Raw genomic sequence first — 57,671 nt, 5'->3', positions numbered from 1 at the left:
CTTCGGTCGCGGGGAGCTGCTCGACCCGGTCGAGCGCGCGTGCGAAACCCATGGCGAAGGCCGCGGTGGCCCAGGCGTCCGTGCGGGCCAGCCACCGGCCGACCAGGGTGACGGAGAGCATGCCGCCGGCCGGGCGATCGGTGTGCGGGTCCCAGATGTGGGCTCCGCGTTCTGCGACACCCGAGGTGGCGACCGCGAGGTCATGACCGCTGACGACGGCGGCGAGGCCGCCCGGGCGCACCGGGTCGGCGATACCGATCCGCCACGGGCCGCCGCAGGTCTGGACGTCACCGCCGCCACCCACACTGTGCCGGGTGGACCCGGCCGCGCGCAGGTACCGGGATGCCTCCTCCACGGCCCAGCCCTTCACCCAGCCGCTCGGGTCGAGCCGGCCTCCGGGGTGGTCGGTGAACCAGCCGTCGGTTTCGATGGCAACCTCACGGCAGCGTTCCAGCACCTCGGCGACGTCCGGATCACACCGGGCGAGCGTCAGTTCGCCGCGTCCGAGCCTGCTGATGTCGGACGTGGGCCGGTAGGTGGAGAACACCTCGTCGATCCGGTGCAGCCGCTCGACGATGCGGCGCAGTGCGCGGTCCGTCGCGGCGGTGGGATCGCGGACGGTGAAGGAGAACACCGTGCCCATGACATGTTCGGCGTGCCGCAGGGCGGCCCGCCGGGCCGGAGGGCCGGCGGCCACCACTACAACCCCGCCTGGTCGAGGGCGCTCTGCAGCGAGCGGGTGTAGCCGTCGCTGGTGTACGTCGCGCCGGACACGGCATCGATGTGCGCACTCTGGGCGGCGATCGCCTCCTGGTTGAGCTGTGGCAGGGCGAAGCTGTTGATCTCCTGGTCACGGCGGTCGTGACTGGGGTAACGGATCACGTCGATCTTCGCGATCCTCCTGCCGTCCAGGGTGATTTTGACCTGGACGGCCCCGTAGCGGGTGTTGGCCGCGTCGCCGGTCACCGAGCGCGAGGCCCGGTCGGTGGCCGGGGCGGAGGTCGCCGACGGGGCCGCGGCGGCGCCTGCGGGCGCGGACGCGGCCGTCGGGGGCAGTGGCTCGGAGCCGCCGGAACTGATGACGCCGCCGCCCGTGGCCACGTCGTGCGGTTTGAGCGAGAGCAGCAGGATCACCCCTGCCACGGTGGCGGTACTGGTGATGATGGCTCTGCGCAAGGGAGTTCTCCTCAGCGGTCGGGGCCGGGACGATCGGCGGGTCAGAGTTCGAAGGATTCGAGGTGGATCCGCGAGCGCCGTACCCCGGCGGCCCGCAGAACTCGTACGGCCTCGTCGCCGAAGGCCGGCGGTCCGCAGAGGTAGACCTCGTGCGCCGCGAGGTCCGGGAGAAGCCGGCGGAGCGCGGCACCGAGATCGCCGATCTGGGCGCGGGTGCCGAGCAGCTCGTGCACCCGGGCGCCGCGGGCGGTCGCGACGGCGGCCAGTTCATCCCGGAAGAGCACGTCCTGCGGCCGACGGGCGCGCTGGACGAGGGTCACCCGACCGGGCAGGGTCTCGAACAGGGCGCGAAGCGGGGTGATCCCGACCCCGACGCCGAGCAGCAGCACCTTGTGCTGCCTGCACTGCCCGGCGGTGAACGCCCCGTACGGCCCCTCGGCCCGCACGCGCGTACCGGGCTCGAGCCGGGCGACGGCGGCACTGTGGCCGCCGAGGTCCTTGACGGTGAAGCGGAGGTACCGCGGGTGGGGCGGGGCGGAGAGTGAGTACGGGTTGGCGGCCCAGCGCAGCCCGGGTGCCTGGAATTGGAGCCGGAAGAACTGGCCCGCCTCGGCGCCGAGTTGGTCCAGGCGCTCGCCGGTGACGAACAGCGAGACCACACCCGGGCCCTCCTGCCGGACTTCGGCCACCCGCATCCGGTGGCGGCGGTCGCGCCAGGAGGGCACGGCGAAGCGGTACCAGCCGAGCAGGGCGGCGGTGCCGAGGTACAGCGTGTACCAGACGGCACGCTCGGGACCGCCGCCGAGGTCGGTACCGTCGGCAAGTTGGTGGCCGAAGCCGAGTGCGACCGCCAGGTACGTCGCCAGGTGCAGGTAGTACCAGAGCTCGTAGCTCATCCGGCGGCGTGCCACGCGGGCGCTCACCGCACCGGTCCCGAACATGATCAGAGTTGCCAGCGCCGCCTTGATCATTTCGGGGTAGTGGAACACCAACCGCACCCCTTCGCCGACCAGGCCGCGCCCGTCTGTCAGCGCGTAGCCCCAGGTGACGGTCAGGACGTGCGCGGCGACCAGGCCGACCAGCCAGCGACCGCCGCCCGCGTGCCAGCGCGCCAGGCGGTCCGCGCCGACCTCGCGCTCCAGCAGCGGTATCCGGGCCATCAGGAGCAGCAGCACCGGCGCGGTGTACCCGGCCAGCAGGCCGGTGATCCGCCCCGCACCGGTGAGCCAGTCCGCGGCGCTGCTCACTTCGGCCGTGCCCTGCCACCAGACGGCCAGAACTCCGGCGGCTCCCACCGCGATCAGTGCCTGCGCGAGCCGCACCACCGTTCCGGGTGGAAGGGCTCGCCCGACCCGGCGGTGGCCGGCCGTCCCCGCCGGTCGGACACCGCGCGTTCGTGTCGGTGCATCCATCCCGGCCTCCTCTCCACTCGCACTCGCCGTCGCTGCTCGGCAACCCTGGCACCGCAAGCTCTCAGTTCCCTCTGAACGCGATGCCTCCGATGCCCATCGGTCGGCGCGTTCTCGCAGGTCAGTGACGTTCGGCCGGGGTGAACGGCAGAAGTGGATCTCATAGCCTTCTCATCGGGGGAGCGACAATGGATCCAGCCACCGCCCCAGAGCCCTTTGGACCCGCATGGACACCCCCTCCCCTGCCCAGCCGCCACCCTGGCGGATCCTGGTCGTGGACGACGAACCCGACCTGGTCGAGGTGGTCTGCGGCGCGCTCAGGTACGAGGGCTGGCAGGCGCGCGGTGCGCAGGACGGCCCGAGCGCCGTGGCGATCGCCGCCGATTGGCACCCGCATGCCGTGGTGCTGGACATGATGCTTCCCAGCCTCGACGGCATGCAGGTGCTGGAGCGGATCCATGCCACCGGTCCGGAGGTACGCGTGCTGTTCCTGACCGCCAGGGATGCCGTGGAGGACCGGATCGCCGCGCTGGCGGCCGGCGGGGACGACTACGTGACCAAGCCCTTCAGTCTCGCCGAGGTGGTGGTCCGCCTTCGCGGCCTGCTGCGCCGGGCCGCGCCGGCACGGCCGGAGCGTGTCGAACCCCCGGCGCACGCCTTGGTCCTGGGGGACCTGGTGCTGGACGATCAGGCCCGCGAGGTCACCCGCGCCGGTGACACCGTCGACCTGAGCCCCACCGAGTTCGCACTGCTGCGGCTTCTGATGGGCCACCCGCGCCAGGTCCTGAGCAAGGCGCAGATCCTGGATGCGGTCTGGTCCTACGACTTCGGCGGCCAGGCCCACGTGGTCGAGCTCTACATCAGCTATCTCCGCAAGAAGATCGACGCCGGCCGGCCACCGATGATTCACACCGTTCGCGGGGCCGGCTACCTGATCAAGGCGCCGCAGTGATCGCCCCGGCGGCCCGCCGCGCCACCGCGCGTCTGCCCGTGCCGCGCACCCTGCGGGCCCGTCTGGTCACCGGCCTGCTCGCCCTGCTCCTGCTGACCTGCGGCGGGGTCGCCCTCGCCACCACCGAGGCGCTCCGCCACTTCCTGGTCGACCGCCTCGATCAGCAGCTCTCCGACACCTCCGGCCGCTACGCCGCCAGTCTGGAACACCGGGACACCCGAGGCCCGGGAACCGCGGGGAGTCGAAGCGACACCCGCGCCCAGGCACCCGGTACCTTCGGCGCCCGGCTGCTCGACGGCAGGGTGACCAACGCCGGCGTGGTCGACGGCGACGCCGACGATGCCGGGGTCGCCGCCGGAAACACCCCGGCCGACACCGACGACCAGGTACAGCTGGCCACCACCGACCAACGGGCACTGGCCGCGCTGCCGGTCGGCGGCGCGGCACGAAGCGTCCGCCTGTCCGGGCTCGGAGGCTACCGGGTGCGCGCCTTCGCCGGCCAGGACGGCGATGTCCTGGTCACCGGGCTGCCGCTGCGCCCGCTGGAGGCGACGACCCATCAACTCGTCAGTGTGGAAGTGGTGGTGTTCGCCATCGCGCTGGCAGCCGCCACGGCGGCCGGCGCGTTCTGGATCCGTCTCTCCCTGCGCCCGCTCGACCGCGTCGTGGCAGCGGCCGAACGCGTCGGGAGCCTGCCGCTGGCCAGCGGGGAGGTCGAACTCACCGTCCGGGTGCGGGAGGACGACATCCGGACCGAGGTCGGCAGGGTCGGTGCGGCGCTCAATCGGATGCTCGGGCACGTCGAGGACGCCCTCGCCCAGCGCCAGGCCGTCGAGGAGCGGTTGCGGGCGTTCGCCGCGGACGCCAGCCACGAACTGCGCACCCCGGTGGCCACCGTCCGGGGCCACGCCGAACTGGCCCTGCGGCACCCCGGCCCGACGGCCGAGCCGGTACGCCACTCGCTCACCCGCATCGACGCCGAGTCCCGGCGGATGGGGGCCATCGTCGAGGACCTGCTCCTGCTGGCCCGGCTCGACGCGGGGCGGCCACTCGCCCTCGGCAGCGTCGACCTGACCCGATTGGCTCTGGACGGCACCGACGACGCCCGCGCCGCCGGACCGCGCCACCGCTGGCGGCTCGACCTGTCCGAGGAACCGGTGGTGGTCCCGGGGGACGGTGACCGGCTCCGCCAGGTGGTGGCCAACTTGCTCGCCAACGCCGGCGCCCATACCCCCGACGGCACCGAGGTGACGCTGGCGCTCGAACGCGGTGGCGGCCGGGCGCTGCTCACCGTCACCGACACCGGCCCCGGGATCGACCCCGAGATCGCGCCCCGGATCTTCGAACGCTTCGTACGCGGCGACCGGGCCCGATCCAGGACGCACGGGAGCACCGGGCTGGGACTGGCGATCGTGCAGGCCGTCGTGGCCGCCCACAGCGGCACCGTGACCCTCTCCAGCCGCCCCGGTCATACCGTTTTCACCGTGGCCCTCCCCCTGGAGGCGCCAGCCGGCACGGCGTGAAGCGGCCCCGCCCGAGCACCGCGGCACGCCTGTCGGCCCTCTCCGATCGCCCTGTCGAGGCCCGGACCAGGCTGGGGACCGCAGCGCGATGCGCCGGGCACGGGACGGCGTTGCCGATTGCTCCGGGCGACGGATCGTGCGGCGCGGGCGATCACTGGTCGCCGGCCTCCGGGTGGTGCCGCGGACGGCCGGACCACCGGGGCTCCACGCCCTCCCACTCCTTCTCCCAGGCCGCCGACACCGTCCGGCCGATCACCCGGCACCCGAGCAGGTAGCCCGTGAGCGCCGCGCCGGACAGCGCGGCCAGGGCTCCGGCCCCGGCCAGGACGGCCCTCGTGACGACCTCCGTTCCGGGCAGCGGCGCTGGTACCGCCCGGCCATGGTCGTCGACCCAGACGGCGACCTCGGTCCCCGCGCCGGCGGCCGGAGCGACCTCGACCGGCCCACTGCCGCGCGTGGCCGGCGGGAGCCGCCACACCGCCTGCGCGTGGAAGCCCCCCGTCCCGGTGCGCGCACCGGGCTCGTCCGGCGCCGCCGCTGCGACGGTGGTCGCGATGGTCCGGTGCCGGTGCTGCCCCTCGTACCGTGCCTGTCGCTGGTCGATTCGTAGCACGGAGAGGGACACCAGCATCGCGAGGGCGAAGGAGATGGCCAGGGCGAGCGTCAGGGCGATGGCGATACGGCTGCGTTGGACATCACTGTGGCGGCTCAGGGGATTGGTCTCCCGGCCTGCCGCTCGCCGGATGTGCCGTCGGAGGGTGCTCCTGGCGGCGTCGCCCGTGGTCCTGGACGCTCCGGGTGCCATGGTGCTCTCCTCTCCGAGGAGTTCCGGGGACGACTGGCTTTCGCTTCTCGGCGGCCGGGGCGGGCGTGCGCCCGAGGTGTGCAGGTCGGATCATGACCCGAACCGTCGGCCGATGACGAGCTCCGGGTGGACGGTCAGGGGGCGTCGCCGTATGAGTTCATGCACATGACGCCGATCTCCTTCGGGTGGGTCCGACGGCCGAAGCTCGCCGCCTACCGGCCGGCGTGCCGCGTCCCTGTCGCCCGGCGCGGGGGTCGGTCGGGCTGCGAGGTGCGCCGACCGGCCCTGCTCACGGCCCCCGGCGGGCCGTCCACCGCCGGTCAGGTCCTGAACAGGGCGACCTTGAGGGCGCCGTTGTCGCCCGCGTCGGCGAACACGTCGTAGGCGTCCTGCATCTCGTCCAGGCCGAACCTGTGGGTGACCAGGGCCGAGACGTCCAGCTGCCCGGCGGCCACCATGCGCAGGAGCAGCGGGGTGCTGCTGGTGTCGACCAGGCCGGTGGTGATGGTGATGTTCTTGATCCACAGGGTTTCGAGGTGGAGTGCGGCAGGTCTGCCGTGGACGCCGACGTTGGCGACCCGCCCGCCGGGGCGGACGACTCGGGTACAGAGCTCGAAGGATTCGGGGACGCCGACGGCCTCGACGGCCACGTCGACGCCGAGGCCGTCGAGGCTCAGAGCGCGGATCGCCTCGTCGGTGTCGTCGTCGACTCCGAGTGTGTCGTCCGCGCCGGCTCGTCGAGCGGCTTCGAGCCGGCCGCTGGCGACGTCGACGGCGATGATCCGGGCGGGGCTGTGGAGCTTGGCGGTGGTGATCGCGGCCAGCCCGACCGGCCCGGCACCGACGATCACGACGGTGTCGCCGGGGCTGACGTGACCGTTGCGGACGCCGACCTCGTAGGAGGTGGGCAGGATGTCGGCCAGCAACAGCGCGGTCTCGTCGGTGACCCCGGCGGGCAGCTTGTGCAGGGAGTTGTCGGCGAAGGGGGTCCGGACGTACTCGGCCTGGGTGCCGTCGACGAGGTGACCGAGGATCCAGCCACCGCCGCCGGTGCACTGGCCGTACGTGCCGGTCCGGCAGTACGCGCAGCGCCCGCAGGCGGAGATGCAGGAGACCAGGACGCGATCGCCCGGAGCGAACGTCCTGACGCCCGGTCCGGTCCCGGTGACGGTGCCGACAGCCTCGTGGCCGAGGATGCGCCCCTCGGCCACCTCGGGGACGTCACCCCTGAGGATGTGCAGATCGGTGCCGCAGATGGTCACCGCGTCCACTCGTACCACGGCGTCCGCCGGATCGAGGACGACCGGATCGGGTACCTCGCCCCAGGTGCGGCGACCGGGGCCGTGGTAGGTCAGCGCCTTCATGCCCGATCACTCTCCGCGTTGTCGAAGGTGGCTCTCACCTTCGATGATGCGCGGCTTTGGGCACCACGCCGTAGGGCCGGTCGGTCCCGGGCGTCAGGGCCACCCGGGCCGGGCCCGCCCCGGGTGGCCGCTCACGCGCCGTCCGCAGGTCCGAAGCGCACGTTCTGCGGCCGGGGACCGGGCGGGGGTACGACGGCGACCGGACAGTGGGCGTGGTGGACGACGGCCTGGCTGACCGAACCGAGGCGGCCGAACGGACCCTCCGGCGTACCGTGGCGGCCCACGACGACCAGTTGGTGCGTCCTCGACAGGGCCACCAGGTGTCTGGCGGGCCCGGCCCGTACGGCGTCCTCCTCGACCGGTACATCGGGATACCTCTCCTGCCAACCGGCCATGACCTCGGCGAGAAGCCGCTGCTCCTCGGCCACCACGTGGCCGGACTCGTACACGGGCGGGAGCGTGTGGCCCGGGCCGAGGATCAGCGGGTAGCTCCAGGCGTGGATCGCGCGAAGCGGCAGGCCGTGCCTGCGGGCGCTGTCGAATGCGAACTCGAGGAGGTCATCGGACGGCTCGCGCCCCTCCACCCCGACCGCGATGCCGTCCGTCGCGTCGGTAGCGGGTGTCCGGACGACGACGACGGGGCAGGCGGCGTGCGCGGCGACGTGCAGGCTGGTGGACCCGACGAGCAGCCCCTGGAACCCGCCGGACCCCCGTGAGCCCAGCACGAGCAGCCCGGCCTCGGCGCTGAGGGCGACCAGCGCCTCGCGCGGGCTGGTGTCCACGACCCCGCTGCTGACCTCGATGTCCGGGTGCCGGGCCGCGGCACGCTCGGCGACCACCCGCAGTGCGTCCTCGCCCGCGCGCCTGGCCGCCCGGGCGTCCAGCGACTCCGGTGCCTGATCAGGCTCCCACAGCCACGCGTGGACGAGGTGCAGGCGCATCCCCCGGGACCGGGCTTCGTCCGCGGCCCAGTCGACGGCCGCGCCCGCGCTCTCGGGATCGTCGACCCCGACGATCACTGGACGTGCCATGACATGCTCCTTCGCTCCGTGCAGGCAAGGCGCCAGGGCAAGCCGGAACGCTCCTCGGGACCAGCAGCGCTGCCCTACTGTCGATCCTCGGACGGCGATCCCGCACCGGCAACCGGCACTGTCAGCTGTCGGCCGGACCGGAGGCGGTGGTCGGCCCCCGTGCCGCGCGGCGCCGGGCCGGGCCCTGGGTCCTTCAGGCCCGCTCGGGGGCCGTCCGGCCCTGCTGGAGGGGGCTCCGGGCCCATGCACGAGCCCGGGGAAGGAGCCGGCGATGTCCTCGTCCGATGACGGGCCTGCCCGCACGATGACCATTCGGACAACACCTCGCCCGGGGCCGTGCTCCCCGCACGGTCCGACAGATCCACCGCGCAGTTCTTCCTCCCTGCTCGGCCCGATGCTCGCCGCCTTCGTGGTGACCGCGTACCGGGACGGCCACCCGGGGGCGGGCGCCGGTTGCGGCGGCGCAGCTCGGCAGTCCGATGGCACTCGCGGCCTTTCAGATCCACCCGGACGCGTTCGCCGCCCGCTCCCCCGAACTGCGTCCCGACCTGCTGGACGACGGCGCCGCAGCGCGTGCTCGTCCGCCGAGCCACCGAGCCACCGAGCCACCGAGCCGCCGAACCGGTGCCGTCCGGGCACATGGGGCGGTGCTCAGGCAGTGCCGGCCGGGACGTCGTCGATGTCCCATCGGAGGTGGTCGGTGAGCCCGACGAGGCCGTCGACGGCCGCGACCCGGAGGCACAGGGCGGCCGCGTCGGCACGCAACCGGGTCCGTCCGGCCAGGACGACACGACCGCGTTCGCAGCGCACCCGCAGCGAGCTCGGTGCCACGCCGGAGCCGGGTGTGAGAGCCAGGGCCAGTACCTCGGTGCGAATCGCCTCGTCGTCCGTCCGCAGCGAGTCCAGCAGGTCGTGCGGAGAGAGGATCCCGGCCAGCCGGCCGTCGCTGTCCACGACCGGGAGGTGGTGCACGGACGCACGACGGGCGATGCGGACAGCCTCGCCGACCGTCCGGTCCTGCGCCACGGTGACGGCGGGGGTGGTCATCAGGTCGCCTGCGGTGACCTCGGCCGGGCCGCCGCGGGCGCTCTCCTCGCCGGTGTAGGCCGCGAGCAGGTCCGAGGCCGCGACCACGCCGATCGGGGCGCCGTCCGGTGAGACCACCGGCAGCACGCCGCGCCGGGAGGCGGTGATCACGGTGACCATGGTGGCGAAATCGGAGGTCGGGACGACGGCGATGGCGGGCCGGGTCATCCAGTCGCGGACCGGGGCCCCGCCGACGGCCCGCGCGGTGCCGGGGTCGGCGAAGGACCCGCTCGGCATGCCGTCGAGCATGCTGTGGTTCATCGTTCCTCCGGGGCGCCGATGCTCGGCGGCCGGCGCAGCCGGCGCAGGTACGGGTCGTAGTCGGGCAGGGGTTCCAGGCGGATCCGGGCGTCGACGCAGACGAGTCCGTCGGGCCGGGCGATCAGGGGGTTGAGGTCGGCCTCGGCGACGTGCGGGAGGTCGGTGGCCAGCCGGGACAGTGCGGCGAGCACCCGCTGCACGGCCGCCAGGTCGACCGGTGGCAGGCCCGGACGGCCCAGGAGCAGCGGGGCGCCGCGCAGTTCGGTGACCATCGTGGTGAGGTCGCGTTCGGTGAGCGGGGCGAGCCGGGTGGAGCGGTCGTCGAGGAGGTCGGTGGCGGTGCCGCCGAGGCCGAGGACGACCAACGGGCCGAAGACGTGGTCCTTCACGATGCCGGCGAGCAGTTCGAGGCCGGGCTCGGCCATCGGCTGGACGACGGCGCCGGCCATCCGGTCGCCGAAGCGCCGGGTGAACTCGCGGTAGACCGTGCGGACTTCGCTGTCCAGGTCGAGGCCGGTACGGACTGCTCCGGCCGCGCTCTTGTGGACCTGATCCGGCCAGTAGGCCTTCAGCGCGACCTTCCCGTCGTAGCCGACCGGGCGCAGGGACTGCGCGGCGATGACGGCGGCGTGTTCGTCCCGGGCCCAGCGGGACATGGTGAGCGGGAGCCCGTAGCGCTCCAGGAGTTGGGCGGTTGCCGCGGGGTCGAGCCAGCCGCCGATCGGGTGCGCTGCGAGGAATTCGTCGGCGAGCCGCCGGGCCGCCTCGGGGTCGGTACCGGTGGCCTGGGCGTCGGGGCCGGTCGGTTCGGCCAGCCATCGCGCCCGGTCCCGCGCGTGGGCGAAGGCCCGGGCGGCGGCGGCCGAGTCGGCGTAGACGGGGAGCCGGCCGCCGTCCGCGCACGTGAGACACCGGACCGGTACCTCCTGGCTGATCATGACGGCGGCCATGGGGATGTTCCGTCGGGCCGGTGCGTCCAGCAGCGCGCGGACCGGGTCCTGCTGGCCGTTCACGGACAGGGCGGTCGGCACCAGGCAGACCAGCAGGGCGTCCACGGCTCCGCTGCGTACCACTGCGTCGATGCACCGGCGCAGTTCTGCGGGCTCGGCACCTGCGCTGGTGTCCACGGGGTTGGTGACGCTCGCGCCGGCGGGTAGCAGGGCGAGCAGCTCGGCCGCCAGGTCGGCGGGCAGCGTCGGCAGGTTCAGCCCTGCCTCGCTGCAGGCGTCGGCGGCCAGGATGCCGATGCCGCCGGCGTTGGAGACCACGGCGACGGTGCCGCGGGTGCCGGGCAGTGGCTGACTGTGCAGGAGGGCCGCGGTCTCGACCAGTTCGGCGATGCTGCGGGCAGCGGTGATGCCGGCCTGGCGGAACAGTGCCTCCCGGGTGACGGTCGGGGTCGCGGCGGCGGCCGTGTGCGAGGCGGCGCCGCGGCGCCCGGCCGCGGAGCGCCCGGCGTCCACGGTGAGCACGGGGAGTTTCCGGGTGACCCGGCGGGCGGTGCGGGCGAAGGCGCGGGGGCTGCCGAAGGATTCGAGGTGGAGCAGGGCCAGGTCGGTCGAACCGTCGCTCTCCCACCACTGGAGCAGGTCGTTGCCGCTGACGTCGTACTTGTCCCCGAGCGAGACGAAGCTGGAGACGCCGATGCCGAGCCAGGCGAGCCGCTCCATCAGGGCGATGCCGACCCCTCCTGACTGCGCGGCCACCCCTGCGGTTCCGGGCAGCGGGAAGGCACCGCCGAACTCGGCGTCCAGGCGGACCTGCGGGTCGGTCTGCGCGACGCCGAGGCTGTTCGGGCCGACCAGGCGCATGCTGTGGCGCCGGCAGGCGTGGATGAGCTGCCGGGCGGTGGCGGCGTCCAGGCCGGAGGTGAGGACCACCAGGGCCCGGACCCCGGCCAGGCCGCACTCCTGCGCCACGCCGGCCACCGCGGGGGGCGGAACGGCCAGCACCGCGAGGTCGGGCACCTCAGGGAGGGCAGCGACCGACGGATGGGCCGGCTGGCCCGCGACCGTCTCGGCCTGTGGGTTGACCGCCCACACCGGACCGGTGAACCCACCCCCGCGGATCTTGAGCAGGACCGCCTGCCCGACCGACCCAGGTCGTCTGGAGGCACCGACCACCGCGACCGAGCGAGGCCTCAGCAAAGCAGCGAGACTGGCCACACCGGCGGCGCGGCCGCGCTGGTCGACCGCCTCGCGGTAGTGCTCGTCGGTCTCGTCGAGCGGCACCCGGACCCGGATCTCGCCCTGCTCGAGGTGGCGGTGGACGGGTAGCCCGAGGTCGGAGAAGAGCTTGTGGACGGCCCTGTTACCGGCGAGGGTGTCGGCCTCGATCGCATGAATGCCGCGCTCGCGGGCCGCGTGGACCAGGTGCTCGATCAGCAGGGTCCCCACGCCGCGGTGCTGCCAGGCGTCCGCCACGGACAGGGCCAGTTCCGCGGTGTCCGGGTGACCCGCCTCGGCCTCGTAGTCGGCCTCTCCGACCAGCTCGTCACCGGCCCAGGCGCCCAACGCGAGGAACCCGGGCCGCGGCGGCCCGCACAGCCGGTCGGCAGCGAGCCGCGGTGCCAGGCGGCTGACGCCGAAGAAGCGCATCCGGCGGCTCGCCTCGGACATCCGCACGGCATGCAGGTCGAGCGCGGCGGCCCGGTCCTCAGGTCCGAGCGGCCGGATGATCGCGGTGGTCCCGTCGGCCAGCAGGGCCTCTGCGGTGGGCGGCAGGTGCTGGGCGGTGGACATCGGCGACTCCCTCGGTCCGGCCCGACCACGGCGGAGCACGCTGTGGCGGGTCTGACTCCAGCGTCTGCCCGCATCGCCGTGGCACGCCAGGGCCGGTCGGCCCGCAAGAGCGGCCGGGAAGGCGCGGGCCCGCACGGTTGGGGCCCGTTGCCTGGTCTTCGGGCCCGAACGGCCCTGGTGCCGGGACCCTGGCCCGGCGAACGATGAGACTGAGCAAGCCACGGCCGACGGCTGCCGGCCGGGTGACGGTGCCCGTGACAGGAGAGGGACGATGTTCATGAGTGCAACGGCTCGCGGTCGCACCGCGGACCCCGGCGATGTCGGCCGCCGTGTCGCACACCGCCGTGAGCAGCTGGGCCTCACCCGTGAGCACGTGGCAGCCAGGTCCGGCATGGCCGTCAACTACCTCGAGTACCTGGAGTCGCGGCCGGCCGCCGTCGATCTGGAGACGATCACCGAGCTCGCGGGCGCGCTCGACACCTCGGTCTGGTACCTGCTCGGCGGCAGCCTCGACCTGCCGCCCGGCCAGGCGGGACCGCCGCTGCGCCCGGTGGTGGAGGAGCTGCAGCCCTGGGAGTGCTGGGCGAAGATGGCACCGGGCGGTGTCGGCCGGGTCGCCGTATCGACAGCCGAAGGTCCACAGGTCGTACCGGTCAACTACCGCGTTCTGGACGGTACCGTGCTCTATCGCACCACCGAGCGGAGCACCGCCGCCACCGCGGTGGGCGCGCGCGTCGCCTTCGAGGTCGACCAGCTCGACGAGGCTCTCAGCACCGGTTGGAGCGTCCTCGTCACCGGCCCGGCGCATCAGGTCACCGAGGCGGATGCCATGGAGTGGTTCGGGAGACACGCCGACCCCCGGCCCTGGGCAGGCGGTCGGCGCGACACCTGGGTGCGGATCCGCCCGGGCAAGATCACCGGACGCATCATCCGCACCTCCGAGGCGACGCCCTCCGACGACGCACCGTGAGGCACGGACGCACACGCCCCCAGGGCTCCATTCCTTCCGACCCCTGGCATCTGGGCTACGAGGGCTTCGACCCGGCGGCGGAGGGCATCCGGGAGGTGCTCTGCGCGGTCGGCAACGGCTACCTGGTCAGCCGGGCGGCCGCCCCCGAGTCCCGTGCGGACGGCGTCCACTACCCCGGCACCTACCTGGCAGGCTGCTACGACCGTGCGATCTCCGTCGTCGCCGGCCGCACCGTCGACAACGAAGACCTGATCAACTGCCCGAACTGGCTCCCCCTCACCTTCCGCCCGCTGGACGGCACCTGGTTCACCGGTCCCGCCGCGACCGAGCAGCTGGAACTGGACCTGCGCCGCGGCGTACTGACCCGGCGCGCCCTGGTCGTGGACGAGCAGGGCCGCCGGACCCGGCTGACCCAGCGCCGGATCGCCAGCCAGGCCCAGCCGCACCTGCTCGCGCTGGAGACCGAACTGGTCCCCGAGAACTGGTCCGGCCGGCTGGAGGTCCGCTCGGCGCTCGACGGGGACGTGTCCAACACGGGCGTCGCACGCTACCGCGGCCTGACCAGCCGTCACCTCGTGCCCGACGGACAGGGCGCGGACCCCGACGGCACCCTGTGGCTCCAGGTGGCCGCCACCGGGTCGCCGCTGCGCATCGCACTCGCCGCCCGCACCCGCGCGCACCAGGCCGGAACCCCCCTTCCGGCGGCCCGTACCGACGAGGTCAGGGAGGGTCTGGCCGCCCAGGTCCTGGTCCTGGAGGCGCAGCAGGGATCACCCGTCACCGTCGAGAAGACGGTGGCGGTTCACACCTCCCGCGACCCGGCCATCGGCGCGCCCCTTCGCGCCGCCCGCACGCTGGTGACGCAGGCCCCGGACTTCGACCGTCTCGTCCGTGACCATGCCCTGCGGTGGACGGAGCTGTGGCGCCGGTGCCGGATCGACGCGGACTTCGACGGTATCGGCGCCGTGCGACTGCACCTGTTCCACCTGCTGCAGACCTACTCCGAGCACTCGGTCGACCTCGACGTCGGCATCCCGGCGCGGGGCCTGCACGGCGAGGCCTACCGCGGTCACGTCTTCTGGGACGAGCTGTTCGTCCTCCAGCTGCTCAACGTGCGCTTTCCCGAGCTGGCCCGGGCCGTGCTGCGCTACCGCCACCGCCGGCTCGACACCGCCCGGCAGGCCGCCCGGGCAGCCGGCCTGCGCGGCGCGATGTACCCCTGGCAGAGCGCCTCGGACGGCCGTGAGGAGTCCCAGCAGCTGCACCTGAACCCGCTGTCCGGGCGCTGGCTGCCCGACCGGACCCACCTCCAGCATCACGTCGGCTCCGCCGTCGCGTACAACGTCTGGCAGCACTACCAGGCCACCGGTGACACGGACTTCCTCGCCACGACCGGCGCCGAGATGCTCCTGGAGATCGCCCGCTTCTGGTCCTCGGCCGCGACCTGGGACCCCGCGCGTGAACGGTATTCGATCCGGGGCGTCCTCGGGCCTGACGAGTACCACGACGCCTACCCCTGGTCGGACCGGCCCGGGCTGGACGACAACACCTACACCAACGTGCTGGCCTCCTGGGTGATCGCCCGCGCCCTCGACACGGTCGACGTCCTGCCGGGCTACCGGCGCGACGAGCTGCTGGAGCGGCTCGGGCTCGACCAGGGTGAGCTCGACCGCTGGCAGGAGTTGAGCCGCCGCCTGCATGTGCCGTTCCACGACGGCGTGCTCAGTCAGTTCGACGGGTACGAACGTCTGGCCGAACTCGACTGGGCGGCCTACCGTCGGCGCTACCCCGACCTGCGCCGGCTCGACCGGATCCTGGAGGCCGAGGGCGACACGGTCAACCGCTACAAGGCGTCCAAGCAGGCGGACGTGCTCATGCTGTTCTACCTGTTCTCCGCCCGCGAGGTCCGCGACCTCCTGCGCCGGCTCGGCTGTCCGGCCGGCCACGAGCTGCTGCGCCGCACGACCGACCACTACCTGCGGCGCACCGTCCACGGCTCGACACTCAGCGCCGTGGTGCACGCCTGGGTCCTGACCCGCACCGACCGCCGCGCCTCCTGGCGCTACTTCCGCGACGCCCTCGACGGCGACCTGCGCGACGTCCAGGGCGGCACCACTGCGGAGGGCATCCACCTCGGCGCCATGGCCGGCACCGTCGATCTCCTCCAACGCTGCTACACCGGCCTGGAGATCCGCGAGGACACCCTGTGGCTCGACCCCCGCCTGCCGTCGGCGATCGGCCGGATGGAACTCGATCTCCGGTACCGCGGCCACTGGGGCATCGCCCTCTCCGTCGACCGCAGCACCGTCACGGTCAGCCTCCGCGAGAGCCGGCAGGACCCCATCCGGGTCGGCTTCCGCGGCTCGGCCACGACCATCCGGCCGGGCGAGGCCCACCGCTTCACGGTCTGAGTCCGGGCCGTCCCCGGCCCGTGGTGGTCGAGGCAGGTGACGCATCAGGGGGCCCGACGGGCCGGGAGCCCGAAGGACGCCGCGACACCGGCCGGGCCGACTGCGGCGACACGCCGTTGACCAGCACAGCCCGCCGCGCCCAGCAGGGCCTGGCGAGGCCGAGCCACGGGTGGGCCCCCGGGGGTTGCCCGGCCGTTGCGTTGGGGCCACTCGGCCCTGCCATCAGATGCTGACCGTGCCTACGGTACGAACAGGGCCCAGGATTCGGGCCGCCCACGATCACCGGTGGAGGAGCCATGGCATCCGCCAGCAGACGCCGTCCGATCGTCTTCGGTGTCGATGCCCGAGGCCCGAGCCTGCTCGCGACGTCCTGGGCTGCCGACGAGGCGGATCGCCGGAGACTGCCGTTGCTGCTGGTCCATGCCGTCCCACAGCCGACCACGGATCTGCGGGGCTTCGAACAGCGGTACCGCGAGGAGCTGCATCACAACGGCAGGCAGATGCTCGACAAGGCCGCGGCATTCGCAGGCGAGCGGCGGCCCGGCCTGGAGATGACCAGTTCCCTGGTGGACGGCAATCCGGGCCAGGTGCTGTGCCGGGAATCGCGGCAGGGCGAACTCGTGGTGCTCGGCTCGCGACGGCTCTCCCGTGCCGCGGAGTTTCTCAGTGCCTACTCGGTGACCGTCCCGGTCAGTGCCCAGGCCTCCTGCCCGGTGGTGGTCGTGCGTGAACCCGAGCACATCACCCAGGCCCCGCCCTACCTCGTGGTCGGAGTGGACGGCAGCCCGTCGTCGGCCGCCGCCACCGACACCGCTTTCGACCTTGCGGCCCGACGGGGAGCCGCCCTGCGAGCCATCTGGGTCTGGCAGTCGCAACTGATCGCCCGCGTCGACGAGCAGACGGCCGTCCAGACGCTGCGGCGGCTGCTGACCGAGACCACCGCCGGGCACGCCGCCAGGTACCCCGACGTGGAGGTGACGCACGAGGTGATCCGCGGCCACCCCGTGGAGGAACTGACCAATGCCTCGAGACACGCCCTCGCCGTCGTGGTGGGGCGTCGCGGACACGGCGGTTTCACCGGTATGCGGCTCGGCTCCGTGCCGCACGGCCTCCTGCACCACGCGCACTGCCCGGTCGTCACCGTGCCCTGGCCGGCCGACCACCCGAGCGCATGAGGCCCGACGGTCCAGGCACCCTGCGCCAGGACGCGAACCCACGGCTCGACGAACGGGATGCCCCCGACCCGCGCGAGCCGGTCGCTCTGCTCTTCCGGGACCTGCGCACCTCCGAGCGGGGCCTGCCGGAACGCGAGGCGGCCCGCCGCCAGGCCGTGTACGGTCCCAACACGCTGGCCCGGCGTGGCGGGCGGCGCTGGCCCCGTGAGCTCGCGCAGCAGTTCAGCCATCCGCTGGCCCTGCTCCTCGCGCTCGCGGCGGTGCTCGCAGCCGTCAGCGGGGCTCCGGCGCTGGCGGTGGCGATCGTGGCCGTGATCCTGCTGAACGCCGCGCTCGCCTTCGCCCAGGAGCAGCAGGCCGAGAAGGCCGTGGAGGCGTTGGCCGCCTTCCTTCCCGAGCAGGCGACCGTGGTCCGCGACGCAGTGCGGCGGGAGGTGGCGGCCGTGTCGCTGGTCCCCGGGGACGTGTTGGTGGTCGAGGAGGGCGAACGCATCTCCGCCGACGCCCGGTTGCTGTCCGGCGGGGTGGAGGTGGATCTCTCGGCGTTGACAGGTGAGTCGGTGCCGGTGTTTCGCTCGGCGGAGCTGGTGGACGTCGAGGGATCACTGCTCGACGCCCGCGACCTGCTGTTCTCCGGGACGGCCTGCACCGGCGGACAGGCACAGGCCGTGGTCACCGCCACCGGGATGCACACCGAGCTGGGGAGGATCGCGGCGCTGAGCCAGCGCACCCGGCGCGAGGAGAGTCCGCTGGAGCTCCAGGTCAAGCGGGCCGCCAGGCTGATCGCGCTGGTGGCGATCGGGGTGGGGCTGGCCTTCCTTCCGATCGGCCTGGCCGCCGGGCTGTCGCTCGCGGCCGCGGTGAGCTTCGCGATCGGTCTGCTGGTCGCCAATGTGCCCGAGGGTCTGCTCCCGACGATCACGCTGTCGCTGGCCTCCGGGGTACGCGACCTGGCCAGGCGCGGGGCGGTGGTCAAGCGCCTCTCCGCCGTCGAAACGCTCGGTTCGACCACGGTCGTCTGCACCGACAAGACCGGCACACTGACCGAGAACCGGATGCTGGCCATCGCCGTCTGGACGCCGAGCGGCGAGACCGCCGTCGACGGTCCGTCGGATCCGGCGCCGGAGGTCCGGCAGCTCGCCGCGACGGCGGCAGCCTGCACCACGGCCCACCCCGACGCAGGCCACGGCGACCCCACCGAGGTGGCCCTGCTCGATCTGGCCGGCCGGCTCGGTGTGGCGTGCGTGCCCGAGCAGCGCGATCTCGACCGGCGGGCGCTGTTCCGTTTCGATCCCCGCATCAAGCTGATGACGACTGCGGACGCCGAGGACGGCACGGTCGTCCTGCACACCAAGGGCGCACCCGAGGAAGTCCTCACCCGGGCCGACCGGATCCTCGAGCACGGTGTGCAGCGGCTGGTCACCCCGGCCGACCGGACCGCGGTGGTGCACGCCGTCGGCACCCTGGCCGCCCGGGGACTACGGGTGCTCGCCGTGGCCCGGCGGCCCCTTCCGCCCGGCCAGGCTCCGCCCGAGCGGCGTGAGGAGGCCGAGCAGAACCTGTGCCTGGTCGGCCTGGTCGCGATGGCCGACCCGGCCCGGCCCGAGGTGGCCGGCGCGATCACCCTCGCGCACCGCGCCGGGATCACCGTCCACGTGGTCACCGGCGACAACGGCCTGACCGCCGCCGCCGTCGCCGGCCAGGTCGGTATCGGCCATCGCGGCTCCCGGATCGTGACAGGCACCGAACTGGCGGCCATGGCCGACCGGGAGCTGGACACGCTGCTCGCGCGAGGCGAGGAGGTGATCTTCGCCCGCACCTCCCCCGAGGCCAAGCTCCGGATCGCGGACGCCCTGCGCACCGAGGGCCACACCGTCGCGATGACCGGGGACGGGGTGAACGACGCGCCCGCGCTCCGCCGGGCCGACATCGGCGTCGCCATGGGCCGCTCCGGCACCGACGTCGCCCGCGAGTCCGCCACGATGGTGCTGACCGACGACAACTTCGCCACGATCATCGCGGCCGTCGAGGCCGGCCGGCGGACGTACGACAACATCCGCAAGTTCATCGTCTACATCTTCGCCCACGCCGTCCCCGAGGTCGTCCCCTTCCTGGTCTTCGCCCTCGCGGGCGGCGCCATCCCGCTCCCGCTCACGGTGATGCAGATCCTGGCCGTCGACCTCGGCACCGACACCCTCCCCGCGCTCGCGCTCGGCCGCGAACGCGCCGAACCCGGGCTGATGGACCGCCCGCCCCGCCCGCGCGGCGAGAAGGTGATCCAACCCGCGATGCTGGCCCGGGCCTGGGGCTTCCTCGGTCTGATCTCCGCATGTCTCGTGATGGGCGGCTTCCTGCTCACCCTGACCCTGGGCGGCTGGCACCCCGGTGACCCGACCGGCCCCGGCTCCGCCCTGCACCTGACGTACCAGCAGGCCACCACGGTGACCTGGCTCGGCATCGTCACCTGCCAGATCGGCACCGCCTTCGCCGCCCGCACCGAACGCGCCTCGCTGCGCTCCATCGGCGTCCTCAGCAACCGCCAGTTGCTCATCGGCATCGGGTTCTCGCTCACCTTCGCCGCCGCGATCGTCTACCTCCCGCCGCTGCACCATGTGTTCGGCACCGCCGCGCTCGGTCCCGGCCAACTGGCGATCGTGGCACCGTTCCCCTTCGTCGTCTGGGGCGCGGACGAACTGCGCAGAGCCCTGGTACGGCGCCGCACGCCCGCGCCCGTGACGCCTGCACGTCTCGCCCCCGAGCCGCCGCGGCCCCCTGCCGCGGCCTTGGGGCATCACCCGGTCGCCGTCCTGCTCGCCCGCCACGGCTGGAGCGCCCACCGCCTCACGCACGCCCTCGGCGTCAGCGAACAGAGCGCTGCGGAGACCGTCGCCCACGCCCGTCGGGTCGCCGCCGAGCACGGCCGTCAACCGCCGTGAGCGGCGAGGTCCGAAGGCAGCGTGGGGTCAGGCGCCGCTTCCGGTCCGGTCGACGGTCAGGTCGAGGAAGTGCGTGGAGCAGGAGATGCACGGGTCGTGGTTGCGGATGGCCCGTTCGCACACCGCGGTCAGCTCGGCGTCGGTGGGCTCCCCCGCCCGCAGGTGTTCCTGCACGGTGCGGCGGAGGTCCTCCTCGATCGCGTCCTGGTTCTGCGCGGTCGGCGGGACCAGTACCGCCTCGGTGACGGTCCCTTGCGCGTCCAGGGTGTAGCGGTGGTACAGCAGGCCGCGGGGTGCCTCGGTCGCTCCGTGGCCGGTGCCGGCGCTCGGCGGGACCTCGACGTACGGGCGCGGCGGGGGTTCGTAGGCCTCGATGAGGCGCAGGGCCTCGTCGACGGCGTGGAGCACCTCGACCGCCCGCACGATGATGCTGCGGTAGGGGTTGCGGCAGACGTCGCCCTTCCGGGGGTCGCCGAGTCCGGCGTCCCGGGCGGCCTGGGCGGCGACCGGCGAGAGCAGGCGTCCGCTGATGGCGTACCGGGCGAGCGGCCCGGTCAGGTGGCGGCGGCCGTCCAGCCGGGCGTGCAGGGCGGTGGAGTGCGGGACCTGGCTCTCCGTGACGTGGTCGCCGAATTCCCGGACGCCGAAGGTGCGGGTGGGCAGCGCTCGCCGGGTCGTGGCGGGCAGTGCGGCGGTGTGCGGTGCGGCCATGACGGTCGGGGTGCCCGATTCGATGGCGTAGGTGTCGGGTTCGGACAGGGCGAGCAGGTCGTGGTCGCACCCGGCGTCGGGGAAGTCGAATCCGGCCACCCAGCGCACGGTCAGCGCGGCGTCCTCGCGCGCCCGGCGCAACTGCTCGGCCAGTGGTCGCAGTTCGGATCGGCTGGGGACTCGATGGAAGCCGCCCAGGCGGACGTTGACCGGGTGGATCGCGCGGCCGCCGAGCAGTTCGATGATCGCGTTGCCGGCCTGTTTGAGCCGCAGCCCGCGTTCGACGTCCGCGCGCCTGGATCGGGCCAGTTCTACGACGTTGTCGCAGCCGTGGAAGTCGGGTGCGTGCAGCAGATGGACGTGCAGGGTGTGGCTCTCGATCCACTCTCCGCAGTAGATCAGCCGCCGCAGCGCGGCCAGTTGCCCGTCCACCACGGCGCCGCAGGCGTCCTCGATCGCCCGGCAGGCGCTGAGCTGGTAGGCGACCGGGCAGATCCCGCAGATCCGGGAGGTGATGTCGGGCGGTTCGGTGTACGAGCGTCCGCGCAGGAACGCCTCGAAGAAGCGCGGGGGTTCGTAGACGGCCAGTCGCGCCTCGGCGACCTCGTCGCCCTGGACCCGCAGATACAGGGAGCCCTCGCCCTCGACGCGCGACAGCGATCCGACGTGCAGGACCCTGGAGCCGCGATGGGTCACCGTTCCTCCTCCGTCCGTGCGGCCGCGTCGAACGCGGGGGCCGCGGTGTTGAAGGTGCGCAGCACCCGCACCACGTCGAGGGTGTCCATGCCGTCGCGGCGCAGCAGTGGGACGAAGGAGGGGAGGTTGGCGGAGTTGCTCGGCCCGAAGCAGCCGTAGCAACCGCGCCCGTACGTGGGGCAGATGGCGCCGCAGCCGGCGTGGGTGACCGGGCCGAGACAGGGGGTGCCGTGGGCGACCGTGACGCAGACCGTGCCGCGCTGCTTGCACTCGAAGCAGACGCTGTGCGCGGGGATGTCCGGGCGGCGTCCGGCCAGGTGGGCGGTGATGACCTCCAGGAGCTGGCGGCGGTCGATGGGACAACCGCGCAGTTCGAAGTCGACGGGCACATGGGCGCTGATCGGGGTGGAGGTGGCGAGCGTGGCGATGTAGTCGGGGCGGGCGTAGACGGCGGCCTGGAACTCGGCGACGTCGGCGTAGTTGCGCAGCGCCTGGACGCCGCCGGCGGTGGCGCAGGCGCCGATGGTGACCAGGCGCGCGGAGACGGCGCGGATGTGGTGGATCCGTTCGACGTCCTGCGGGGTGGTCACCGAGCCCTCGACCAGCGACAGGTCGTACGGGCCGGGGGCGCTCGCACTGGAGGCCTCCAGGAAGTGGGCGATCTCCACCTGGTCGGCGAGGCCGAGGAGTTCGTCCTCGCAGTCGAGCAGGGTGAGCTGGCAGCCGTCGCAGGAGGCGAACTTCCAGACCGCGAGCTTCGGACGCCTGCGGGGGGCGGCGGTCATGTCACAACTCCCTGACCAGGAGGAGGGGTCGGGCGGCCGTCCAGGTCACCACGGGGCCGTCGCGGCACAGCAGGAGCGGGCCGAGCTGGCAGTGCCCGCAGTGGCCGGTGGCGCAGTGCATGGTCCGTTCCAACGAGACCGCGATCCGGTCGGGGTCGGTGCCCCGGTGCACGAGTTCCGCGGCGGTGGCGCGGATCATCGGCTCCGGGCCGCAGACGAAGGCCGCCGCCGTCCGCGGATCGAGGTCGGCACGGTCGAGCAGGGTCGTGACGACACCGACCTCGCCGTCCCACCGGTCGTCGGGGCGGTCGACGGTGACCAGCAGCCGCGCCGAGGGGCCCCATGCGCGGGTCTCCGGGACGTAGAGCAGGTCCCGCGGCGTGCGGGCGCCGATCAGGACGTTCAGCCGCCCGTACTCCCGCGGCGCGGCGAGGGCGGCACGTACGAGCGGGCGCAGCGGTGCCAGGCCGATGCCGCCGGCGACGACCAGCAGGTCCCGCCCGGCCGCTGAGGGCAGCTCCCATCCCGTGCCGAACGGGCCGCGCACCCCGACCGTCGCGCCGGCCTCCAGCCCGTGCAGGGCGGCGGAGACCGCTCCGACCGCCCGGACGGTGTGGGTCAGCCGCTCCCCGTCGATCCCGCTGACCGACAGCGGGATGTCGCCGACACCGAACGCGTACACCATCGCGAACTGCCCGGGTGCGAAGGGTGGCAGCGCCGCTCGGACGGGTTCCAGCACGAGCGTGGCGGTGTCCGGCGCCTCGGGCGTACGTGCGACCAACCGGTAGGGGACCGGAGGTGCGGCCGCGGGCGCCGTCATCCCACTGCTCCGCCGGTCTCGGTGCCGGGTGGCCCGTAGAGGTCCAGCAGGCGGGCGCGGGTCGCTCCCAGTCTGCGCGCGATCACCGCCGCGACCCCGTGGGTGATCGCCAGACCGAACGCCGGGTCCCGCGCACACCCGGCGCGGACCCGCCCGGCATCGAACTCGGCGGCCAGCAGGGTGCCGCGGGCCCGGGCGCCCAGGTGCCAGCGGTAGGGCTCGAACAGCCAGGACCAGCCGAGCAGGTCTCCTTCCCCGAGGGTCTCCACGACCGCCGCCCGTCGGCCCGGGATGTGGACGTCCAGTGCGGCTCCCCCGGAGCGGATGATCCAGAACCGGTCGGCCACGCCGCCCTCCTCGAAGATCCGGGTACCTGCGGGGATCGACACGTCACGGGCGAACGCGGCCAGCCGGTCCCGGTGGCCGGGCGGCAGAGTGCCGAGGAAGCCCCGCTGCACCGGGGTCACGGCGGGCCCGCTCCCCCGGCCGAACGGGCCGCACGCTCCCGGTCGAGCGCGTGGGCCTCCTCGGTGATGTCGATGCCGACCGGGCACCACACGATGCAGCGACCGCAGCCCACGCACCCCGAACTGCCGAACTGGTCGAACCAGGTGCCGAGCTTGTGGGTGGCCCACTGCCGGTAGCGGCTGCGCGGCGACTCCCGGACCGGTCCGGTCGGCAGGTGGGAGAAGTCGAGGTCGAAGCAGGACTCCCAGTGCCGCCAGCGCTCGGCGTGGTCGCCGGTCAGATCCGTCACGTCCTCGGTGCTGGTGCAGAAGCAGGTCGGGCAGACCATGGTGCAGTTGCCGCAGGTCAGGCAGCGGGCGGCGACGTCGTCCCAGCGTTCGGCGGTGAGGGTCTCGCGCATCAGCGTCCGCAGGTCCACCGGCGGCATGCTGCGGCCCATCCTGTCCGCGGCTTCGGCCACGCGGTCGTGAGCTGCGGCGTGGGTGGCGCCGTCGGCCGGGCGGTGCGGGAGCTCGGCCAGGACCGCCTCGCCCTCCTCGCTCCCGGCCCGCACAAGGAACCTGTGACCGTCGCCGTCGAGCACCTCGGTCAGGGCCAGGTCGTAGCCGGGCCCCACGGCCGGCCCGGTGCCCATCGACACGCAGAAGCAGGTGGCGCCCGGTTCGGTGCACTCCACCGCCACGAGGAAGGCCCGCTCACGGCGCCCCCGGTAGGCCGGGTCGGCATGGCTGCCGCCGGTCAGCACCCGGTCCTGGATCGCGATGGCCCGCAGGTCACAGGGGCGCACCCCGAGGAACGCGTACGACGGGGGCACGGAGGCGTCCGCGGTCACCACCAGGCCGCCGTCGGCCGTGCGCTCGGCGCTCCACTCCCGCACCCGTGGCGGATGCAGGAAGGTCTTCCAGGACTGCGGCCCCGCACTGTGCGCGAACGCGGCACCGTCCTCGCGCGCCCGCAGCCGGTAGACGCCGGCCTCCAACTCGACCCCCCAGCCGTACGGCAGGTCCGCTCCGCTGGAGAGCTCGGCCAGCACGATCGCCCCGTCACGGACGGTCGGGCCGATGACCGTGCGGCCACGGCCTGCGAGGACCGCGATCAGCGCGCTCAGGCCGCCCTTGTCGATCACCGCCGCGCTGTTGCCGTCCGTCACCGCTGCACCTCCCCGGACCGATGCCGTCTTGCTGCCAAGTATGTGGAGCGACTCGCCTCCGGCGCGGGAAGACGATGCCGGCGTGGTCCAGGTGGCTCTGTCCCCACCTCATACGGGCTCCTACGGCGTCCGGGAGCTTGGCGGACCTCACCCGCGGGAAGGGCAGGCTGGGTGAACACGACTGCGCGGGTCACCGTGATCGGTGTCGGCAACGACTACCGGCGGGACGACGGCGTCGGCTGGGCCGTCGTCGGCCGGCTCGCGGAACGCGTCGGGATGCATCCGTTGCCGGGTGGGGCCGTCCTCGTGAGGTGCGACGGCGACCCCGCCCGGCTGATCTCCCACTGGGACGGCGCGGACCTCGCCGTCGTCGTGGACGCGGCGCACGCGCACCCCGGGCAGCCCGGCCGGGTGCACCGCTTGGAGCTGGACGGCGGGCGGCTCGCGCGGGCCGACAGCGCGACGAGCTCCCACGGGCTCGGCCTCGGCGATGCCGTGGAACTCGCCCGTGTGCTGAACCGCCTGCCACGGACGCTGATCGTGTACGCCGTGGAAGGAGCGGACCACTCCCCCGGTACAGGTCTGTCGGCACCGGTCCAGGCCGCCATGGAGAGCCTCACCGAACAGATCGTGGACCGGATCACGCAGCACCACGGCGTCGACGGCCGCTGGGACGACCCGTGAGCCGGCGGCCGTTCGAGCCCCGCCCCGAACGGCCCTGCCGGAGGCGCCGACCTAGGTGGACGGTGTGGACAGAGGCCCGCGAGGGAGGAGTCAGGACCGTGCGGCACCGCACTGTCGGCAACGTGATGACGCACGGGGTCGTCGCCGTACGGCCCGGCACTCCTTCAAGGAGATCAACCGCGAAGAAGGGTGGGCGCCGACTCGCCGACCGACCTGCGGTGTGGTGGTTTGTGCATGACTGTTGTTCCCGGCATCGGCATCCTTGCCGTCCCTGCCTTCCGGCGGAGGAGTCCCCGAACGGAGAGAGCGGTGATGCAGTCCGAAGACCCGAGGAACTGCGGTCGATCGCCCATCCGACAGCGGACCGGGGCGGGTCCTGCGAGCCGGTCGGGACACGGACCGCCTGCTCCTCACCATCCGGCGTCGGCAGCGAAGACGCATCGTCACCGATGACCACACGACCCGAACCCGGCGGACACGACGCCAGCCCCGTGTCCGACCGGGCGCGCGTCCGCTCGAGTGAGGACCGACGCCGTGCAAGTGGAGGCCGATGGGCGGGACGTCACCCGCACTGCGCCGTCGTGGCGGTACGGGTCGGTCGCACCCGCAGAGGCGCCTGCCTGCGGCGCGTCCGGCGCCGATACGAGGTGAGGCGATGACGGTCTCGGATCTGGCGATCATCGCCGGGCTGGTCTTCGTGTGGGGGATCCTGTCGGCGCGGCTGGAGCGTTTCGACGTGACCGGGCCCATCGTGTTCACCGGCGCCGGTGTCTTGCTGACCCACGGCCCGCTGGCCCCGCTGGGGATCACTCCCGGCCCGGAGGTGGTGAAGGTCCTGGCCGAGGTAACGCTGGCGCTGGTGCTGTTCTCCGACGCGTCCCGGGTCGGGCTGCGTCAGCTGCGGCCGGATCTGGGGCTGTGTCTGCGGCTGCTGCTGGTCGGACTGCCACTGTCCATCGGGCTCGGGACACTGGCCGCCTTCGTCCTGCCCGGGGTGGACAGCGTCTGGCTCGCCCTGCTCGTCGGCGCGGCGCTGGCACCCACGGATGCGGCGCTGGGTGCGGCCGTGATGGTAGACCGGTCGGTTCCGGCCAGGACAAGGCGGCTGATCAACGTTGAGAGCGGACTCAACGACGGGATCGCGACCCCGGTCGTGCTGGTCGCCATCGCGGGGGCGTCCACCGCCGAGCACGTCGGCGACACCGGGCCCGGGAAGGCTGTGACCGAACTGGCGCTGGGCGTGCTGATCGGGGTCGTGGTCGGCGGTGGCGGCGGACGGCTGGTCAAAGTGGGACGCGGTCGCGGGTGGGTGGCCGACGGCTTCGCCGGCGCCGCGGTCCTGGGTCTGGCACTGTGCTGCTACGCCGCGGCGGTGGCGCTGGACGGCAACGGGTTCGTCGCGGCGTTCACCGGCGGCCTGGCCTTCACCGCCGCCGGTGGCCCTGCGGCCACCCTCGTCCCCTTCGTCGAGGAGACCGGCGCCCTGCTCTCGCTGCTGGTCTGGCTGGTCTTCGGGGTGGTCGCGGTGGTCCCGGCGCTGGAGGCCCTGACCTGGCAGACGGTGCTGTACGCGGTACTCAGCCTGACGGTGATCCGGATGCTGCCGGTGGCACTCGCTCTGGCCGGAGCGGGACTCGGCCGACCCGCCGCACTGTTCGTCGGCTGGTTCGGACCACGCGGCCTGGCATCCGTCGTCTTCGGGCTCCTCGCACTGGAGGACCTCGACGGGCCTGCGGCGCGGCCGGCGGTCACCGTGATCGCGTTCACGGTGCTGCTCAGCGTCCTGGCCCACGGGCTCACCGCACACCCGCTCGCCAAACGCTACGGCCCCCGTCTCACCGCCTCGCACGGAGCGGCTGGCACCCCCACCACCACGGCCGAAATCCCCGAACGACGCCTCATCCGCCGCACCCCGCGGCACGGTCGGCTCAGGGAGTGAAAGCCACAAGCAGCGTCGGCATCAGGGCGCGGGGCGCCCGATCGCGTTTCCCGTGCGCGCGCAGCACCATGGAGGGAACAACCGTGTCAGGAGGTCGAGATGGCCGGCGAACTGCTCCGGAGGCGTGCGCAGTGGCCTCCGATCCCGGACCTGATCGAGGCCTTCAGGATCGCGCCTGCCGTGTCACCGCGATGAGCGGCACCGAAGTGTCCGGTCCGCTTGCGGCGGGAAGCGGTGGGAAGGCTCCACTGTCGGAGACCACGTCCGCGATCCTCACGCTGACGGTGAACCCCACCGTCGACATCTGCTGTGAGGTCGACCGCTTGACCGACGTCGGCAAGACCCGTGCCCGGATCAGGTTCGTGGCTGCCGGCGGCGGAGGAATCAACGTCGCCCGGGGCGTATCGCGCCTCGGAGGCCGGGCGACCGCCGTCCACACGGCCGGCCGCGAGGTCGGCCGGCGCCTGAACCGGCTACTGGACGAGGAGGGGGTCGACCACCTCGCCCTCGGGATCGCGGGTGAGACGCGCGAAGCATTCGTGCTGTTCGAAACCGAGTCACGCCGCAGCTATCACATCGTGCCGCCAGGCCCGCGGCTGGAGGAGGACGAGGGAAGGCGCCTCCTGGACGTGCTGGACCGGGCAGCCGGCAGTCACCAGTACGTCGTGGCCAGCGGCAGTCTGCCCAGCGGCCTGCCCGATGCCTTCTATGCGGCTGTCGCCCGCCGGGTCGAGGAGGCCGGGGCCCGGCTGGTGCTGGACACCTCGGGACGGGCCCTGCGCGAGTCGCTGCACGAGGGCGTCTTTCTGCGGAGGTGCAACAATCACGAGGCCTCCGGCCTCGTCGGCCGGGCCGTCCGGAGCTTCGACGACGCCCGCGCCGTCAACGAGTACCTGCTCGCCGCAGGAGCGACCGAGATCGCCATTACCACCCTCGGCGAACTGGGCGCACTCTGTTCGACCAGCCAAGGCCACAACGAGTTGCGAGCCCCGCCGTTGCCCGGGGAGCCGCTCAGCGACGCCGGGGCCGGAGACGCCATGGTGGCCGCACTCACCTTTCGGCTGGCCGCGGGCGCCGATCCGGTGGAGGCCTGTGCCCTCGGGGTGGCCGTGGCTGCCGCGTCGGTGCTCAGTCCCGACACCGGACCGTTCGATCGAGAGGTGGCCGAATCCCTCCTCCCCGCGGTTGGGATAAAGCGGTTGGGATAAAACGGCAAGCCAGCTCATGACCGAGCTGTCCTCCCGGCCGTCCGTGCCCGGGCGCGTCGTTCGCTCGCCGGGCCATGCCGATCCAACGTCAGCGTCGACGTCTCCGCCGTCGCCTACTTCCGCGTCGTGGACGCCATCAAGTCGGTCATCGCCATCGAGAACGTGAACTCCGCGATCAACCAGATCGCTCAGACGACCCTGCGCAAGGTCGTCGGCCGGCACACCCTGGACGAGACCCTTTCCGAGACCGACCGCATCAACCTGGACATCCGCCAGGTCCTGGACGTCACCACGACCGAACGGGGCGTGGACGTCACCCTCGTCGAACTCAAGGACATCCAACTGCCCGACACGATGATGGCCCACCCGCTCGCCCTCCAGCCGCGCAACCTGCAGAGCCTCGTCGAGATCGCCGTCGACAAGAACAGCACCGTCGTCTTCCCCGCACCCCTGATGAGCACCATCGGCGAACTCGGCTCCTTCCTCTCCCGCGAGGCAGCCGCCGCCGCTCCCGCACCGCAGCCGCCCCTGGACACCCCGCTCCCGGCGAAGCCCGTTCACCTGCCTGCGCCCAACCCCGTTCACGTACCGCCACCCAACGGGGCAACCGGGACCCCGTAGACGTCGCCGTCCCTTTCCGTCCGGGGGGCACGCGGCGTTCGCCGGCGACGGATGGAGCGCATCGCACGGAAGGCCGACGGCCGGGCCGGTGTGTGCCCGAGTGGTGCCGGTGGGGTCATGATCCGAACCGTCGGCCGGTGACGAGTTCAGGGTGGATGCTCAGGTAGCCCCTGGTCGGTCGGTGCCCCCACCGGCGGGGGCCCCGGTGGCGCAGGTCAGCGACCGCGACGGGGTCGGTCACCAGGTGGGACCGGCCGACGATGAGCACGGTCCACCCTAGAAGCGTGTGCTCGTCGAAACGGTCCGCCTGGAACCCGACCACTTCCCCGTCCATCACGTCGACGCGCCAGCCTGCAGGCAAGGGGATGACCACCTCGCCGAGGCCGTCCAGGGTGAAACAGGACGGAGTTACGGCGGGCATCGCGTCATCGGTGTGGATGAGCCGCCCGATCTCCGTCCGCCGGAGCAGGTCCAGGCTCTGTTCCCGTGTGCACTCCTCGGCTCCGTGGCCGTCCGCCGATCGCCTGTTCGGGACATCGCGACTCGGGTCAGAGCGAACCATCGGGTCCACCTCCAAGTGCTGCGGCGGCAGGTTCACGGGCTGCGCGTGCAACCGATCCTGTCGGGTCCGACCGCAGGTCGCCGAGGGAATTCCTGCACATGACAGCGGGCACCTCCGGTGAGTCCATGGGCGGAAAAACCCCGCCCACTGGCCAGCGTGCGCGTCTCCGTCGCCTCGAACGGGGGGCTGCTCGGGCCGCAAGGGGCGCCGAACGGCCCTAATCCCCTGCCGCCTGCCCCTGGGCCCGGGGACGGACGCCTGCCAGTGCGGCCTTCGGGTTCTCCAGCGCCGAGTCGAGCAGGCCATCACGGCGACGGCACGACGCGCCGGCCGGTGCGGTGAGTTGCGTCCTGACGCCCGGTCCGGTCCCGGTCCCGGTGGCGGCGCCGACGGCCTCGTGGCCGAGGATGCGCCTCCTCGGCGACCATCACACATGGGCCGAGCACACGGAGCCTCCCGCTCAGGCACGGAGTGCACCTGCCGCGGTGACGTGGGATCAGGCGGAGGGCTCCGGCCGGCCGGGCTCGGCTGTCGCCTGCCCTGCCATCGCTCGTCGGACGGCGGTCCCGCACCGTCAATCGGCGCCACCTTCACGGGACGCGCCAGCCGCGGCCGGCCCCGTCCGCAGGTGATGAGCGCGCTCGAAGTGGTGGACATGGGCGTCGGGCCCCGGGAACACCAGGGTCACCCGGCCGGTGTCCGACCAGCGGACGTCGTAGGGCGGGGTGCCGTCCTCGTGGTGCAGGGCGACGACCTCACCGTCACGGCGTGGCGCGCCCGTGCTCGGGCCTTCGATGATCAGCTGGTCCCCTACTGCCGCCTTCATCCCGGCCTCCTTCCTGTCGGTGCGTCCGGTGGCGCCCACCCTGCGTGCGGCCTCGCTGGTGACGGGTCCAGCCGGGTCCGGCACGGTGTCCGAGGAGCCGCAGTCGCCAGAGCTGCCGGACATCCGGATGCTTCCACTCTCCCTCTCACCGCCATCCGGGGCACTGGGGCTGTCAGGCCGGTCAGGGGGCGTTCGGCCCTGATCTGCCGGGCGGAGGGGACCGCGGGTTGCGTGGTGCTCGACGCCGCCGGCCCTACCGCTGTGCGGATCAGCTCGATGGCGCCCGGCTTTCCGGCGGGGGAAGCGGTACCCGCCACACCAATCGGGTCCCGCCGTCGGGTCCTGCACCGGCCCGGAAGCTCCCGCCGAGGCGCTGCGCCCGCTCCGCGAGGTTGGCGAGCCCGCTTCGGGGACCGTCCGGCGGGAGGCCGACCCCGTCGTCGGTGACCGTCAAACCCAGCTCGCCGTCCGCGCTCAGGTCCACCTCGACCCGGTGGGCGCGCGCGTGGCGGACGGCGTTCGACAGGGCCTCTTCCAGAACGGCGACCAGCTCATCGGCCACCGGCGGGGGCACCCGAAGGTCCAGCAGACCGTCCATCCTCAGCCCGGGGGAGAAGCCGAGGCCGGCGGCGGCCCGGTCGACCGCGGCGACCACCCTGCCGCGCAGCCCGCGGGCAGCGGGCCCCTGCTCCCTCGCCCGCAGTCCGAAGATGCTGGAGCGGATCGTCCGCACCGTTTCGTCGAGGTCGTCGACGGCCCGCAGCACCCGCTCCGACGCCTCGGGGTGCTCGATGAAGCGGATCGCGCCCTGCAGGGTCATCCCCGTGGCGAACAGCCTCTGGATCGCCAGATCGTGCAGGTCCCGGGCGATCCGGTCGCGCTCTTCCAGCAGCGCGACCTGTTCGGAGTCCCTGCGGCGCTCGGCCAGCTCCATCGCCACGGCGGCCTGCCCCGCGAAACCCGCCAGGGGGGTGGACTCCTCCGGCTCGAAAGCGGGTCTGCCCGTTGCCCGGACCAGCATCAGCACACCGCGGACTCCTCCTGCCGCCGTGCCGATGGGTACGGCCACCGCCGGGCCGAGCCCGGCCCATCGCGGTGGCCCGGCCGTGATCCTCGGGTCCCTTCGTACATCGGGGGTGGTGACCAGCCCGCCGGTCTCGACGGCGGTGCCCACGAAGGACCCCTTCCTCGGCAGGACGAGCCCCCGGTGCACGTCGGCGTCCAGTCCGACGGCGACCCGCACTTCGAGGTTGCGGTCGTCGGGAAGGGGCAGCGCCACGACGGTCAGGTCCGCGCCGGCGATGTCGGCTGCCCGTGCGATCAGCAGGTCGAGCACCTCCTGCTGCGAGCCGCCCGCCAGCAGGCTGTTGGTGACCTCCGCGTTCGCCGCCAGCCAGCGCTCGCGCAGCCTCGCCCGGGCGTACAGCTGGGCGTTGTCGATCGCCACGCCGGCCGCCACCGCCAGGGTCGCGAGGACGGATTCGTCCTCGGCGTCGAACTGCGCGCCGCCGCGCTTCTCGGTCAGGTAGAGGTTGCCGTAGACCATGTCGCGGACCCGGATCGGCACCCCCAGGAAGGTGTGCATCGGCGGATGGTGCTCCGGCACGCCGTACGAGGTCGGATGTCCGGAGATCTCTGCCAGCCGGAGCGGCTCGGGATGGCGGATCAGCTCGCCCAGGAGGCCGTGCCCGCGCGGGAGCGGGCCGATGCGCTCGATCTGCTCCCGGTCGATGCCGACGGGGATGAACTGCGACAGCCGCTGGTCCTCACCGATGACGCCCAGCGCCCCGTACTGCGCGTCCACGAGAGTGACTGCGGCCTCCACGATGTGCTGGAGCACCTGGCCGAGGTCGAGGCCGCGGCCGACGACGAGGACCGCCTCCAGGAGACTGTGGATCCGGTTCCTGGTGTCGTACGCGGTGTCAGGACGCGACTTCGAGGCGCTCAGGCACTCGTCGAGTCTCGACTGCGCGGAGCCGGTGGGGCCCGGTTCCGAGGGTGAGCCCACCGCATCGCTCCGTTCGCAGGTGTCACGGCTTGCGCTGCCCCCTGGTCCCAGACTAGAGCGGGCGCCCCGGGCTGTCCCTCCGGTCCGAGGCCCCTGGCTGGCGCCTCCCGGGGCATGCCGAACGACGTGGAGCGACTCAGCCGGCGGCTCGTCCTGCGCGGCGGCCCGATCGCGTGCTCAGGCGGGTGAACAGTCGGTCGCGCAGCCCGAGCACCACGCCGAGCTGTGCCGCCAGCAGTGCGACGAACAGGACGCTCTGCCACGGGCGCCCCGTCTCGTGGGCCCAGATGCCGGCCGCGAGGCTCGCCGCGGTGACCACCGCCCCGAGCATCAGGACGTGCTGCCAGAGTCCGGCGCCGAGCACGTGTTCGTGCGGCGGACGCGGGGGTCTGCTCATGGTGTGCGGGGACACCGGCTCGGCACCCGTCGCGACGCCGGTGAGGCCGTGGGTGAGCAGGTTGATCCACAGGATCTGGCCGGCGCGCAGCGGCAGGGCGAGGCCGACGGCGGGGCCGAGGAGCATGACGAGGGTCTCGGCGGCGCCTCCGGCGAGTCCGTAGACCAGGAAGCGGCGGATGTTGTCGTAGACCCGGCGGCCCTCCTCGACGGCTGCGACGACGCTGGTCAGCTCGTCGTCGGCGAGGACGAGGTCGGCGGCCTGTCTGGCCACCTCCGTCCCGCGCCGCCCCATGGCGACGCCGATGTCGGCCTGTCGCAGGGCGGGGCCGGTGACCACGTCGGCGCGTGGGGCGTCGGCGTCGAGCAGGCCGGCCCGGACGGCGAGCGCGTGGGCGGTGGCGGGGTGGTAACCGGTGATCAGGACAGTGGTGATCCCGGCCCTGTGGCAGGCCGCCAGGGTGGCGGGAACGGCACGTCGCGGCGGGTCGCTGATCGCGGTCAGGCCCAGCAATCTCAGCCCGGTCTCGGCGTCCTCGACCTGTGTCGGCGGCTCGGGACGGTGGGCGGTGGCGACGGCGAGGACACGGTAGCCGTCCGCGGCGAGGCGGCCGGCCTCCCGGCGGGCGCGTTCGAGCAGGTGCGGTGGTTCGTCGAGCAGGGCGGTGTCGAGGACCGTCTCGGGGGCGCCCTTCAGGCAGACCTGGACCTCGCCCGACGGCTCACGGTGCAGGGTGGTCATGCGCTTGCGGATGCTGTCGAAGGGGGCTTCGCCGCACCGCGGCCGCTCCCTCAGGAGCTGGTCGTGGTCGCAGCCGCCCTTCACGGCGGCGGCCAGCAGCGCCGCCTCGGTCGGATCGCCGAGCGCGGTCCACCGGCCGTCCCGGTCCCGGGCGCCCTGCCCTGGGGGCCGCAGCACGGCGTCGTTGCACAGCGCCGCCACGGCCAGCAGGTCCTGGACGGGGCGCAGGTCGGCCGGCTCGGCCGGGTGGCCACCGACCAGGATCTCGCCGAGCGGCTCGTAGCCGCCGCCGGTGAGCGTGGCCGTCCCGTGGGGCGTCCACACCTGTTCGACCACCATGCGCCCTTCGGTGAGGGTGCCGGTCTTGTCGGTGGCGAGCACGGTCACCGAACCGAGGGTCTCCACGGCGGGCAGTCTGCGGACGACGGCGTTGCGGGCGGCCATGCGTCGCGCGCCGAGAGCGAGTGCCAGGGTGACGACGGCGGGGAGCGACTCGGGGACGGCCGCCACCGCGAGGCTGATGGCCGTCACCCCCATGACGGCGGGCGGCTGGCCGCGGGCCAGGCCGAGGGCGAAGACCACGACGCACAGGCAGACGGCCACCAGCGCCAGGACTTTGCCGAGGTCGGCCAGGCGCCGCTGCAGCGGGGTGGGCTCGGCTCTCGGCTGGAGGAGGGCCGCGATGCGGCCGAGGGCACTGTTCGCTCCGGTGGCCGTGACGGTGCCGACCGCCCGGCCGCGCACGACGACCGTGCCCGCCTGGACGCGCCGGGCGTCCGATCGCGCGCCGTGGACGTCCTTGTCCACCGGTACGGATTCGCCGGTCAGCATCGACTCGTCGACAAGCAGGGCGGATGCCTGCTCCAGCACCGCGTCCGCCGGGACGATGTCGCCCTCGCCGAGCAGCACCACATCGCCCGGCACGACGACGGCCGAGGGCACCGCGCGTTCCGTTCCGGTCCGCAGGACCCGAGCGGTGGGGGCGGTCATGGCGGACAGAGCGGCGACCGCGTTCTCGGCGCGGATCTCCTGGATCACCCCGACCGTGGTGTTGACCACGATCACCAGCGTGATGACGACGGCGTCCGGATGGTCCCCGATCGCCAGGGTGAGCGCGACGGCTGCCAGCAGGACCATGATCAGCGGGTCGCGCAGCTGGACGGCGACTCTCGACCACAGCGGCACGCCGGGCGCGGACCGGATCCGGTTGGGCCCGTGCCGCGCCAGCCGCCGGGCGGCCTCGATGTCGTCCAGACCCCGGGGCCGCAGATCGGACGGCGGCGTGGTGCCGGGCGCAGACGCGGTCACCTCGGCCTCCGGTCCCAGCCGGTACGGTGACCGACCGTCACCGCGGTCCTGCCGCATCAGGGAGGCTGCCGGGTTCGGATCCGCCCTGGTCCAGGCGGAACGGCGGGTAGTCGTCGGTCATCAGTGCGGCGTAGGCAGCGACCCTCAGCACCCAGCGGTCGAGGCCCACGACCAAATCGAAGATCCCGAGCGGGTAGCGTCCGGTCACGGCCAGGGCGACGCCGGCGAACAGCACCAGCAGACCCACAAGCCCGCCGCCGGCCCAGCCCTCCCGGCCTCCCCCCACGAAGATCGCCACGAGGGCGTACTGCGGGATTGCCAGCAGCCACCACTTGACCAGCACCAGGCCTCGGGACAGTTGCTCGGGGTAGGCGATGTCCAGGTGCGCGGGGTAGTCGGGTTCCTCGGCGAGGGTGAACGGGGGGTACCTGTCGGTGCCCAGCGCTCCGTAGGCGTAGTAGGACACCCGCCAGGACCAGCGCAGTACACCGAGATTGAAGTCGAAGATCGGGCGCGGGTAGCGGCCGGTGAAGAGGATCGCGAAGAAGGCAACCACACTGAGGAGGAACAACGCGATCCACAGGAAGAACAGGACGATCCAGTGCGGGATCGCCAGGACCCACTTCACCAGCCACAACCAACGTGACAGTGGCAGGTCGAGCCGCGCGTCGACGCGCACCGGCTGCCCGGTCACCGGGAAGGCCATGCGGATCATCTCCTTCGGATGCCGCCGGAATCATGGCTGTCACGGCGGTCATGCGTCTCCCAGCGCCCTTGGGCGGCCCAGGGCCGACGGACCCGCTCATGGCCGGCCGAGGCCGCGGTCCTCGGGGTCCAGGACGTCGGAAGCGGCAAGGCGGGGGGTCGGGGCGCCTTCCGGCCCGTAGCCGAGGCGGATCAGCACCTGCACGTAGCCCGGGCCGCTCTGCGGGTCGCGGGCGACCCGGCGCAGCTCCGGCCACTCCATGGCCTGGTGCAGCAGTGACGCCCGGACCTGGTGCAGGGTCGCGACCAGCAGGACGTGCTCCAGCGCGATGCCGGCGCGGAGCCAGTCCGCCGGCGCGTCGCCCCGGGTGGCGAGGACTGCGATGCACGGCTCCGCCTCGAACGGAGCCGGCGGCAGCGGCTCGGCGGGGTGGATGGCGGAGAAGTCCCGCATCGGCATCCGGCCCGCGCTGTCCTGCGGACCGAGCGCGCCGCGGGGAATCCCGTACGCGGGAGCGTCGGGCCCCTGGATCCAGCTACGGCTCTCCGCACCGCGGTCGGGGTCCGTGGTGTTGCGGCGTTCGGCCTCCGCGGTCAGCCGCAGCAGCCGGCTTCGCTCCTCACCTGCCGGGAAGCGCAGCAGTGCTTCCTCCGCCAGCGCGGTCTCGGCCAGCTGGTCGAGTACCGCGGCGGGGATCGGCGGTCCGGTGAACGGGGTCCGGACGGTGTGCCGTCGCCAGATCGCACCGTACAGCTCGGTGGTACTGGCAAGCTGGGCACGGGAGACCTCGTCCAGTTCGATCGCGGCCAGCAGGTCGGGTTCGGCGGAGTCGGGCAGCAACCGGACCAGCGGCGCCCAGCCCATTCGGCGGGCGGCGACGCGGAGGTTGAGGATCGCGGCTCCCACGGAGATGTGCATCGCACGCCGGTCCGGGTCGGTGACCGGCAGCGAGCGTTCCCGGAGCGCGCGTACCTGGAGGGTCGAGGTGTCCGGGTCCAGCCGGAAGTGCCAGGGCTGGGTGTTGTGGATGGACGGCGCGGCGACGGCGGCGGAGATCAGTTGCTCCGCCGCGGCGGCATCGAGGGCCAAGGTGTCCATGGCGTTCTCCCTGGTTCGGCGGGTTCAGCCGGATACCGGCCCGGCGGAGCCGGATCTCAGGATGTCCAGGCGGTGGCGGTACTCGTCGGCGTCGATCTCGCCCCGGGCGAAGCGTTCGGCGAGCAGTCGTTCCGCGGACGGCGGCGGGGCCGCCGGGGGGCCGGGCGAGCCCTGCCGGGGCAGGTGGCCGAGGTGACGGGTCAGGGCGAGTGCGATGACGACCAGCAGTCCCAGGAGCAGCAGGATGGCGATGGTCATGAGGCCGAAGCCCCAGCCACCCATGTCATGGCCGTTCCAGTACCTCATCGCGTGCTCCCGGTCGTGCGGGCGAGGCTGTTGCCTCCCTCCCCACGGTGCGCCCGTCGCGGGGAGCCCGGCTTGGGCCGACCGGCTCTAACTGCCGGGCCGGTCGGGCTCAGTGCGGCCGGGCCGGGTGCTGCTCGGTGTCGGCGTGCGCGGCGATCACGGCTGCCTGGAGCCGTCGTTCGACACCGAGTTTGGCGAGCAGCCGCGACACGTGGTTCTTCACGGTCTTCTCGGCGAGGTAGAGCTCCCGGCCGATCTCCCGGTTGGTCTTCCCCTCCCCCACCAGCACCAGGATCTCCCGCTCGCGCGGGGTCAGCCGGGACAGGGCAGACTCGGAGTCGGACTCGTCGTGGTGGCGAAGGCTCTCCATCAGCTTGCGGGTGGTGGCCGGGTCCAGCATCGACTGCCCCGATGCCACCGTGCGCACCGCGGCGACCAGGTCGGCGCCCTTGACCTGCTTCAGGACGTATCCGGCCGCGCCCGCCATGATCGCGTCCAGCAGTGCCTCGTCGTCGTCGAACGAGGTCAGCATCAGGCACACCAGCCCGGGCATCCGGTCGCGCAGCTCGCGGCAGACGGTCACCCCGTTGCCGTCCGGCAGCCGTACGTCCAGCACGGCGACCTGGGGCCGTAGGGCGGGCACCCGGGCCAGCGCCTGTGCGCAGGTACCGGCCTCACCGACGACCTCGATGTCGGGTTCGGCCTCCAGCAGGTCCCGCACCCCGCGCCGCACCACCTCGTGGTCGTCCAGCAGGAACACCCGCAGGGGCTGCCCGGAGCGGGGGGCTTCGGTCTCGTCCATCGATCGTCTCCTGAGCCGGACGGCGGACACCTGCCTCGATTGTCCCTGCGGCCCGGCCCTGCCGCACAGGACATCAGGGGCGTACGCACCAGGGTGACCGCCGACGTGGCCCGATGGGCCCTGGCCGACCGGTGCGCGTACGGCGCACCGTGGAGGGGACGACCCGGGAGGTGCGACGGATGACCACGAGCCGACGGTCCGGGTGGCGGCGGCTGAGCGCCGAGGGCGTGGGAACGTTCTTCCTGGTCCTGGTCGCCGCCGGCGCGGGCGTGGTCGACAGCGTCACCGGCGGTCAGGTGGGCCGGCCGGCCGCCGTGGTCGCCCCGGGACTGATGGTGCTGGCGCTGATCTACACCCTGGGCGAGACGTCCGGCGCCCATCTCAATCCCGCGGTGACCATGGCGTTCGCCGTGCGCGGGCACTTCCCGTGGCGGCGCGTCCCGGCGTACGTCGCCGCGCAGCTGACGGGGGCGATAGCGGCGGCCGGCGTGCTGCGCGCGCTGTTCGGGACGGCCGGGCAGGTCGGAGCCAGCCGGCCCGGGGCAGGTATCGGCGTCGGTGCGGTGTTCGCGCTGGAGGTCCTGCTGAGCCTCGGACTGATGACGGTCATCCTCGGCACGTCCTCCGGGGCCCGGAACATCGGCCACAACGCGGCGATCGCCATCGGCGGCTACATCGCCCTGGCCGGACTGTGGGCGGGCCCCGTCAGCGGGGCGTCCATGAACCCGGCCAGGAGCCTGGCACCCGTCCTGCTCGGCGGACACGGCGGCCCCTTGTGGATCTACCTGCTCGGGCCGCTCGTCGGCGCGGCCCTCGCGGTGCCGCTGGCCTGGGTCCTGCGCGGCCGTCCCAGCACCGAGGCCACCCGCGCGGCTCAGGGCACCGACGACATGGAGCCGCGCAACAGGCACACCTCCGATCCCGACGACTGGTCGAGTTGAGTGCCGGCCGACGGGGCTGCGGCGCCGGCGGTGGTCCATCGCACGGACCGCCTCGGGGATCGTCCGGCCGACGGCCGGCACCGGGCCGCGCGGTCCAGCAACCCTGGCCGAAGCGGCCCAGGACACCTGGGTCGCCCAGATTCCGTCGGGAGGTCGCGATGACGGCCGACGGCGGCACCCCTCGCCCCGAGCCCCGCCCCGGGTTGCTCTCCTTCCTCGGCGGGGTCGGCACCGTGGAAGTCACCGGGAGCACCGTGCTGCGGCTGCACCATGCCGTGGGCGGGCGGCGGGCGCGAACGCGTTCCGTCCCCCTCGGCGCTACGCCGGCTGCTGGGAGCGCAGCTCGTTCCCGATCTCGTGGGCCCAGCTCCGGATCTGCTCCGGGTTCCGGAAGTCGCCACCCTTGCCGTGCTTGACCAGGGTCCGGGCGATCCAGCCGGAGGTCTCGGAGGTCAGACTGCCGCCGAAGGTGACGTGCCCGCGGGCGTGCAGGCCCTCCATGGCCTCGGCCGCGCCGGGCACCGGCGCGATCTCGTGCTGCTCGGCGGAGCTGTCCACCGGGCCGCTGCTGAACAGCCAGACCGGACGGTGGGCCAGCGCCTCGGCGTTGCGGTCGGCGCAGCTCAGGGCAGAGCGCTGCCAGTGGCCGGCGTAGAGCGCACTGCCGAGGATGACGGCGTCGAACTGCGTCACGTCCTGGACGTCCGCGGCGGGGACGACATCGGTGTCGAACCCGTCCTCCGCCAGGGCACGACCGATCTCCTCGGCGATGCCGACGGTGGCGCCGTGCTTGCTGCCGTAGGCCACGAGGATCTTCTGCCGCTTCATGGGATTCCTCCGGTGGGTCGGCGGTGGTGGCTCCTGTTGCGTCGGTCCGGCCGACAGCTCCAGCGTGGCCCGAACGCCGTACCCGGGCCAGGGCCGCTCGCCCTCCTTCCCGGGCCGGTCGGCCCTGCCGCCACCCGTCGGCGGGACGCCGCGCGGGGGGTGCGAGGTGGCGAGCCTGATCCGGGATGCGGCTCATGCGGGTGTTCGTCGGATGTGCGAGTGCGCACGGATCCATCCGCGGGGACGGCGGAGCGCGTCGTGGCGGGCCGAGGCGGCGTCGCGGTCAGCTGGGCGGGCGGACGATCACCACGGGGCAGGAGGCGTGCATCGCACACCGCGTGCTCACCGAGCCGAGCAGGGCGCGGGCGAAGGTCCCGTGGCCGCGGCTGCCGACGACCAGCAGTTCGGCACCGGTGGCGGCGTCCAGCAGGACGTCCGTCGGGTTGCCCTGTACCAGGCGTTCGCGCACCTCGACCGGCCGATCGTCGCCGAGCACCTCGTGGATCTCCTGGTCGAATCGCCGCCGTGCCGTCTCCGCCTCCAGCGTGGGGTCGACCACGGTGGGGCCGGCGAAGAGCGGGATACCCTCCCACGCGCCCACCACGTCCACGGTCGCGCCCATCAGGGCTGCCTGCCGGACCGCCCAGCGCAGCGCGGCCTGTGACGAGGGCGAGCCGTCGATGCCCACCACGACACGGGCGGTCGAATCGGTCCCGGCCATGCGTAACCACCTCACTTCGTTTCGGTCACCTCCCACGCTGCACTTCCCCCGCCCGGTCCGCCAGCGAAGTTCCGCCGAGCCCGCCGGGGCGGGGATCACCGGACCGGGGCACTCCCGGCCATCACCTTGGGGCCGCTCGGCCCTGCCGCCCCCGCGCCGTACGCGCCTACGGTACGAACAGGGCCCGGCATCGAGTGGGCCGCCCACGATCACCGGTGGAGGAGCCATGGCATCGGCCAGCAGACACGGGACGGAGGTCGACGGCCGGGCGGCGGTCCGGAGCGCCGACCGAAGGGATGGACCCGGCGATGGCCGACGCCGCCGCAATCGACCCCGACTCGCACACATGACACCGTGTCGGCCGTCCACTCGTGGGCGGGGACAACCGGATTAGGGAGCTGTCCGCCATGTCCGAGCAAGCACTGACCCTGGAGCAGCTGCGGTTCCTGGCCGCCGCGGCGAGCGCGGCGCCCTCGCTGCACAACAGCCAGCCGTGGCGCTTCGCCCCGATGCCCGACTCCCCCGGCATTCGGGTCTACAGCGACCCGGAGCGCGCCGTACCGCTCACCGACCCGGACGGCCGGGCGCTGCACATCTCGGTGGGCGCCGCCCTGTTCAACCTGCGGGTCGCCGGACTCCGACTCGGCCGGGACCCGGAGGTGCGGCTGCTGCCCGATCCGGCCGAGCCGAGGCTGGCGGCCACGGTCCGCCTCGTCGGCCCGGCTCCCGCGGCACCTCCGTACGGACGGGACCTCTTCGAGGCCATCCGGCAGCGCCACTCCAGCCGCCAGCCCTTCGCCAACCGCGACGTGCCCGAGGCTGTCCTCGGCGAGCTGACGACGGCGGCCCTCGGCGAAGGCGCGGTGCTCTCCGCCCTGGAGGAGGACGCGGTGCGCCGGGTGCTCGCCCTGACCGCTGACGCCGAACGCCGCACCGGCGCCGACCTGGCGCGAATGGCCGAGACCCGGAGCTGGCTGCGCCTGGACGAGTCGGCCGAGGACGGGATCCCGGCCGCCGCCCTCGGTCCCCAGGACCATGACGCCCGTGTGCCCGTGCGCGACTTCACCCGCCGGACGCCGGCCACCACGCCGTCCCAGCGCTTCGAGGCGCTGCCCCAGCTGGCCACGCTCACCACCCACGGCGACCGGCCGGCGGACTGGCTCCGCGCCGGCCAGGCCCTCCAGCGGGTCTGGTTGCTGGCGACGGCCGACGGCCTGCGCGTCTCCGTCCTGCACCAAGCCGTCGAGTGGCCCGACACCCGCTGGGGCCTGCGCGACCCGGACGACGGCATCGGTCACGTCCAGCTCGTCCTGCGCCTCGGCTACGGCCCTCCCGGACCCACCACCCCGCGCCGGCCGGTCGACGAGATCCTCGACCTGAGCGGCTACCGGCAGCCCGCTGTGCGCGGAGAGTCCTCGTGCTGACGTACTCCACCGGCGAGGATTTCCTCCGCGACGACCGGACGATCCGGCGGGACACCGCCGAGGAGGTCCCCCGACGGAGGGAGCGAGCCCGGCAGTGGTCGGGAGCCTGGTCCAGTTCACTCCGTGTTCCCAGCCGGTCCATCCGGCCCCGATGTCCGGCCGGATCCTCCGCCAGGGCTTGCCGTCGGTCCCGACTACGGTGAGGTGGGTGGAGAAGGCACCGTCGTCGTATCCGCCTGTGAGGTACTCGAGGCCGTCCACCGCACCCACCTCGCCGTACGCACAGCCGCCCAGCGCCTCGCGGCCCGGCCGGGCGAGCGCATCGCCAAACTCACCGCCCAGCTCGCCGAACAGGAGACCCGCCTCGACACCCCGCGCGCCGGCTCCCTCCAGGTGAAGGCCGCCTTCGACCTCTCCTACCGCCAGCTCGACCACCACACCCGGACCACTACCCCACCCCACCGCCGACCGGTGCCGCTTCCACGACCTGCTGCGCCTGTTCGCCACCGAGCAGCTCACCCACGACCCGCACCTGGCTGGAAGCCGAACGTGCCCAGCGGCTGGCCGCTCTCACGCGGGCTCAGGAGCTCGGCCGGCACCAGCAGGTCATCGACGCAGCCGAGGCCATGCACTGGTTCTCCGAACACACCACGCAAGGGGAGGCATGGGCCGAGGTCCTCCACCGCTCCGTCACCTCCGCCCGCGCCCTGGGCAGCAAGCGCGACGAGGCCGTCCACCTCAACTACCTCGCCTGGGCCGACAACCTCTGCGTCCTCGACCCCACAGCCGGCCTGGCCACCGCGCACGAAGCCCTGGACGCGGCACACCAGAGCGACGACCGGAGTCAAGTCGGATGGGCCCTGGGCTACATGGCAGGAGCGCTGAACCGCCTCGGACGGATCGACGAGTCCATCACCCGCTTGCAGGAAGCAGCCGAACACCTCCGCAAGCAGACCGGCCCAACCAGCCGCCTCGCCGAAATCACCACCCTCGACACCCTGGGCAAGCAACTGTGCCAGACCGGCCGAGCCGACGAGGCCCTGGCCACCGTCCTGCGCCACCTCGACCGCCGGGACGAGGCCCACGAAGTCCTCACCCGCCGCCCATCACGCGCTCGTCGAACTGAACAACCCTCGTCACGGCGAAGCCGCTGCCGAACTCCAACGGCTCGCCGAATCCACGCCTGCCTGATCCGGACCTCCTCGCCGGGACGCACGAGCTTCGAGGAGTCGCAGCGGAACCCGCACGAACAGCCCGTCTCCCCCGGTTGCCGCGGCCGTGCCGAGTCGACAGGCGAATGTGATCGCCTGCCCAGCCCTGGTCACTCGAAGGAACTCGAGCCGGCCGACGGGCCGCTCCCAGTTGCCCACGGCCCTGTACGTCTCAGCCCACATGCGACGGGTCAGCCGAGCGGGTGCACGGCGGCGGTGTCGTCGGTCCGGTAGTCCAGGCTGGTGGTCACGTCGACCACGCCGTCCACACTCCGGCAGAGCCGCTCCATCACCGAGATCTGGGAGCGGCGCTCGACCGTGCCGCGCACGGTGACCCGGCCCTCGCTCACCCCGACGTCGAGGCCGTCCACGTTCAGGCCCAGGATGGTGGCGAGGACCTCGTGCCGGATCTCCTCGCCGATCGCGCGGTCCTGGCGGAGAAAGACCCGCAGCAGGTCGCTGCGGCTGACGATCCCGACCAGGCGTCCGGCTTCGTCGACGACGGGCAGGCGCTTGAGGTGCTGGCGCTGCATCAACCGGGCGGCCCCCACGACGGTCCACTCGGGCCTGGCACAGACGGCCGGGCTGGTCATCAGGCCGTGGGCGGTGGTCGCGTGGCTGCGAGAGCGCTCGCGGGCCGGCAGCTGCGGGGTGAGGAGCAGCCCGGTGGGGTCCTCCTGCGCGGCCTCGTTGATCAGGAGGTCTGCTTCGGAGACCAGGCCCAGCGGCCGGTCCTCCTGGTCCAGGACGGGCACGGAGGTGATGTCGTGCTCGGCGAGCAGGCGGGCGATCTCCTTGAAGCCGGTCTCGGGCCGTACGTGCACGACGGCCGTTGTCATCAGGTTTCCCACGATGCGGTGTCGCATGGTCGGTTCACTCCTTTCGGGGTCTGCGGCCGCCGGGGCCGCGCATGCGGTACGGGGAGCGAGGTGTGTTCAGCTCCTGGCGTGGCGGACCACGACGACGGGGCAGGGCGCGTGCTGGACGCAGTGCTGGCTCACGGATCCCAGCAGTGCGCCGGTGAAGCCCCCGTGGCCCCGACTGCCGACGACCAGGAGGTCGGCGCCCCGGGCCGCGTCCAGCAGGCACGACGCGGCGCCGCCCTCCACCACCACCGCCCGGATCCCGACCAGCCCGTCGGCGCCGACGGCTTCGGCGACGGCCGCGTCCAGCACCTTGCGGGAGGTGTCGGCGAGGTAGGCGACGGGCGGGAGCGGCACGCTCCAGCCGGTGGCCACCGGGTACTGCCAGGCGATCAGCGCCTCGATGCGCGCGCCGCGGCCGCGGGCCTGGTCGACGGCCCAGCGCAGCGCCTCGATCGAGGCCGGCGATCCGTCCACGCCGACCACGATCCGGCTCTGCGGTTCACCCTGCTCGTTCATGGTGTTCCCTCCCTCTGTTCTGCGGTCCTCTCCACCCTCGCGGGTCGGAGCGAGCGGCGGATGGGCCGAGCGGGCCACGGCACCGGGGACCTTCAGCCCAGGGTGCTTCACGTTCCTGCCCGAGGGTCCGGCCGGTTTCCGACCTGGAGTTGGGCCCCGGGCCCAGCGTGGACGACACCCGGATCGGCACCGTCACACGACGTGCAGACCGCGCGTCGCGAACACCGCACGGGCTGCGGCCGTCTGCTCGCAGGTGGGCACCGGGGTGTCCGCGAGCGTGAACTCCTGCGCGAGGGCACGCCACTTCGCCGTGCCGAGCTTGTGGAAGGGCAGGACGTCGACCCGCGTGACGTTGCCGAGTGAGGCGGCGAAGGCCGCGACACCCTCGACGTTGCCGGCGGCGTCGGTCACGCCGGGGACGAGGACGAAGCGCACCCAGACCTCTTTTCCGAGATCGGCCAGACGCCGGGCGAAGTCCAGGGTCGGAGTCAGCTCCTGGTGGGTCAGGTGCCGGTAGAGCGGCCGGTCCCAGGACTTGATGTCCAGCAGGACGAGGTCGGTGTCGGCGAGCAGCTCGTCGGTGGCGCGGGCGCCGAGGAAGCCGGAGGTGTCCAGCGCGGTGCGAAGACCGAGTTCATGCTTGAGGCGGTGCAGCAGCTCACCGGCGAAACCCGGCTGGAGCAGTGGTTCGCCGCCGCTGATGGTGGCACCGCCGCCGGAGGCGTGGATGAACTCGACGTATTTGGCGGCCTCACCGATGACCTCGTCCGCCGGGGTGCGGCGGCCGTCTCTCATGTGCCAGGTGTCGGGGTTGTGGCAGTACAGGCAGCGAAGTGGGCAGCCGGCGAGGAACACGACGAAGCGGGTCCCCGGGCCGTCGACGCCGGTGGAGAGGTCCCAGGAGTGGAGAGATCCACCGGCCCGTCGCAGGGGGGCGGCGGCCATGGTCGGGTGACTCGGCGTGCATGCGGGAAGGGCGGGTTCAGCCATGGCGGTCTCCGGAAGGGGCGGATGCCGGCGCCCGGTGGTCGGGGAGGGCGCCGGCATCCCGTGGGTGGTCGCGCCTACAGCGCTTCGTGGAAGGTGCGGTCGACCACGTCGAGCTGCTGCTCGCGGGTGAGGCGGACGAAGTTGACGGCGTACCCGCTGACCCGGACGGTCAGCTGCGGGTACTTCTCGGGGTGCTCCATGGCGTCCAGGAGTGTCTCGCGGTCCAGGACGTTGACGTTCATGTGGAAGCCGTGGCAGGTGAAGTAGCCGTCCAGGACGCCTGTGAGGTTGGTGATCCGCTCCTGCGGGGTGCGCCCGAGCGCGTCGGGGGTGACGCTGTTGGTGAGCGAGATGCCGTCCTCGGCGTACTCGTACGGAAGTCTGGCCACCGACATGGCGCTGGCGATGTAGCCGTGTCGGTCCCGCCCGTTCATCGGGTTGGCCCCCGGGGAGAAGGGCTGGCCCGCCTTGCGGCCGTCCGGGGTGGCGCCGGTCTTCTTGCCGTAGACGACGTTGGAGGTGATGGTGAGCACGGACTGGGTGTGCTCGGCTCGCCGGTACGCGGGGTGCCTGCGCACCTTGCCCATGAACGTCCGGACGAGCCGGACCGCGATCTCGTCGGCCCGCTCGTCGTTGTTGCCGTAGGCCGGGTACTCGCCCTCGACGGCATAGTCGACGGCCAGGCCGCGCTCGTCGCGGACGGGCTTGACCTTGGCGTACCTGATGGCCGACAGCGAGTCCGCGGCCACCGCGAGGCCGGCGATGCCGCAAGCCAGGGTACGCCGCACGTCCCGGTCGTGCAGGGCCATCTCCAGCCGCTCGTACGCGTACTTGTCGTGCATGTAGTGGATGACGTTGAGCGCGTGGACGTACGTCCCGGCAAGCCAGTCCAGTTGCTGGTCGTAGCGGGCCAGCACCGTGTCGTGGTCGAGGACCTCGTCCGGGATCGCGCCGGTGTCGGGGCCCACCTGGGCACCGGTGAGCTCGTCACGGCCGCCGTTGATCGCGTAGAGCAGAGTCTTGGCGAGGTTCACCCGGGCGCCGAAGAACTGCATCTGCCGGCCGATCGGCATCGCGGACACGCAGCAGGCGATGGCGGTGTCGTCACCGAAGCGCGGGCGCATCAGCTCGTCGGACTCGTACTGGATGCTGGACGTATCGATCGACGCCTTGGCGCAGAACTCCTTGAAGCCCTTGGGAAGGTGCGGGGACCAGAAGACGGTCATGTTGGGTTCGGGGGCCGGGCCGAGATCGTAGAGGGTCTGCAGGTAGCGGAAGGAGGTGCGGGTGACCAGCGGTCGGCCGTCCTCGCCGATGCCGCCGATCGACTCGGTGACCCAGGTCGGGTCGCCGGAGAACAGCTCGTCGTACTCGGGGGTACGCAGGAAGCGCACGATCCGGAGCTTGATCACGAAGTCGTCGACCAGCTCCTGGGCCTGCTCCTCGGTCAGCAGTCCGGCATCGAGGTCGCGCTGGAGGTAGACGTCGAGGAAGGTCGACGTGCGGCCGAGCGACATGGCCGCGCCGTTCTGCTCCTTCACGGCCGCGAGGTAGGCGAAGTAGAGCCACTGGATCGCCTCGCGGGCGGTCGAGGCCGGCCCGGAGATGTCGTGGCCGTAGCCGGAGGCCATCTGCTTGAGTTCGCCCAGTGCCCGGATCTGTTCGGCGAGTTCCTCCCGTTCGCGGATGAGCTCCTCCAGGCGGCCGGGATCGCACGCCGGGGCGTCCAGTGCGGACTTCTCGGCGCGCTTGGCCTCGATCAGCCGGTCGACGCCGTAGAGCGGCACGCGGCGGTAGTCGCCGATGATCCGGCCGCGGCCGTAGGCGTCCGGCAGGCCGGTGATGACACCGGCCTTGCGGGCGGCGAGGATCTCGGGGGTGTAGGCGTCGAAGACGCCCGCGTTGTGGGTCTTGCGGTACTCCGTGAAGACCTTCGCCAGCTCCGGCGAGACCGGGTAGCCGTAGGTCCGCAGTGCGCCGGCGACCATCCGCCAGCCGCCGTTGGGCATGATCGCCCGCTTCAGCGGGGCATCGGTCTGCAGCCCGACGATCAGCTCCCTCTCCCGGTCGATGTATCCGGGCGCGTGCGCGGTGATGCTCGACGGGACGTCGTACGCCACGTCGTACACGCCCTTGGCGCGCTCCTCGGGGAAGCGGTCGGTGATCTGCTGCCAGACCGCCAGGGTCCTGCTGGTGGGGCCGGCCAGGAAGGCGCCGTCGCCCTCGTACGGGGTGTAGTTGTGCTGGATGAAGTCGCGCACGTCGACGGCGTCGCGCCACCGGCCGCCCTGGAAGCCGTCCCAGGCCCTCCGAGTGGCCGGCTCTGTCTGCTGGGCAGTCATCTCTCTCGCTCCCCTTTCGATGTCCTCGCCACCATGGTGATCCGCCGGCCGGCTCGGCACCTGTCCGCAACGTCCCCGGTTGCAGGGCCGTTGGTCCCTCCCAGGTACCAGTGGAACGGGAGAGGTACGGAATCCAGTGCAGGCCGTTGATCTGTGGGAGGAAGGAGTCCCACAGCTGGGCGACGACGGCCAGGTGCGCCCCGCCGACGACCGCGTACGTGCGGCGGCCGGTCCAGGCGGGCGCAGCTCCTCGACGTCCGCGAGGGTGACCAGTTCGCCGTCGCGGACGATCCCGACGCGCCTGCAGCGCAGGTCGCCGAGGTAGGCCAGGGCCCGTGCTCGGCCCGGCCGAGCGCGAACCTCCCGCAGGGCCGGGGCGTCGGTCGTCAGTCCTGGCTGCCGTAGTAGGCCTGGCGCATGAGTTGCTGCAGGTCGGCGAGCAGCGGGAGCCGGGGGTTGGCGGGGGCGCACTGGTCCTCGTAGGCGTTCATCGCCTGTTGCGGCAGGGCCGCCAGGAACGCCTGCTCGTCCACGCCCGCCTCCTTGAAGGAGTGCGGGATGCCCACCCGGTCGCGCAGCGCCTCGACCGCTGCGGCCAGGGACTCCACGCCCTGCTCGGGGGTGTCTGCGGGCAGGCCCAGCGTGCGGGCGATGGCCTGGTAGCGCTCGGGTGCCACGTAGCTGCGGTACTTGGGCCAGCTGGTGACCTTGGCCGGGGCGGCGCCGTTGTAGCGGATGACATGCGGCAGCAGCAGGGCGTTGGTGCGGCCGTGGGCGACGTGGAAGGTGGCGCCGAGGGTGTGGGCCATGGCGTGCACGACGCCGAGGAAGGCCGAGCCGAAGGCCATGCCGGCGATGGTGCCGGCATTGTGCATCTTCTCCCGGGCCATCGGGTTGCCCGGCCCGTCGGAGACCGCTTCGGCCAGGTGGTCGAAGATCAACCGGATGCCCTGCAGGGCCAGGCCGTCGGTGAAGTCGTTGGCGTAGACCGAGACGTAGGTCTCGATGCAGTGGGTGAGGGCGTCGAAGCCGGTGTCGGCGGTGACGTCCTTGGGCAGGTGGGTGGTCAGCGCCGGGTCGACGATGGCCACGCTCGGGGTGAGGGCGTAGTCGGCAATCGGGTACTTCTGGCCGGTGGCGGTGTCGGTGATGACCGCGAACGGGGTCACCTCGCTGCCGGTGCCCGAGGTGGTGGGGATGCACACCAGTTTCGCCAGCTCACCCAGGTCGGGGAAGGTGAAGGCCCGCTTGCGGATGTCGAAGAACTTCTCCTTCAGGTCGGCGAAGTCGACCTCCGGGTGCTCGTACATCAGCCACATCACCTTGGCCGCATCCATCGGCGAGCCACCGCCGAGCGCCACGATGGTGTCGGGGCGGAACTCGCGCATCAGTTCCGCGCCGCGCCGCACGGTGTCGATGCTCGGGTTGGGCTCGACGAAGTCCACCACCCGGACCTCGACCGGATCGCTCCGGCGGTCCAGGACTCCCCGGATCCGCTCCAGGTGACCGATCTCGACCATGGTCCGGTCGGTCACGATGACGATCCGGTGGGCGCTCGGCATGCTCGCGAGGTACCTGACCGAGTTGCGCTCGAAGTAGATCTTCGGCGGGACCTTGAACCACTGCATGTTGGTGTTGCGCCGCCCGATCCGCTTGATGTTGAGGAGGTTCAGCGCCGACACGTTCCCGGCCACCGAGTTGTGCCCGTAGGAGCCGCAGCCCAGGGTCAGGGACGGGAGGAAGGCGTTGTAGACGTCGCCGATGCCGCCCTGCGAGCTGGGAGCGTTCCAGATGATCCGGCAGGCCTTGACGGCGTGGCCGAACTCCTCGACGAACGCCGTGTCCTCGGTGTGCACCGCCGCAGAGTGGCCCAAGCCGTTGAACTCCACCATCGCCGCGGCCAGTTCGACGCCCGCACGACGCGTTTCAGCGGTGAGCACGGCCAGCACCGGGCAGAGCTTCTCCCGGGTCAGCGGCTCTGCCGACCCGACATGTGCGGCGTCGACGAGGATCACCGAGGTGTCGGCCGCCACTTCGAACCCGGCCGCCGCGGCGATCTCGTGGGCACTGCGGCCCACCACCTCCGCGTTCAGTCGCTCGCCCGCGCAGGCGCTACCCTCGCCGGCGCCGAACAGGTGCCGTTCCAGCAGCGCCTTCTCCTCGGCGCTCGCGTGGTGGGCCTTCAGCCTGCGGAATTCGGCGAGGGCCGCGGCCCGGATCTCCGCGTCCAGGATGACGGCCTGCTCGGAGGCGCAGATCATGCCGTTGTCGAAGGTCTTGGACAGCACGATGTCGTTGACGGCCCGCCTCAGGTCCGCGCTCTTCTCCACGTAGGCGGGAACGTTCCCGGCACCGACGCCGAGGGCCGGCTTGCCGCAGGAGTAGGCGGCCTTGACCATCGCGTTGCCGCCGGTGGCCAGGATCGTGGCCACCCCGGGGTGGTTCATCAGGGCCTGGGTGGCCGCCGTCGAGGGCTGCTCGATCCACTGGACGCAGGACGCGGGTGCTCCGGCCGCCACCGCCGCGTCCCGCACGGTCCGGGCCGCCTCCGCGGAGCAGCGCTGGGCGGAGGGGTGGAAGGCGAAGATGATCGGGTTGCGGGTCTTCAGGGCGAGCAGGCACTTGAAGATCGTGGTCGAGGTGGGGTTGGTGACCGGGGTGATGCCCGCGACCACGCCGACCGGTTCGGCGATCTCCACGATGCCGTCGATGTCGTCCCGCCGGACCACGCCGACGGTCCTCGTGCGGGCCATCACATGGGCGACGTTCTCGCAGGCGAAGACGTTCTTGACGGCCTTGTCCTCGAACAGGCCGCGCCCGGTCTCCTCCACCGCCAGCGCGGCGAGCCCGGTGTGCCTGGCCAGCGCGGCCAGGGACGCCTTCCTGACGATGTGGTCGACCTGCTCCTGGGTGAAGTCCGCGTAGGAGTGGAGGGCCGTCAGAGCGTCGACGACCAGCGCGTCGACGGCGGTGGCTGCGGCCTCCTGCGGCGAGACCTCGGCGGGAGCGGGAGAGGGGCTCGCGGGAACCGCGTGCTCCTGGGTCTGTCGGCGGGGCATGGCTGGACCACCTTTCGGTTCGTCATGGCGGGGTTCGGGCGCCGACGGGCATCGCCCGCGCTGCCACCGCCAGCCTCTCCGAGCGGCGCCGCCCGGGGAGGTGGCCGATGGGGCAGGCCCGCGGGCCGAAGGTCCCTCGTCGCCGACGGCCGGGCTCGGCAGCGACCGGCGGCGGACACGCGCCGCTCCGGTGGGCCTGAAGGCCGCCCACTCGGCCGCGACCGCGCTTGCTGCGGAGCCGTCGACTCCGACGACCGGACGATGGGACATGACCGTGTTCTCCCTCGCTTCACGGTCGCGGCACCGGGCCCGACCGTTGGCATCCGGCAGACGTGCTCGCGCGCGGCGACGTCCGGCCGCAGGGGCCGAGCGGGCGCCGGGCGGGCCCGAAGGTCCCGGGCCGGGGCTGGTCCCAGGCAGCGGGAACGACCGCCACCGGGCAGTCGGCGTGGTGCAGGACGGCATGGGCCACCGGGCCGAGGACACCGGCCCGATCCGTCGGGCGGCGGCCGAGAACCAGCAACCGGGCCTTCGCGGACGCCTCCACCAGCACCCGGCCCGGCCCTGCACCCTCGATGTCCGCGACGACCTGCACCTCCGGGTGGATCGCCTGCCAGGGCTGCAGGACCCGGGCGAGCAGCGCGCTCTCACCGCCCCGGCCACTGCCGGTCCCCTCGGTCGGCGGCGCGGCGCCGGCGTCCACGGCCCGCAGCGGCAGGCCGTACCGCCGGGCGGCCTCGAAGGCGAACTCGATCGCCGCCTCGGCGGGGCGGCGGGCGTCCACTCCGATCACCACCTGCTCACGCGGCTGCGGGCCCAAGGGCTCCAGCGGGACCAGCACCGTGGGACAACCCACCCGGGCGGCGATGTGCAGGGCGGTGGCCCCGACCCGCAGCTCCGGGAAGCCGCCGCTTCCGCGCGCCCCCAGCACCAGCAGTTCGGCATCCTCACCGGCAGCGACCAGCGCCGACGTGACCGCGTCGTGGACCTCCTCGGTACGCACCGCCAGCTGCGGGTGGCGCACCGCCAGGACGTGCCGGACGTCGTGGAGCAGGTCGGCGCCCGCGGGCCGGGGCTGCGCGCACCAGCTGGGGAGCAGGTGCGGCATCAGGGGCAGAGCGTGCAGGACGCGCAGCGGGCGGTCGCGCAGCAGTGCCTCGCGGGCGGCCCAGTCGGCGGCGGCCAGACTGGCCTCGGAGCCGTCGACCCCGGTGATGACGGGCAGGTGCATGATGATCGTCTCCTTCTGGTCGGCTCCCGGTGGTGCCGGGTCAGCCGCCCGGGGTCCAGTCGGTGATCTCGGGCAGGTCGGTGCCGTGCTCGCGGATCCAGTCGTGGTGGCGCAGCCGCTGGTCGGCCATCTGCTGGCGGGCGGCGGCGGCGCGGACGGCGAGGCCGGGGACGCGGTCGATGACGTCCATGACGAGGCGGTAGCGGTCGAGGTCGTTGCGGACCACCATGTCGAAGGGCGTGGTGGTGCTGCCGGACTCCTTGTAGCCGCGCACGTGCAGGTGCGGGTGGACGGTGCGGCGGTAGGCGAGGCGGTGGATCAGCCAGGGGTAGCCGTGGTAGGCGAAGACCACCGGCTTGTCGCGGGTGAAGAGCGCGTCGAACTCGGCGTCGGGCATGCCGTGCGGGTGCTCCTCGGCGGGCATCAGCCGCGCGATGTCGACGACGTTGACCACCCGCACCGCGAGGTCCGGCAGGTGACGGCGCAGCAGCTCGGCTGCGGCGATCACCTCCTGGGTGGGGACGTCCCCGGCGCAGGCGAGCACGACGTCGGGTTCGCGGCCGCCGTGCTCGGTGCCGGCCCACTCCCAGATTCCGGCGCCGCGGGCGCAGTGGGCTCGGGCCTGGTCGAGGGTGAGCCAGTCGAAGCAGGGCTGCTTGCCGGCGACGACGACGTTGACGTAGTCGCGGCTGCGCAGGACGTGGTCGGCGACGGCGAGCAGGGTGTTGGCGTCCGGCGGGAAGTAGACCCGTACGGCTTCGGGGCTCTTGTTGAGGACGTGGTCGACGAAGCCGGGGTCCTGGTGGGAGAAGCCGTTGTGGTCCTGGCGCCAGACGTGGGAGGTGAGCAGGTAGTTGAGGGAGGCGATCGGGGCACGCCAGGGGATCCGGCGGGAGGTGCGCAGCCATTTGATGTGCTGGCCGACCATCGAGTCGACGATGTGGACGAACGCCTCGTAGCAGGAGAACAATCCGTGCCGGCCGGTGAGCAGGTAGCCCTCCAGCCAGCCCTGGCAGGTGTGTTCGGAGAGGACCTCCATCACCCGGCCGTCGTGTGCGAGGTGCTCGTCGGTGGGCAGGGTGGCGGCCTGCCAGGCCTTGCCGGTGGCATCGTAGACCGCCTGCAGGCGGTTGGAGGCGGTCTCGTCCGGCCCGACGATCCGGAAGTCGCGGCGCTCGGCGGTGTCGGCCATCACCTGTGCGAGCAGGTCGCCGAGCACTCGGGTGGGCTCGTGCAGACTCGAACCGGGTTTGTCGACCGGGACGGCGTAGCGCTCCAGCGCGGGCACCGGCAGGTCGCGCAGCAGCAGGCCGCCGTTGGCGTGCGGGTTCGCCCCCAGCCGTCGGCCGCCCTGCGGGATGCAGGCGAGGACCTGCTCGGTGGGCCGGCCGTGCTCGTCGAAGAGCTCCTCGGGCCGGTACGAGCGCAGCCATGCCTCCAGCTGGGCGAGGTGCCCGGGATTGTCACGGACCTGGTCCAAGGGCACCTGGTGGGCCCGCCAGGTGCCTTCCACCGGTAGGCCGTCCACCTGGGCCGGGCCGGTCCAGCCCTTGGGCGTGCGCAACACGATCATCGGCCAGGCAGGGCGGTCGGTGACGCCGTCCCGGCGGGCGGCGCGCTGGACGGCGGCGATCCGGTCGACCGCGGTGTCCAGCGCGGCGGCCATCGCGCGGTGGACCGTCAGCGGGTCGTCGCCGGTGACGTACAGCGGGTCGTGGCCGTAGCCGCGCAGCAGGGCGTCCAGCTCGCCCTCGGGCAGCCGAGCGAGCACCGCGGGGTTGGCGATCTTGTAGCCGTTGAGGTGCAGGACCGGCAGCACGGCTCCGTCGTGGACCGGGTCGAGGAACTTGTTGCCGTGCCAGGAGGTGGCCAGCGGGCCGGTCTCCGCCTCGCCGTCGCCGATCACACAGGCGACCAGCAGACCGGGGGTGTCCAGCGCCGCACCGTACGCGTGCGAGAGCGCGTAGCCCAGCTCGCCGCCCTCGTGGATCGAGCCGGGCGTCTCGGGCGCGACGTGGCTGGGCACCCCGCCGGGGAAGGAGAACTGCCGGAACAGCTTCGCCATGCCGTCGGCGTCCCGGGTGATGTCGGGGTAGGTGTCCGTGTAGCTGCCCTCCAGCCAGGAGTTCGCGAGGACCGCCGGGCCCCCGTGCCCCGGGCCCCAGACGCAGATCGCGTCCAGCTGGCGCTGCCGGACGACCCGGTTGAGGTGCGTGTGCACCAGGTTGAGCCCGGGCGAGGTGCCCCAGTGACCCAGCAGGCGGGGCTTGATGTGCTCGGGTGCCAGCGGCTCGCGCAGCAGCGGGTTGGCCATCAGGTAGATCTGACCGGCCGCCAGGTAGTTGGCGGCGCGCCAGTGGGCGTCGAGCGCCCGCAGCTCGCTCCCGGACAGTTCTTCAGGCAGGTCTTCGGGCGTCGAAGCGGTGGTCACGGACTTCACTGCGGTCTCCTCGGGGATCGGTCGGCTGCACCGGCCGCCGACTGGCTGGCCGCGCCCATCGTCACTCCACGCAACCGGCCCGGTACAGGGCCGATCGGGCTACACCGTGCGCCACGACACCGGGACCTGCGGCCCGGAAGGACCTGGCAGCGCCGGCCGCCGCAGCTTTTCTGATCCGGGACGGCGCGTGGTCGAACTCGCCGATCCGGACCTCGCGTTCAGCACGCTCGGCCCGCTGACTGCGGACGCCGCCCGGGAATCCTTCACCCGCACCATGCGCAGCCCCGAACTGGTCGAGCGGAGCGAGGAGTTCGGCGGCGACCCGCCCGGCACAGGCACCCTGACGGCCTTCAAGGACCCCTCAGGCAGATCCTCGCGGGCATCGGGGACGAGGTCCGCGCCCGGTGGCCGGGGCGGGACCTTCGGCCCGCCACCGGGCACCGGCCGGCCCACGCCGAGCCGTCCATGGACCGCGCAATGTGGACCCGCACGATCACCACGCCCCTCGCACCATCCCGGAGAGGAAATCCCCATGGCCGAGTACCTGCTCGCCGGAATCGACGGCTCGGCGCAGAGCATCGCCGCCGCCCGCTGGGCGGCCGACGAGGCCGCCCGCCACGGCCTGCCACTGCACCTGGTCCATGCCCGGACCTGGCTCGACGACCTGCACGACGACCCCACCCAGCCCGCCGACGTACGGGCCCTGACCGCGCGTCTGCTCGCCGATGCCGAGCAGGCGGTCCGGATCACCCACCCCGACCTGGAGATCCGCGCCGACCTGATCGGCGGCGGAGCGCCGGTCGAGGTGTTGGTCGACGCCGCCGCGAAGGCGGGCATGCTGGTCCTCGGTTCGCGAGGACTGGGCGGGTTCGGCGGTCTCCTGGTCGGCTCCGTCGGCCTGGCCGTCACCGCCCGCTGCGATGTCCCCGTCGCGCTGGTGCGGGCCGACGATCCGCAGCGGCGCTCCGGCCCCGACGGGCCGCAGGTGGTCGTGGGCGTCGACACCCGCGAGCCCGCGGCGGAGGTCATCGACTTCGCTTTCCGCCAGGCGGCCCGGCGAGGGGCGGTGCTGCGCGTCGTGCACGGCTGGACGCCGCCGCCGCTGTGGGGCTACGCCGGCTGGGTTCCCCCGCAGACGGAGGTGACGCAGTTCCGGGCGATCGAGGACGAGCTGCTGGGCAACGTGCTGACCGGCTGGCGGGAGAAGTACCCCGAGGTCACGACGGTGCAGGACAACCGGATCGGCGGCGGCGGCGCGGCTCTGGTCGACGCCGGCGCCGACGCGGACCTCGTCGTCGTGGGCCGCCGACGCCACGCACCGCACCACGGCGTCCTGCGGCTCGGACCGGTCGCCCACTCCGCGCTGCACCACGCCTCGGCACCGGTCGTGGTGGTGCCGCACGACTGACACCCGCGGCCGCACCGGAAGGGCGGTGGACCCCGGCAAGCCGGGAGTCCGCCGCCCTTCTCGCATCCGTCACGTCCCTCGGCAGCTCACCGGGCAGTCACCTCCCACACCGCCACGGGCCCACCGGGCCACCCCCCGATGACCGTCCGCCCCGGCCTGGGCGGGCATCCGCTCCCCGTCCGCATGACCGTCTCCTGCGGCGCGCGAACGCCAGGGAACCCCGGAGCGACCGGACGCCCTCCGGGGAGTCCTCCCGTCCGCGGGAAGGCGAGAACCGGGGACGGCCCCCACGCCGTCCCCGGTTCTCCCTGCCCGGTCGTGCCCCCACAGCAGCCGGGCCGGGCCGCGTCCGCTACGACGCGGGAGTGATGAGGCCCCGGTGGCCGTCGTAGCGGTGGCGGAGCACGGTGCCGCGCCCGGTGGCCGTGTCGCCGGCCAGGTGGTGCTCCTGTGGCGGGGCGTAGTCGGGGGCGGCCGTGGTGACCTCCCCACGGGTCGTCACCGTGAGGTCGGAGGCGGGTCGGTTGTGCAGAGGGCTCATCGTGGTTCCTGTCCGGTGGCTTCAGCTTGCCGGTCGCGGTTCGGCGGGGTCGTGGGCCGAAGGTCCCGTGGGCAGAGCCTTGGGTCCCGGCTTCGCTGCCGTCGGCGCCGTGCGGACGGTGGTGCCGGTGGTGCCGAGCACGGTGCCGAGGGCGTCGTCCAGCGGGCCGATGGCGGCCAGGTTGCCGGTGTGCTCGGCGAAGGCGGCGACGGCCTCGGCCTTGGGGCGCATCGAGCCGGCCGGCAGGTCGAGCCGGCGCAGCTGCTCGGGGGTGGCGGTGACCAGCGGTCCGGGGTGGGCGGCACCGAAGCGGGCGAACACGTGGGTCACATCGGTGAGAATCAACAGGGCGTCCGCGTCGAGCTGTTCGGCGAGCAGGGCCGCTGTGCGGTCCTTGTCCACGACGGCCTCGACCCCGCGGAGCAGGCCGCTGTCGCCGTTGCGGACGACCGGGACACCGCCGCCACCGGCGGCGATCACCACGACTCCGCCGGCCAGCAGTGCCCGGATGGCCGGCAGCTCGACGATCGCCTGCGGCCGGGGCGAGGGGACGACCCTGCGCAGGTCGGCGCCGTCGTGGGCACAGGTCCAGCCTCGGTCGAGCTCGGCCGTCCTGGCCTGGTGGCCGGTGAGCCGGCTCCCGATGAACTTGTCCGGGTGTTCGAAGGCCGGGTCGTGCGGGTCGACCTCGGTGTGCGTGACCAGCGCGGTGACCGTGCGGCCGGGCAGACGCCCGGTGAGTTCGCGGGCGAGCAGGGTGCCGATCATGCCCTGGGTCTGGGCACCGAGCACGTCGAGCGGGTAGGGCGCGGTGAGTTCCGGGTCGGTCTCGCTCTCGGCGGCGAGCAGGCCGATCTGCGGACCGTTGCCGTGGGTGATCACCACCTGGTGGCCGGCGAGGACGAGTTCGGCCAGCGAGCGGGCGGCGTCGTGGACGTGGTGCTGCTGGACGGAGGCATCGGGGTGCTCGCCCCGCTGGAGCAGGGCGTTTCCCCCGAGTGCGGCGACGATGCGCACGGTCAGTTCCCCCCGAGGGTGGCGACCAGGATCGCCTTGATGGTGTGCATCCGGTTCTCGGCCTGGGTGAAGACCAGCGAGGCGGGCGACTCGAAGACCTCGTCGGTGACCTCGAGACCTTCCAGGCCGTGCTGGGCGGCGAGTTCGGCGCCGAGGTCGGTGCGGGTGTCGTGCAGGGCGGGCAGGCAGTGCAGGAACGCAGCGTCCGGATTGCCGGTGGCGGCCAGGGCCTTGGCGTTGACCTGGTAGGGCAGCAGCAGGTCGATGCGCTCCTTCCACTTCTCCGGCCCCTCGCCCATCGAGACCCAGACATCGGTGTAGAGGTAGTCGGCGCCGAGCACCGCGCCCTCGACATCCTCGGTGAGGGTGAACCGGGCGCCGCTGTCCTGTCCCAGCAGCAGGCACTCCGAGACGATCAGCGGATCGGGCCACAGGGCCCGGGGCGCCGCGATCCGCACGT

At 73.0% G+C, this 57,671-nt stretch carries 45 protein-coding genes and 2 pseudogenes (2 of these 47 only partly in view); 14 read left to right on the top strand and 33 right to left on the bottom strand.

Annotated elements, in window-relative coordinates:
• The 3 genes in view from AB0K43_RS03315 to AB0K43_RS03305 are tightly spaced (at most 41 nt apart) and all read right to left on the bottom strand, a layout consistent with a single transcriptional unit that may run on beyond the window.
• On the bottom strand, positions 1-697 hold the 5' portion of the coding sequence (locus AB0K43_RS03315) for an FAD:protein FMN transferase (RefSeq protein ID WP_363635241.1). 275 nt of this gene lie to the left of the window's left edge; the window shows 697 of its 972 coding nt (coding positions 1-697); its start codon is at positions 695-697; the stop codon falls past the left edge of the window.
• A 2-nt stretch (positions 698-699) separates the two neighbouring features.
• The gene (locus AB0K43_RS03310) at positions 700-1,176 is read right to left on the bottom strand and encodes an FMN-binding protein (RefSeq protein ID WP_363635239.1); all 477 of its coding nucleotides are present in this window, start codon (positions 1,174-1,176) and stop codon (positions 700-702) included.
• 41 nt (positions 1,177-1,217) lie between these two features.
• Positions 1,218-2,498, bottom strand: coding sequence for a ferredoxin reductase family protein (locus AB0K43_RS03305; RefSeq protein WP_363635237.1), 1,281 nt, complete (start codon positions 2,496-2,498; stop codon positions 1,218-1,220).
• A gap of 313 nt (positions 2,499-2,811) precedes the next feature.
• Here AB0K43_RS03305 and AB0K43_RS03300 point away from each other — a divergent pair, with 313 nt between their 5' ends.
• Positions 2,812-3,537, top strand: coding sequence for a response regulator transcription factor (locus tag AB0K43_RS03300; protein WP_363635235.1), 726 nt, complete (start codon positions 2,812-2,814; stop codon positions 3,535-3,537).
• The gene (locus tag AB0K43_RS03295) at positions 3,534-5,060 is read left to right on the top strand and encodes a HAMP domain-containing sensor histidine kinase (protein ID WP_363635233.1); all 1,527 of its coding nucleotides are present in this window, start codon (positions 3,534-3,536) and stop codon (positions 5,058-5,060) included. The genes AB0K43_RS03300 and AB0K43_RS03295 overlap by 4 nt, the downstream gene beginning before the upstream one ends.
• A gap of 151 nt (positions 5,061-5,211) precedes the next feature.
• Here the strand turns inward: AB0K43_RS03295 and AB0K43_RS03290 are convergent, their stop codons facing one another.
• The 5 genes from AB0K43_RS03290 to AB0K43_RS03270 form a co-directional block, all read right to left on the bottom strand.
• The gene (locus AB0K43_RS03290; protein WP_363635231.1) at positions 5,212-5,865 is read right to left on the bottom strand and encodes a hypothetical protein; all 654 of its coding nucleotides are present in this window, start codon (positions 5,863-5,865) and stop codon (positions 5,212-5,214) included.
• Positions 5,866-6,185: 320 nt separating this feature from the next.
• Positions 6,186-7,229, bottom strand: coding sequence for a zinc-dependent alcohol dehydrogenase family protein (locus tag AB0K43_RS03285; RefSeq protein WP_363635229.1), 1,044 nt, complete (start codon positions 7,227-7,229; stop codon positions 6,186-6,188).
• Between the two features lie 131 nt (positions 7,230-7,360).
• Positions 7,361-8,260: a universal stress protein gene (locus tag AB0K43_RS03280; RefSeq protein WP_363635227.1), complete on the bottom strand. Its 900-nt coding sequence runs from the start codon at positions 8,258-8,260 to the stop codon at positions 7,361-7,363.
• A gap of 651 nt (positions 8,261-8,911) precedes the next feature.
• Complete coding sequence (locus AB0K43_RS03275) at positions 8,912-9,607, bottom strand: CBS domain-containing protein (protein ID WP_363635225.1); 696 nt, start codon at positions 9,605-9,607, stop codon at positions 8,912-8,914.
• Positions 9,604-12,348, bottom strand: a complete 2,745-nt coding sequence (locus AB0K43_RS03270; protein ID WP_363635223.1) for a GNAT family N-acetyltransferase — start codon at positions 12,346-12,348, stop codon at positions 9,604-9,606. Before AB0K43_RS03270 ends, AB0K43_RS03275 begins: the two co-directional genes overlap by 4 nt.
• Positions 12,349-12,619: 271 nt before the next feature.
• Here AB0K43_RS03270 and AB0K43_RS03265 point away from each other — a divergent pair, with 271 nt between their 5' ends.
• The 4 genes from AB0K43_RS03265 to AB0K43_RS03250 all read left to right on the top strand — a co-directional run bounded on the left by AB0K43_RS03265 (position 12,620) and on the right by AB0K43_RS03250 (position 19,840).
• On the top strand, positions 12,620-13,318 hold the full coding sequence (locus AB0K43_RS03265) for a pyridoxamine 5'-phosphate oxidase family protein (RefSeq protein WP_363635221.1): 699 nt from the start codon (positions 12,620-12,622) through the stop codon (positions 13,316-13,318).
• Complete coding sequence (locus tag AB0K43_RS03260; protein WP_363635219.1) at positions 13,315-15,729, top strand: glycosyl hydrolase family 65 protein; 2,415 nt, start codon at positions 13,315-13,317, stop codon at positions 15,727-15,729. The genes AB0K43_RS03265 and AB0K43_RS03260 overlap by 4 nt, the downstream gene beginning before the upstream one ends.
• A gap of 296 nt (positions 15,730-16,025) precedes the next feature.
• Positions 16,026-16,904 carry a universal stress protein gene (locus AB0K43_RS03255; RefSeq protein WP_363635217.1) on the top strand — a complete coding sequence of 293 codons (879 nt, stop codon included), beginning with the start codon at positions 16,026-16,028 and terminating at the stop codon, positions 16,902-16,904.
• A complete protein-coding gene (locus AB0K43_RS03250; protein ID WP_363635215.1) occupies positions 16,901-19,840 on the top strand; it encodes a cation-transporting P-type ATPase in 2,940 nt (979 codons plus the stop codon). Before AB0K43_RS03255 ends, AB0K43_RS03250 begins: the two co-directional genes overlap by 4 nt.
• A gap of 27 nt (positions 19,841-19,867) precedes the next feature.
• On the opposite strand, the gene AB0K43_RS03245 is transcribed toward AB0K43_RS03250, so the two are convergent.
• The 5 genes from AB0K43_RS03245 to AB0K43_RS03225 are packed head-to-tail and all read right to left on the bottom strand — an operon-like array spanning position 19,868 to position 24,470.
• Positions 19,868-21,247 (bottom strand): nickel-dependent hydrogenase large subunit, encoded by a 1,380-nt coding sequence (locus AB0K43_RS03245; RefSeq protein WP_363635213.1) that lies wholly within the window; start codon positions 21,245-21,247, stop codon positions 19,868-19,870.
• Positions 21,244-22,032, bottom strand: a complete 789-nt coding sequence (locus AB0K43_RS03240; protein ID WP_363635211.1) for an oxidoreductase — start codon at positions 22,030-22,032, stop codon at positions 21,244-21,246. Before AB0K43_RS03240 ends, AB0K43_RS03245 begins: the two co-directional genes overlap by 4 nt.
• Before the next feature lies 1 nt (position 22,033).
• The gene (locus tag AB0K43_RS03235; RefSeq protein ID WP_363635209.1) at positions 22,034-22,852 is read right to left on the bottom strand and encodes an FAD/NAD(P)-binding protein; all 819 of its coding nucleotides are present in this window, start codon (positions 22,850-22,852) and stop codon (positions 22,034-22,036) included.
• Positions 22,849-23,319, bottom strand: a complete 471-nt coding sequence (locus AB0K43_RS03230; RefSeq protein ID WP_363635207.1) for a cyclic nucleotide-binding domain-containing protein — start codon at positions 23,317-23,319, stop codon at positions 22,849-22,851. The genes AB0K43_RS03235 and AB0K43_RS03230 overlap by 4 nt, the downstream gene beginning before the upstream one ends.
• Positions 23,316-24,470, bottom strand: a complete 1,155-nt coding sequence (locus tag AB0K43_RS03225; protein ID WP_363635205.1) for a 4Fe-4S dicluster domain-containing protein — start codon at positions 24,468-24,470, stop codon at positions 23,316-23,318. Before AB0K43_RS03225 ends, AB0K43_RS03230 begins: the two co-directional genes overlap by 4 nt.
• A gap of 171 nt (positions 24,471-24,641) precedes the next feature.
• On the opposite strand from AB0K43_RS03225, the gene AB0K43_RS03220 reads away from it, so the two are divergent.
• The 4 genes and pseudogenes from AB0K43_RS03220 to AB0K43_RS03205 form a co-directional block, all read left to right on the top strand.
• Positions 24,642-25,154 (top strand): hydrogenase maturation protease, encoded by a 513-nt coding sequence (locus AB0K43_RS03220; protein ID WP_363635203.1) that lies wholly within the window; start codon positions 24,642-24,644, stop codon positions 25,152-25,154.
• Between the two features lie 655 nt (positions 25,155-25,809).
• Positions 25,810-27,093, top strand: coding sequence for a cation:proton antiporter (locus AB0K43_RS03215; protein WP_363635201.1), 1,284 nt, complete (start codon positions 25,810-25,812; stop codon positions 27,091-27,093).
• Positions 27,094-27,284: 191 nt separating this feature from the next.
• Positions 27,285-28,301 (top strand): 1-phosphofructokinase family hexose kinase, encoded by a 1,017-nt coding sequence (locus AB0K43_RS03210; protein ID WP_363635199.1) that lies wholly within the window; start codon positions 27,285-27,287, stop codon positions 28,299-28,301.
• A 93-nt stretch (positions 28,302-28,394) separates the two neighbouring features.
• Positions 28,395-28,922: pseudogene (locus tag AB0K43_RS03205) on the top strand (SPFH domain-containing protein); the annotation flags it as partial.
• 115 nt (positions 28,923-29,037) lie between these two features.
• On the opposite strand, the gene AB0K43_RS03200 reads toward AB0K43_RS03205, so the two are convergent.
• The 8 genes and pseudogenes from AB0K43_RS03200 to AB0K43_RS03165 form a co-directional block, all read right to left on the bottom strand.
• Positions 29,038-29,520 (bottom strand): pyridoxamine 5'-phosphate oxidase family protein, encoded by a 483-nt coding sequence (locus AB0K43_RS03200; protein WP_363635197.1) that lies wholly within the window; start codon positions 29,518-29,520, stop codon positions 29,038-29,040.
• Between the two features lie 604 nt (positions 29,521-30,124).
• Positions 30,125-30,310 (bottom strand): annotated as a pseudogene (locus AB0K43_RS03195) (DUF1918 domain-containing protein); the annotation flags it as partial.
• A gap of 268 nt (positions 30,311-30,578) precedes the next feature.
• The gene (locus AB0K43_RS03190) at positions 30,579-32,318 is read right to left on the bottom strand and encodes a GAF domain-containing protein (protein ID WP_363635195.1); all 1,740 of its coding nucleotides are present in this window, start codon (positions 32,316-32,318) and stop codon (positions 30,579-30,581) included.
• Positions 32,319-32,454: 136 nt separating this feature from the next.
• Positions 32,455-34,764 (bottom strand): cation-translocating P-type ATPase, encoded by a 2,310-nt coding sequence (locus AB0K43_RS03185; RefSeq protein ID WP_363635193.1) that lies wholly within the window; start codon positions 34,762-34,764, stop codon positions 32,455-32,457.
• Between the two features lie 37 nt (positions 34,765-34,801).
• The gene (locus AB0K43_RS03180; RefSeq protein ID WP_363635269.1) at positions 34,802-35,470 is read right to left on the bottom strand and encodes a DUF4389 domain-containing protein; all 669 of its coding nucleotides are present in this window, start codon (positions 35,468-35,470) and stop codon (positions 34,802-34,804) included.
• Between the two features lie 96 nt (positions 35,471-35,566).
• Positions 35,567-36,568, bottom strand: a complete 1,002-nt coding sequence (locus tag AB0K43_RS03175; RefSeq protein WP_363635191.1) for a hypothetical protein — start codon at positions 36,566-36,568, stop codon at positions 35,567-35,569.
• Positions 36,569-36,592: 24 nt separating this feature from the next.
• The gene (locus AB0K43_RS03170; protein ID WP_363635189.1) at positions 36,593-36,874 is read right to left on the bottom strand and encodes an SHOCT domain-containing protein; all 282 of its coding nucleotides are present in this window, start codon (positions 36,872-36,874) and stop codon (positions 36,593-36,595) included.
• 109 nt (positions 36,875-36,983) lie between these two features.
• Complete coding sequence (locus AB0K43_RS03165; protein WP_363635187.1) at positions 36,984-37,676, bottom strand: response regulator transcription factor; 693 nt, start codon at positions 37,674-37,676, stop codon at positions 36,984-36,986.
• Positions 37,677-37,855: 179 nt separating this feature from the next.
• Between AB0K43_RS03165 and AB0K43_RS03160 the strand changes: the two genes are divergently transcribed.
• Entirely contained in the window at positions 37,856-38,617 is a 762-nt protein-coding gene (locus tag AB0K43_RS03160; protein ID WP_363635185.1) for an aquaporin, read from the top strand.
• A 318-nt stretch (positions 38,618-38,935) separates the two neighbouring features.
• Here the strand turns inward: AB0K43_RS03160 and AB0K43_RS03155 are convergent, their stop codons facing one another.
• Entirely contained in the window at positions 38,936-39,445 is a 510-nt protein-coding gene (locus AB0K43_RS03155) for a flavodoxin domain-containing protein (RefSeq protein WP_363635183.1), read from the bottom strand.
• A 283-nt stretch (positions 39,446-39,728) separates the two neighbouring features.
• The gene (locus AB0K43_RS03150) at positions 39,729-40,166 is read right to left on the bottom strand and encodes a universal stress protein (RefSeq protein WP_363635181.1); all 438 of its coding nucleotides are present in this window, start codon (positions 40,164-40,166) and stop codon (positions 39,729-39,731) included.
• A gap of 407 nt (positions 40,167-40,573) precedes the next feature.
• Here AB0K43_RS03150 and AB0K43_RS03145 point away from each other — a divergent pair, with 407 nt between their 5' ends.
• Together AB0K43_RS03145 and AB0K43_RS03140 are read left to right on the top strand one after the other, a co-directional pair.
• On the top strand, positions 40,574-41,590 hold the full coding sequence (locus tag AB0K43_RS03145; protein WP_363635179.1) for a hypothetical protein: 1,017 nt from the start codon (positions 40,574-40,576) through the stop codon (positions 41,588-41,590).
• 626 nt (positions 41,591-42,216) lie between these two features.
• The gene (locus AB0K43_RS03140; protein WP_363635177.1) at positions 42,217-43,035 is read left to right on the top strand and encodes a tetratricopeptide repeat protein; all 819 of its coding nucleotides are present in this window, start codon (positions 42,217-42,219) and stop codon (positions 43,033-43,035) included.
• Here AB0K43_RS03140 and AB0K43_RS03135 read toward each other — a convergent pair.
• The 7 genes from AB0K43_RS03135 to AB0K43_RS03105 all read right to left on the bottom strand — a co-directional run bounded on the left by AB0K43_RS03135 (position 42,993) and on the right by AB0K43_RS03105 (position 54,245).
• Positions 42,993-43,667 carry a CBS domain-containing protein gene (locus tag AB0K43_RS03135; protein WP_363635175.1) on the bottom strand — a complete coding sequence of 225 codons (675 nt, stop codon included), beginning with the start codon at positions 43,665-43,667 and terminating at the stop codon, positions 42,993-42,995. The two genes, AB0K43_RS03140 and AB0K43_RS03135, sit on opposite strands and share 43 nt — an antisense overlap.
• 69 nt (positions 43,668-43,736) lie before the next feature.
• Entirely contained in the window at positions 43,737-44,183 is a 447-nt protein-coding gene (locus AB0K43_RS03130) for a universal stress protein (protein WP_363635173.1), read from the bottom strand.
• A 192-nt stretch (positions 44,184-44,375) separates the two neighbouring features.
• A complete protein-coding gene (pflA, locus tag AB0K43_RS03125) occupies positions 44,376-45,128 on the bottom strand; it encodes a pyruvate formate-lyase-activating protein (RefSeq protein WP_363635171.1) in 753 nt (250 codons plus the stop codon).
• 119 nt (positions 45,129-45,247) lie between these two features.
• On the bottom strand, positions 45,248-47,515 hold the full coding sequence (gene pflB / locus AB0K43_RS03120; protein ID WP_363635169.1) for a formate C-acetyltransferase: 2,268 nt from the start codon (positions 47,513-47,515) through the stop codon (positions 45,248-45,250).
• A gap of 386 nt (positions 47,516-47,901) precedes the next feature.
• Entirely contained in the window at positions 47,902-50,574 is a 2,673-nt protein-coding gene (gene adhE / locus AB0K43_RS03115; RefSeq protein WP_363635167.1) for a bifunctional acetaldehyde-CoA/alcohol dehydrogenase, read from the bottom strand.
• A 289-nt stretch (positions 50,575-50,863) separates the two neighbouring features.
• Positions 50,864-51,805 (bottom strand): universal stress protein, encoded by a 942-nt coding sequence (locus AB0K43_RS03110; RefSeq protein WP_363635165.1) that lies wholly within the window; start codon positions 51,803-51,805, stop codon positions 50,864-50,866.
• A 40-nt stretch (positions 51,806-51,845) separates the two neighbouring features.
• Positions 51,846-54,245, bottom strand: a complete 2,400-nt coding sequence (locus tag AB0K43_RS03105) for a phosphoketolase family protein (RefSeq protein ID WP_363635163.1) — start codon at positions 54,243-54,245, stop codon at positions 51,846-51,848.
• A 532-nt stretch (positions 54,246-54,777) separates the two neighbouring features.
• Between AB0K43_RS03105 and AB0K43_RS03100 the strand changes: the two genes are divergently transcribed.
• Positions 54,778-55,653: a universal stress protein gene (locus AB0K43_RS03100; RefSeq protein WP_363635162.1), complete on the top strand. Its 876-nt coding sequence runs from the start codon at positions 54,778-54,780 to the stop codon at positions 55,651-55,653.
• Positions 55,654-56,005: 352 nt separating this feature from the next.
• On the opposite strand, the gene AB0K43_RS03095 is transcribed toward AB0K43_RS03100, so the two are convergent.
• The 3 genes in view from AB0K43_RS03095 to argF are tightly spaced (at most 21 nt apart) and all read right to left on the bottom strand, a layout consistent with a single transcriptional unit that may run on beyond the window.
• Positions 56,006-56,194, bottom strand: a complete 189-nt coding sequence (locus tag AB0K43_RS03095; RefSeq protein ID WP_363635160.1) for a hypothetical protein — start codon at positions 56,192-56,194, stop codon at positions 56,006-56,008.
• Positions 56,195-56,215: 21 nt separating this feature from the next.
• A complete protein-coding gene (locus tag AB0K43_RS03090) occupies positions 56,216-57,211 on the bottom strand; it encodes a carbamate kinase (RefSeq protein ID WP_363635158.1) in 996 nt (331 codons plus the stop codon).
• Positions 57,212-57,213: 2 nt separating this feature from the next.
• Positions 57,214-57,671, bottom strand: the final stretch of a protein-coding gene (argF, locus tag AB0K43_RS03085; protein WP_363635156.1) for an ornithine carbamoyltransferase. It continues 547 nt past the right edge of the window; only the last 458 of its 1,005 coding nucleotides appear in the window; the start codon falls outside the window, past its right edge; it ends in the stop codon at positions 57,214-57,216.

This window comes from Kitasatospora sp. NPDC049258, from assembly GCF_040678895.1.
Classification (GTDB): domain Bacteria; phylum Actinomycetota; class Actinomycetes; order Streptomycetales; family Streptomycetaceae; genus Kitasatospora.
Note: the sequence above shows the minus strand (reverse complement) of the source record. Positions and strands in the feature narration are given on the sequence as shown.

Excerpts from the sequence above, each read along its gene's own strand:
- AB0K43_RS03095 (WP_363635160.1), bottom strand. The coding sequence starts at position 56,194 with ATGAGCCCTCTGCACAACCGACCCGCCTCCGACCTCACGGTGACGACC.
- AB0K43_RS03255 (WP_363635217.1), top strand. The coding sequence starts at position 16,026 with ATGGCATCCGCCAGCAGACGCCGTCCGATCGTCTTCGGTGTCGATGCC.
- AB0K43_RS03165 (WP_363635187.1), bottom strand. The coding sequence starts at position 37,676 with ATGGACGAGACCGAAGCCCCCCGCTCCGGGCAGCCCCTGCGGGTGTTC.
- AB0K43_RS03100 (WP_363635162.1), top strand. The coding sequence starts at position 54,778 with ATGGCCGAGTACCTGCTCGCCGGAATCGACGGCTCGGCGCAGAGCATC.
- AB0K43_RS03280 (WP_363635227.1), bottom strand. The coding sequence starts at position 8,260 with ATGGCACGTCCAGTGATCGTCGGGGTCGACGATCCCGAGAGCGCGGGC.
- AB0K43_RS03130 (WP_363635173.1), bottom strand. The coding sequence starts at position 44,183 with ATGAACGAGCAGGGTGAACCGCAGAGCCGGATCGTGGTCGGCGTGGAC.
- AB0K43_RS03250 (WP_363635215.1), top strand. The coding sequence starts at position 16,901 with ATGAGGCCCGACGGTCCAGGCACCCTGCGCCAGGACGCGAACCCACGG.
- AB0K43_RS03110 (WP_363635165.1), bottom strand. The coding sequence starts at position 51,805 with ATGCACCTGCCCGTCATCACCGGGGTCGACGGCTCCGAGGCCAGTCTG.
- AB0K43_RS03145 (WP_363635179.1), top strand. The coding sequence starts at position 40,574 with ATGTCCGAGCAAGCACTGACCCTGGAGCAGCTGCGGTTCCTGGCCGCC.
- pflA (WP_363635171.1), bottom strand. The coding sequence starts at position 45,128 with ATGGCCGCCGCCCCCCTGCGACGGGCCGGTGGATCTCTCCACTCCTGG.
- AB0K43_RS03150 (WP_363635181.1), bottom strand. The coding sequence starts at position 40,166 with ATGGCCGGGACCGATTCGACCGCCCGTGTCGTGGTGGGCATCGACGGC.
- AB0K43_RS03135 (WP_363635175.1), bottom strand. The coding sequence starts at position 43,667 with ATGCGACACCGCATCGTGGGAAACCTGATGACAACGGCCGTCGTGCAC.
- AB0K43_RS03180 (WP_363635269.1), bottom strand. The coding sequence starts at position 35,470 with ATGGCCTTCCCGGTGACCGGGCAGCCGGTGCGCGTCGACGCGCGGCTC.
- AB0K43_RS03265 (WP_363635221.1), top strand. The coding sequence starts at position 12,620 with ATGTTCATGAGTGCAACGGCTCGCGGTCGCACCGCGGACCCCGGCGAT.
- pflB (WP_363635169.1), bottom strand. The coding sequence starts at position 47,515 with ATGACTGCCCAGCAGACAGAGCCGGCCACTCGGAGGGCCTGGGACGGC.
- AB0K43_RS03275 (WP_363635225.1), bottom strand. The coding sequence starts at position 9,607 with ATGAACCACAGCATGCTCGACGGCATGCCGAGCGGGTCCTTCGCCGAC.
- AB0K43_RS03270 (WP_363635223.1), bottom strand. The coding sequence starts at position 12,348 with ATGTCCACCGCCCAGCACCTGCCGCCCACCGCAGAGGCCCTGCTGGCC.
- adhE (WP_363635167.1), bottom strand. The coding sequence starts at position 50,574 with ATGCCCCGCCGACAGACCCAGGAGCACGCGGTTCCCGCGAGCCCCTCT.
- AB0K43_RS03235 (WP_363635209.1), bottom strand. The coding sequence starts at position 22,852 with ATGACGGCGCCCGCGGCCGCACCTCCGGTCCCCTACCGGTTGGTCGCA.
- AB0K43_RS03240 (WP_363635211.1), bottom strand. The coding sequence starts at position 22,032 with ATGACCGCCGCCCCCCGCAGGCGTCCGAAGCTCGCGGTCTGGAAGTTC.
- AB0K43_RS03285 (WP_363635229.1), bottom strand. The coding sequence starts at position 7,229 with ATGAAGGCGCTGACCTACCACGGCCCCGGTCGCCGCACCTGGGGCGAG.
- AB0K43_RS03160 (WP_363635185.1), top strand. The coding sequence starts at position 37,856 with ATGACCACGAGCCGACGGTCCGGGTGGCGGCGGCTGAGCGCCGAGGGC.
- AB0K43_RS03175 (WP_363635191.1), bottom strand. The coding sequence starts at position 36,568 with ATGGACACCTTGGCCCTCGATGCCGCCGCGGCGGAGCAACTGATCTCC.
- AB0K43_RS03140 (WP_363635177.1), top strand. The coding sequence starts at position 42,217 with ATGCACTGGTTCTCCGAACACACCACGCAAGGGGAGGCATGGGCCGAG.
- AB0K43_RS03300 (WP_363635235.1), top strand. The coding sequence starts at position 2,812 with ATGGACACCCCCTCCCCTGCCCAGCCGCCACCCTGGCGGATCCTGGTC.
- AB0K43_RS03215 (WP_363635201.1), top strand. The coding sequence starts at position 25,810 with ATGACGGTCTCGGATCTGGCGATCATCGCCGGGCTGGTCTTCGTGTGG.
- AB0K43_RS03210 (WP_363635199.1), top strand. The coding sequence starts at position 27,285 with ATGAGCGGCACCGAAGTGTCCGGTCCGCTTGCGGCGGGAAGCGGTGGG.
- AB0K43_RS03170 (WP_363635189.1), bottom strand. The coding sequence starts at position 36,874 with ATGAGGTACTGGAACGGCCATGACATGGGTGGCTGGGGCTTCGGCCTC.
- AB0K43_RS03155 (WP_363635183.1), bottom strand. The coding sequence starts at position 39,445 with ATGAAGCGGCAGAAGATCCTCGTGGCCTACGGCAGCAAGCACGGCGCC.
- AB0K43_RS03290 (WP_363635231.1), bottom strand. The coding sequence starts at position 5,865 with ATGGCACCCGGAGCGTCCAGGACCACGGGCGACGCCGCCAGGAGCACC.